General features: G+C 72.9%; 52 protein-coding genes, 1 tRNA gene and 1 other RNA gene (2 of these 54 only partly in view). 36 read left to right on the forward strand and 18 right to left on the reverse strand.

Features of this window, described 5'->3' with window-relative positions; translation table 11 throughout:
- Together smpB and ssrA are read left to right on the forward strand one after the other, a co-directional pair.
- A protein-coding gene (gene smpB, locus ABZ479_RS11185) for an SsrA-binding protein SmpB (RefSeq protein WP_500461345.1) crosses the window boundary here: on the forward strand, positions 1 to 288 show its 3' portion. The gene continues 195 nt to the left of window position 1, outside the view; the window shows 288 of its 483 coding nt (coding positions 196-483); its start codon lies beyond the left edge, outside the window; its stop codon occupies positions 286 to 288.
- A gap of 118 nt (positions 289 to 406) precedes the next feature.
- Positions 407 to 794, forward strand: a transfer-messenger RNA (tmRNA) gene (ssrA, locus tag ABZ479_RS11190).
- Positions 795 to 935: 141 nt separating this feature from the next.
- On the opposite strand, the gene ABZ479_RS11195 is transcribed toward ssrA, so the two are convergent.
- Positions 936 to 2192, reverse strand: a complete 1257-nt coding sequence (locus ABZ479_RS11195; RefSeq protein WP_500461346.1) for an MFS transporter — start codon at positions 2190 to 2192, stop codon at positions 936 to 938.
- A 98-nt stretch (positions 2193 to 2290) separates the two neighbouring features.
- Between ABZ479_RS11195 and ABZ479_RS11200 the strand changes: the two genes are divergently transcribed.
- From ABZ479_RS11200 to ABZ479_RS11225, 6 genes are all read left to right on the forward strand, one after another.
- Positions 2291 to 3280, forward strand: coding sequence for a LysR family transcriptional regulator (locus ABZ479_RS11200; RefSeq protein WP_500461347.1), 990 nt, complete (start codon positions 2291 to 2293; stop codon positions 3278 to 3280).
- Between the two features lie 103 nt (positions 3281 to 3383).
- The gene (locus ABZ479_RS11205) at positions 3384 to 4763 is read left to right on the forward strand and encodes a nitrate/nitrite transporter (protein WP_500461348.1); all 1380 of its coding nucleotides are present in this window, start codon (positions 3384 to 3386) and stop codon (positions 4761 to 4763) included.
- Between the two features lie 161 nt (positions 4764 to 4924).
- Complete coding sequence (locus ABZ479_RS11210) at positions 4925 to 6070, forward strand: uroporphyrinogen-III synthase (protein ID WP_500461349.1); 1146 nt, start codon at positions 4925 to 4927, stop codon at positions 6068 to 6070.
- A gap of 820 nt (positions 6071 to 6890) precedes the next feature.
- Entirely contained in the window at positions 6891 to 9164 is a 2274-nt protein-coding gene (locus ABZ479_RS11215) for a HelD family protein (protein WP_500461351.1), read from the forward strand.
- Positions 9165 to 9520: 356 nt separating this feature from the next.
- Positions 9521 to 10942 (forward strand): NAD-dependent malic enzyme, encoded by a 1422-nt coding sequence (locus tag ABZ479_RS11220; protein ID WP_089225789.1) that lies wholly within the window; start codon positions 9521 to 9523, stop codon positions 10940 to 10942.
- A 198-nt stretch (positions 10943 to 11140) separates the two neighbouring features.
- On the forward strand, positions 11141 to 11422 hold the full coding sequence (locus ABZ479_RS11225) for an HU family DNA-binding protein (protein WP_018564081.1): 282 nt from the start codon (positions 11141 to 11143) through the stop codon (positions 11420 to 11422).
- 81 nt (positions 11423 to 11503) lie between these two features.
- Here the strand turns inward: ABZ479_RS11225 and murA are convergent, their stop codons facing one another.
- Entirely contained in the window at positions 11504 to 12838 is a 1335-nt protein-coding gene (gene murA, locus ABZ479_RS11230) for a UDP-N-acetylglucosamine 1-carboxyvinyltransferase (protein ID WP_500461352.1), read from the reverse strand.
- A 253-nt stretch (positions 12839 to 13091) separates the two neighbouring features.
- Here murA and ABZ479_RS11235 point away from each other — a divergent pair, with 253 nt between their 5' ends.
- The 7 genes from ABZ479_RS11235 (at position 13092) to ABZ479_RS11265 (ending at position 21820) form a co-directional block, all read left to right on the forward strand.
- Positions 13092 to 13670, forward strand: a complete 579-nt coding sequence (locus ABZ479_RS11235; protein ID WP_499609611.1) for a YqgE/AlgH family protein — start codon at positions 13092 to 13094, stop codon at positions 13668 to 13670.
- Positions 13671 to 13681: 11 nt separating this feature from the next.
- Positions 13682 to 13963 carry a DUF3039 domain-containing protein gene (locus ABZ479_RS11240; RefSeq protein ID WP_500461353.1) on the forward strand — a complete coding sequence of 94 codons (282 nt, stop codon included), beginning with the start codon at positions 13682 to 13684 and terminating at the stop codon, positions 13961 to 13963.
- 67 nt (positions 13964 to 14030) lie between these two features.
- Positions 14031 to 15194: a hypothetical protein gene (locus tag ABZ479_RS11245; RefSeq protein WP_500461355.1), complete on the forward strand. Its 1164-nt coding sequence runs from the start codon at positions 14031 to 14033 to the stop codon at positions 15192 to 15194.
- A 95-nt stretch (positions 15195 to 15289) separates the two neighbouring features.
- Positions 15290 to 16921 carry a beta-N-acetylhexosaminidase gene (locus ABZ479_RS11250; RefSeq protein WP_500461357.1) on the forward strand — a complete coding sequence of 544 codons (1632 nt, stop codon included), beginning with the start codon at positions 15290 to 15292 and terminating at the stop codon, positions 16919 to 16921.
- A 261-nt stretch (positions 16922 to 17182) separates the two neighbouring features.
- Positions 17183 to 18076, forward strand: coding sequence for an FAD binding domain-containing protein (locus tag ABZ479_RS11255; protein WP_499609604.1), 894 nt, complete (start codon positions 17183 to 17185; stop codon positions 18074 to 18076).
- On the forward strand, positions 18073 to 19422 hold the full coding sequence (locus tag ABZ479_RS11260; RefSeq protein WP_500461359.1) for a (2Fe-2S)-binding protein: 1350 nt from the start codon (positions 18073 to 18075) through the stop codon (positions 19420 to 19422). Before ABZ479_RS11255 ends, ABZ479_RS11260 begins: the two co-directional genes overlap by 4 nt.
- A gap of 61 nt (positions 19423 to 19483) precedes the next feature.
- Positions 19484 to 21820: a xanthine dehydrogenase family protein molybdopterin-binding subunit gene (locus ABZ479_RS11265; RefSeq protein WP_500461361.1), complete on the forward strand. Its 2337-nt coding sequence runs from the start codon at positions 19484 to 19486 to the stop codon at positions 21818 to 21820.
- A gap of 56 nt (positions 21821 to 21876) precedes the next feature.
- On the opposite strand, the gene ABZ479_RS11270 is transcribed toward ABZ479_RS11265, so the two are convergent.
- Together ABZ479_RS11270 and ABZ479_RS11275 are read right to left on the reverse strand one after the other, a co-directional pair.
- A tRNA-Cys gene (locus tag ABZ479_RS11270) sits at positions 21877 to 21948 on the reverse strand.
- A 91-nt stretch (positions 21949 to 22039) separates the two neighbouring features.
- A complete protein-coding gene (locus ABZ479_RS11275) occupies positions 22040 to 22903 on the reverse strand; it encodes an alpha/beta fold hydrolase (protein WP_500461362.1) in 864 nt (287 codons plus the stop codon).
- An 80-nt stretch (positions 22904 to 22983) separates the two neighbouring features.
- Between ABZ479_RS11275 and ABZ479_RS11280 the strand changes: the two genes are divergently transcribed.
- The 6 genes from ABZ479_RS11280 to ABZ479_RS11305 all read left to right on the forward strand — a co-directional run bounded on the left by ABZ479_RS11280 (position 22984) and on the right by ABZ479_RS11305 (position 29632).
- The gene (locus ABZ479_RS11280) at positions 22984 to 24417 is read left to right on the forward strand and encodes an MFS transporter (RefSeq protein WP_500461364.1); all 1434 of its coding nucleotides are present in this window, start codon (positions 22984 to 22986) and stop codon (positions 24415 to 24417) included.
- Positions 24418 to 24448: 31 nt separating this feature from the next.
- On the forward strand, positions 24449 to 24649 hold the full coding sequence (locus tag ABZ479_RS11285; RefSeq protein ID WP_499609591.1) for a hypothetical protein: 201 nt from the start codon (positions 24449 to 24451) through the stop codon (positions 24647 to 24649).
- Position 24650: 1 nt separating this feature from the next.
- A complete protein-coding gene (locus ABZ479_RS11290) occupies positions 24651 to 25040 on the forward strand; it encodes a type II toxin-antitoxin system death-on-curing family toxin (RefSeq protein ID WP_500461365.1) in 390 nt (129 codons plus the stop codon).
- A 931-nt stretch (positions 25041 to 25971) separates the two neighbouring features.
- On the forward strand, positions 25972 to 27780 hold the full coding sequence (locus tag ABZ479_RS11295; protein WP_500461366.1) for a DEAD/DEAH box helicase: 1809 nt from the start codon (positions 25972 to 25974) through the stop codon (positions 27778 to 27780).
- 328 nt (positions 27781 to 28108) lie between these two features.
- On the forward strand, positions 28109 to 28774 hold the full coding sequence (locus ABZ479_RS11300) for an IclR family transcriptional regulator (protein ID WP_431959644.1): 666 nt from the start codon (positions 28109 to 28111) through the stop codon (positions 28772 to 28774).
- Between the two features lie 69 nt (positions 28775 to 28843).
- Positions 28844 to 29632, forward strand: a complete 789-nt coding sequence (locus tag ABZ479_RS11305; RefSeq protein ID WP_500461368.1) for a S16 family serine protease — start codon at positions 28844 to 28846, stop codon at positions 29630 to 29632.
- Positions 29633 to 29639: 7 nt separating this feature from the next.
- Here the strand turns inward: ABZ479_RS11305 and ABZ479_RS11310 are convergent, their stop codons facing one another.
- The 7 genes from ABZ479_RS11310 to ABZ479_RS11340 all read right to left on the reverse strand — a co-directional run bounded on the left by ABZ479_RS11310 (position 29640) and on the right by ABZ479_RS11340 (position 35896).
- Positions 29640 to 30941: an MFS transporter gene (locus ABZ479_RS11310; RefSeq protein ID WP_500461370.1), complete on the reverse strand. Its 1302-nt coding sequence runs from the start codon at positions 30939 to 30941 to the stop codon at positions 29640 to 29642.
- Positions 30942 to 30965: 24 nt separating this feature from the next.
- Positions 30966 to 31577 (reverse strand): helix-turn-helix domain-containing protein, encoded by a 612-nt coding sequence (locus ABZ479_RS11315; RefSeq protein ID WP_500461371.1) that lies wholly within the window; start codon positions 31575 to 31577, stop codon positions 30966 to 30968.
- Between the two features lie 79 nt (positions 31578 to 31656).
- Positions 31657 to 32631, reverse strand: a complete 975-nt coding sequence (locus ABZ479_RS11320; protein WP_500461372.1) for a glycine betaine ABC transporter substrate-binding protein — start codon at positions 32629 to 32631, stop codon at positions 31657 to 31659.
- Entirely contained in the window at positions 32628 to 33515 is an 888-nt protein-coding gene (locus ABZ479_RS11325; RefSeq protein ID WP_500461374.1) for an ABC transporter permease, read from the reverse strand. The genes ABZ479_RS11320 and ABZ479_RS11325 overlap by 4 nt, the downstream gene beginning before the upstream one ends.
- A complete protein-coding gene (locus ABZ479_RS11330; protein WP_499599302.1) occupies positions 33512 to 34753 on the reverse strand; it encodes a betaine/proline/choline family ABC transporter ATP-binding protein in 1242 nt (413 codons plus the stop codon). Before ABZ479_RS11330 ends, ABZ479_RS11325 begins: the two co-directional genes overlap by 4 nt.
- The gene (locus tag ABZ479_RS11335) at positions 34746 to 35393 is read right to left on the reverse strand and encodes an ABC transporter permease (RefSeq protein ID WP_500461376.1); all 648 of its coding nucleotides are present in this window, start codon (positions 35391 to 35393) and stop codon (positions 34746 to 34748) included. Before ABZ479_RS11335 ends, ABZ479_RS11330 begins: the two co-directional genes overlap by 8 nt.
- Positions 35394 to 35419: 26 nt before the next feature.
- Positions 35420 to 35896 (reverse strand): Lrp/AsnC family transcriptional regulator, encoded by a 477-nt coding sequence (locus tag ABZ479_RS11340; RefSeq protein ID WP_499512096.1) that lies wholly within the window; start codon positions 35894 to 35896, stop codon positions 35420 to 35422.
- 133 nt (positions 35897 to 36029) lie between these two features.
- Here ABZ479_RS11340 and hppD point away from each other — a divergent pair, with 133 nt between their 5' ends.
- On the forward strand, positions 36030 to 37175 hold the full coding sequence (hppD, locus tag ABZ479_RS11345; protein ID WP_500461378.1) for a 4-hydroxyphenylpyruvate dioxygenase: 1146 nt from the start codon (positions 36030 to 36032) through the stop codon (positions 37173 to 37175).
- Between the two features lie 73 nt (positions 37176 to 37248).
- Here the strand turns inward: hppD and ABZ479_RS11350 are convergent, their stop codons facing one another.
- The gene (locus ABZ479_RS11350; RefSeq protein ID WP_500461380.1) at positions 37249 to 37650 is read right to left on the reverse strand and encodes a hypothetical protein; all 402 of its coding nucleotides are present in this window, start codon (positions 37648 to 37650) and stop codon (positions 37249 to 37251) included.
- A 118-nt stretch (positions 37651 to 37768) separates the two neighbouring features.
- Between ABZ479_RS11350 and ABZ479_RS11355 the strand changes: the two genes are divergently transcribed.
- Positions 37769 to 39136 carry an FAD-binding oxidoreductase gene (locus tag ABZ479_RS11355; RefSeq protein WP_500461382.1) on the forward strand — a complete coding sequence of 456 codons (1368 nt, stop codon included), beginning with the start codon at positions 37769 to 37771 and terminating at the stop codon, positions 39134 to 39136.
- Positions 39137 to 39173: 37 nt separating this feature from the next.
- Here ABZ479_RS11355 and ABZ479_RS11360 read toward each other — a convergent pair whose 3' ends face one another.
- The gene (locus tag ABZ479_RS11360) at positions 39174 to 39659 is read right to left on the reverse strand and encodes an SsgA family sporulation/cell division regulator (protein WP_500461383.1); all 486 of its coding nucleotides are present in this window, start codon (positions 39657 to 39659) and stop codon (positions 39174 to 39176) included.
- 458 nt (positions 39660 to 40117) lie between these two features.
- Here ABZ479_RS11360 and ABZ479_RS11365 point away from each other — a divergent pair, with 458 nt between their 5' ends.
- The 3 genes from ABZ479_RS11365 (at position 40118) to ABZ479_RS11375 (ending at position 42899) form a co-directional block, all read left to right on the forward strand.
- Complete coding sequence (locus tag ABZ479_RS11365; RefSeq protein WP_500461384.1) at positions 40118 to 41413, forward strand: RDD family protein; 1296 nt, start codon at positions 40118 to 40120, stop codon at positions 41411 to 41413.
- A 56-nt stretch (positions 41414 to 41469) separates the two neighbouring features.
- Positions 41470 to 42189: an RDD family protein gene (locus ABZ479_RS11370; protein WP_500461385.1), complete on the forward strand. Its 720-nt coding sequence runs from the start codon at positions 41470 to 41472 to the stop codon at positions 42187 to 42189.
- Positions 42190 to 42269: 80 nt separating this feature from the next.
- Complete coding sequence (locus tag ABZ479_RS11375; RefSeq protein ID WP_500461386.1) at positions 42270 to 42899, forward strand: RDD family protein; 630 nt, start codon at positions 42270 to 42272, stop codon at positions 42897 to 42899.
- Positions 42900 to 42972: 73 nt separating this feature from the next.
- Here the strand turns inward: ABZ479_RS11375 and ABZ479_RS11380 are convergent, their stop codons facing one another.
- A complete protein-coding gene (locus ABZ479_RS11380) occupies positions 42973 to 43254 on the reverse strand; it encodes a hypothetical protein (protein ID WP_499599290.1) in 282 nt (93 codons plus the stop codon).
- 354 nt (positions 43255 to 43608) lie between these two features.
- Here ABZ479_RS11380 and ABZ479_RS11385 point away from each other — a divergent pair, with 354 nt between their 5' ends.
- Complete coding sequence (locus ABZ479_RS11385; RefSeq protein ID WP_500461387.1) at positions 43609 to 45930, forward strand: immune inhibitor A domain-containing protein; 2322 nt, start codon at positions 43609 to 43611, stop codon at positions 45928 to 45930.
- 75 nt (positions 45931 to 46005) lie between these two features.
- A complete protein-coding gene (locus tag ABZ479_RS11390; RefSeq protein ID WP_500461388.1) occupies positions 46006 to 46323 on the forward strand; it encodes a hypothetical protein in 318 nt (105 codons plus the stop codon).
- A 20-nt stretch (positions 46324 to 46343) separates the two neighbouring features.
- Here the strand turns inward: ABZ479_RS11390 and ABZ479_RS11395 are convergent, their stop codons facing one another.
- Together ABZ479_RS11395 and ABZ479_RS11400 are read right to left on the reverse strand one after the other, a co-directional pair.
- Positions 46344 to 46940: a nicotinamidase gene (locus ABZ479_RS11395; RefSeq protein WP_500461389.1), complete on the reverse strand. Its 597-nt coding sequence runs from the start codon at positions 46938 to 46940 to the stop codon at positions 46344 to 46346.
- Positions 46941 to 47020: 80 nt separating this feature from the next.
- Positions 47021 to 48355, reverse strand: a complete 1335-nt coding sequence (locus ABZ479_RS11400; RefSeq protein ID WP_500461390.1) for a nicotinate phosphoribosyltransferase — start codon at positions 48353 to 48355, stop codon at positions 47021 to 47023.
- An 83-nt stretch (positions 48356 to 48438) separates the two neighbouring features.
- On the opposite strand from ABZ479_RS11400, the gene clpS reads away from it, so the two are divergent.
- The 8 genes from clpS (at position 48439) to ABZ479_RS11440 (ending at position 54130) form a co-directional block, all read left to right on the forward strand.
- Complete coding sequence (gene clpS / locus ABZ479_RS11405; protein ID WP_431949157.1) at positions 48439 to 48750, forward strand: ATP-dependent Clp protease adapter ClpS; 312 nt, start codon at positions 48439 to 48441, stop codon at positions 48748 to 48750.
- Positions 48751 to 48827: 77 nt separating this feature from the next.
- Positions 48828 to 49394, forward strand: coding sequence for a DUF2017 domain-containing protein (locus ABZ479_RS11410; RefSeq protein ID WP_500461391.1), 567 nt, complete (start codon positions 48828 to 48830; stop codon positions 49392 to 49394).
- Positions 49395 to 49699: 305 nt separating this feature from the next.
- Positions 49700 to 51136, forward strand: a complete 1437-nt coding sequence (locus ABZ479_RS11415) for an amino acid permease (RefSeq protein ID WP_500461392.1) — start codon at positions 49700 to 49702, stop codon at positions 51134 to 51136.
- Between the two features lie 97 nt (positions 51137 to 51233).
- On the forward strand, positions 51234 to 51659 hold the full coding sequence (locus ABZ479_RS11420) for a M67 family metallopeptidase (protein WP_500461393.1): 426 nt from the start codon (positions 51234 to 51236) through the stop codon (positions 51657 to 51659).
- A 66-nt stretch (positions 51660 to 51725) separates the two neighbouring features.
- Positions 51726 to 51830 carry a putative leader peptide gene (locus ABZ479_RS11425; protein ID WP_431959667.1) on the forward strand — a complete coding sequence of 35 codons (105 nt, stop codon included), beginning with the start codon at positions 51726 to 51728 and terminating at the stop codon, positions 51828 to 51830.
- A 62-nt stretch (positions 51831 to 51892) separates the two neighbouring features.
- Positions 51893 to 52198 (forward strand): MoaD/ThiS family protein, encoded by a 306-nt coding sequence (locus tag ABZ479_RS11430; protein WP_500461394.1) that lies wholly within the window; start codon positions 51893 to 51895, stop codon positions 52196 to 52198.
- Positions 52198 to 53148 (forward strand): PLP-dependent cysteine synthase family protein, encoded by a 951-nt coding sequence (locus ABZ479_RS11435; RefSeq protein WP_499599276.1) that lies wholly within the window; start codon positions 52198 to 52200, stop codon positions 53146 to 53148. Before ABZ479_RS11430 ends, ABZ479_RS11435 begins: the two co-directional genes overlap by 1 nt.
- 229 nt (positions 53149 to 53377) lie before the next feature.
- The gene (locus tag ABZ479_RS11440; RefSeq protein ID WP_499599274.1) at positions 53378 to 54130 is read left to right on the forward strand and encodes an MBL fold metallo-hydrolase; all 753 of its coding nucleotides are present in this window, start codon (positions 53378 to 53380) and stop codon (positions 54128 to 54130) included.
- An 83-nt stretch (positions 54131 to 54213) separates the two neighbouring features.
- Here the strand turns inward: ABZ479_RS11440 and ABZ479_RS11445 are convergent, their stop codons facing one another.
- The gene (locus ABZ479_RS11445) at positions 54214 to 55467 is read right to left on the reverse strand and encodes a PTS transporter subunit EIIC (protein ID WP_500461395.1); all 1254 of its coding nucleotides are present in this window, start codon (positions 55465 to 55467) and stop codon (positions 54214 to 54216) included.
- Between the two features lie 120 nt (positions 55468 to 55587).
- On the reverse strand, positions 55588 to 55768 hold the 3' end of the coding sequence (locus ABZ479_RS11450; protein WP_500461396.1) for a PTS transporter subunit EIIC. The gene runs 1148 nt beyond the window's last position; 181 of the gene's 1329 nt are visible here — the last part of the coding sequence; its start codon lies beyond the right edge, outside the window — the gene reads right to left on this strand; it ends in the stop codon at positions 55588 to 55590.

A 55768-nucleotide genomic window follows, 5' to 3' on the forward strand; every position in this document is an offset into this window, starting at 1 on the left:
ATCCCCGAGTACACCCAGGGGACGTGGACGAACCACTCGGCGCGGCGCAAGCGCAAAATGCTGCTGCACCGTGCGGAGATCGAGAAGCTCTTCCAGAAGTCGCAGGAGACCGGTCACACGATCGTGCCGCTCGCCCTGTACTTCAAGGACGGCCGGGCGAAGGTCGAGATCGCGCTGGCCAAGGGCAAGAAGGAGTACGACAAGCGGCAGACCCTGCGCGAGCAGCAGGACCGCCGCGAGACCGACCGGGCCATCTCGGCGGCGCGCCGCCGGCAGCGCGGGGAGTGAGCGCGGGCCCGCGCCGCCCGCGCGGGAATGCGCTGGCCACCGTGCGCGTTGGTCACGTACGATGGCACCAGCACCACCGGACGGTGACCGCCCGGTGAGCAGTTTGAAAAATCAACATGGGGATGATCGGTTTCGACTGGGGATGTCGAAGCAGGGGAAGCGAGCCGAGGAAGCGGCAATGATCTCGTAAACCATATGCCGAAAACAATAATCGCCAATAACAAGAGCGATTCCTCCGCCTTCGCGCTCGCTGCCTAATTAGCAGCTAGCCGAAGACTCCGCGGAGTGTCAGCCCGGGGCTGTTCCCGACCCGGATCCTGGCATCAGCTAGGGGACTAAACCACTGGGCCCGGCCACGGGGCTCGGTGGGAAACCAAACAGTGGCTGGGCCCGTCGGCGGCTTGTCCGCGTGACTGCCGGGGCCGAGAAAAGCACAGCGGACTGCGCTCGGAGAAGCCCTGGTTCCGCACCACAGGACGCGGGTTCGATTCCCGCCATCTCCACTGACCCAACGGAAGGCGATGCCTGCCGCGCACTGCGCGGGAGGCATCGCCTTCCGTCGTTTCCGGGTGGGTCCGGGGCGGGAAGCGGCGGGGCGTCACACGGGGCACCGGTCTTCCGCACAGCCCGAGGTGCCACCGACGACGTCAGGCCCGGTGCCGGGCCGCCCGCAGGGAGACCGCCGCGACGAGTGCGGCGGTGGCCGCGGCGAGCGCCGGTATCGCGTACGCCGTCACCGCGTCCCGGTGCTCCACGACGGACCCCGCGGCGAAGGAGCCGGAGGCGATGCCGCCCAGCAGGGCCGTGACGGCGAGCGTCATCCCCTCGTTGAGGCGGCCCGGCGGGACCCGCCGCTGGATCAGGGCCATCCCGTTGATCATCGTGGGCGCGGTGGCCATGCCCGCCAGCAGCAGCGCGGGGGCCAGCAGCCACAGGCCGCCGAGGGCCGCCGCGGGCAGCGGGCCGAGCATGAGGACGGCCATCAGCGCGACGCTCGCGGCGAAGCGGCCGCCGGCGGTGCCCCGGGGGCGGCGCAGCCCGTACAGCAGGCCCGCCGCGCAGGAACCCGCCGCCTGGAGGGCGAGCACCGCCCCGGCGGCGCCGCGGTGACCGCGGGCGTCGGCGAAGGCGATCGTGGTGACCTCCAGGGCGCCGAAGACGGCGCCCGTCGCCAGGAACGTCAGCAGCACCGCCGGCACCGCGGCCCGCCCCGCCCCGGCCGGCGCCCCCTCGCTCCGCCGCGGCACGGGCGGCGGCTCGGTGCCGCGCTGCGCGGCATCGCTCCGCCGCGGCACGGGCGGCGGCTCGGTGCCGCGCTGCGCGGCGAAGAGCAGGATGCCGGTGAAGAGCAGCAGCGCGCCCGTCAGCGTGGCGGCCTCGGGGAACAGCGCGGTGCACAGGAAGGCCGCGAGGACCGGGCCGAGCATGAAGCAGACCTCGTCCGCGGCCTGTTCGAAGGAGTTGGCCACGTGCCGGGCCCGCTCGTCGTCCCGGTACAGGTGCGCCCAGCGGGCCCGCGCCATGCCCCCGGTGTTCGGCGTCGTCGCGGTGGCGGCGTAGGCGGCGAACAGCGTCCAGGCCGGGGCGTGCAGCCGTACGCACACCACCAGCGCGAGCGAGCCCAGCGCCGCGAGCCCCGCGGCCGGCACGGCCACCCGGGCCTGGCCGTGCCGGTCGGTCAGGCGGGCGGTCCAGGGAGCCACCACCGCCGTCGCGGCGAGCCCGGTGGCGGTGACCGCCCCGGCCAGCGCGTACGAGCCGTACCCGGCGGCGATCATGACGACCGCGCCGACCCCGAACATCCCCATCGGGAGCCGGGCCAGGAGGTTCCCGGCGGTGAAGGCCCGGGTGCCGGGCAGGGAGAAGAGCCGCCGGTAGGGGGCGGCGAGGGCGCTCGCGGTCATGCGACCACCCTCGCTGGACGCGCCGGACGCGGTCCAACACCTGATCAGGAGCCATTGACGCGTACCGGTTGTGAATGGCCGGCGTGTTCAATGGGCGGATGCCGTACGCCATCGACCCGCGCCTGCTGAGGGCCTTCACCGCCGTCGCGGAGGAACTGCACTTCACCCAGGCCGCCGCCCGCCTCCACGTCGCGCAGCAGGCGCTGAGCCGGGACGTCCGGCGCCTGGAGCGCGAACTGCGCGCCGAGTTGTTCGTGCGTACGACCCGCTCGGTGCGGCTGACCACCGAGGGGGAGACGCTGCTGCCGTACGCCCGGCGCGTGCTCGCCGCCCACGACGAACTGGCCGCCGCCTTCGCACCCGCCGGCCGCCCGCTGCTCGTCGACACCGGCGCGCCCGTGGGCACCGGCCACCGGGTGCTGACCGCCGCGCGGGCCGACGCGCCCGAGCTCGAACTGACCGCGCGCTTCCACAGCGGGCTCACCGGCGCCGCCGCGGAGATCCTCGCCGGCCGCCTTGACGTCTCCTTCGGCCGCGCGGCGGGCCTGGCCCCCGAGGTGCTGGACCGGCTGGAGCACCGGCCGGTCCGCTACGAGCGGATGGCCGTCCTGCTCCCCGGCGGCCACCGGCTGGCCCCGCTCGCCGAGGTGCCGCTCGACCGCCTCGCCGGGGAGTCCCTCTACGCCGCCGCCGGCAACCCGGACACCGCCGAGTGGACGGACCTCGCCCACCGCCTCTTCCGGGGCCGCGGCATCTCCGTGGCCGCGCCCTTCCCCGCCATCGACGGCCCGGAGGAGTTCGTCCGCCTCGTGCGCAAGCACCGCTGGCCCGTCCTGGCCAGCACCGAGTTCATCGACCTGCCCGGCTTCGTCCTGCGCCCCCTCACCGGCCCCGTACCGCTCGCGCCGGTCTCCGTGGTGTGGCGCCGCGGGTTGCGCCACCCGGGGCTGGACGCCCTGCTCTCCGCCGCGCGCCGGCTCGCCGGCGAGGGCGACTGGCTCACCCCGCCGGACGGCGCGTGGCTGCCGGAGCCGGACGCCCGCGTCATGGCGCCCCCGGCGCTCACAGGGCACCCGCGCACCGGGTGAGAGCAAGGTTGCGTGGCGGTCACCTCGGGCCATCAGGCGGAAACGCGCCGTTCCTACCGTCGTGGGCATCACCCGACGAGCGACATCAGGGCCTGGAGGCGTCATGACTGCCGCGAGCACCACAGCACGCAAGGGCGGCCGCTGGATCGAGCGGTGGGACCCGGAGGACGAGGCGTCCTGGGAGGCCGGCGGCCGCCGGGTCGCGCACCGGAACCTGCTCTTCTCCGTGCTGTCCGAGCACGTGGGCTTCTCGGTCTGGACGCTGTGGTCGGTCATGGTGCTCTTCATGGGCCCGGAGTACGGCATCGACCCCGCCGGGAAGTTCTTCCTGGTCGCGACGGCCACGGCGGTCGGCTCGGTGGTCCGCGTCCCGTACACCTTCGCCGTCGCGCGCTTCGGCGGCCGCAACTGGACCGTCGTCAGCGCGCTCATGCTGCTGCTGCCGACGACCGCCGCCGCGGTCGTCATGGAGCCCGGCACCTCCTACGGCACCTTCCTCGCCGTCGCCGCGCTGACCGGGGTCGGCGGTGGCAACTTCGCCTCCTCCATGACCAACATCAACTCCTTCTTCCCGCTGCGGCGGAAGGGCTGGGCGCTCGGCATCAACGCCGGCGGCGGCAACATCGGCGTGCCCGTCGTCCAGTTGGTCGGCCTGCTCGTCATCGGCACGGCGGGCGCCGGCCATCCGCGGCTGCTGCTTGCCGTCTACATCCCGCTCGTCGTGGTCGCCGCCACGCTCGCGGCCCTGTTCATGGACAACCTGGCGCCCGTACGGAACGACACCGGGGCGGCCGCCCTGGCGGTGAAGGACGGCCACACCTGGATCATGTCCCTGCTCTACGTCGGCACCTTCGGCTCCTTCATCGGCTACAGCTTCGCCTTCGGGCTCGTCCTGCAGAGCCAGTTCGACCGCACCCCGCTGCAGGCCGCCGCCGTCACCTTCGTCGGCCCGCTGCTCGGCTCGCTGTTCCGCCCGGTCGGCGGACGGCTCGCCGACGCCTACGGCGGCGCCCGGATCACCCTGTGGAACTTCCTGGCGATGGCGGCCGCCACCGCCGTGATCGTCCTCGCCTCGGCCCAGAGGTCCCTGGTGCTGTTCTCCGTCGCCTTCGTCGCCCTGTTCCTGCTGACCGGCCTCGGCAACGGCTCGACGTACAAGATGATCCCGGGCATCTACGCCGCCAAGGCCGCCGCCATGGGCCTGACCGGCGAGTCCGCGGCCTCCTGGGCCCGCCGGCTGTCCGGCGCCGCGATGGGCCTGATCGGCGCCGTCGGCGCGCTCGGCGGCCTCGGCATCAACCTCGCCTTCCGGCAGTCCTTCCTCAGCCGGGGCACCGGCACCCCGGCCTTCGTCACCTTCCTGGCCGTGTACGCGGTCTGTTTCGCGGTCACCTGGGCCGTATACCTGCGCAGGCCCGCCCCGGCCCCCGCCCCGGCCGCCGGGGCGGAACCGGAGCAGCGTCTGTCCTACGCGCAGGTGTAGCCCGGGCGAACCGTGTAACAACGGGGAAATACCGGTGAACCCGGAACGTCACCGGGGCTTGGCAGCATGCGCGGAACGGGGCGCACGACTCCGGGACCCGGGACGGTCCCGGGCCTCCGTTGCACGTGTACCTCCGGCGGAGCGAGGCAAGAGCCATGCAAGTGCGACACGCAGACGTCCTCCCCCTGGCGGGCTTCACGGTCGGCGTCACCGCGGCCCGCCGCGCCGACGAACTCTGCGCCCTCCTCGAGCGGCGCGGAGCCGTCGTCATGCGGGCCCCCGCGCTGCGGATCGTCCCGCTGCCCGACGACACCGAACTGCTGGCGGCGACCAAGCGGCTGCTCGACCGCGGGCCCGACGTCGTGGTCGCCACCACGGCGATCGGCTTCCGCGGCTGGATCGAGGCGGCCGACGGCTGGGGCCTCGGCGAGACCCTGCTGGAACGGCTGCGCCACGTCGAACTGCTCGCCCGCGGCCCCAAGGTGCGCGGTGCGGTCCGCGCGGCCGGGCTCAGGGAGTCCTGGTCACCGGCGTCCGAGTCGATGGCGGAGGTCCTGGACCGGCTGCTGGACGAGGGCGTCGCCGGCCGGCGCGTCGTCGTCCAGCTGCACGGGGAGCCGGTGCCCGGCTTCATGGAGGCGCTGCGCGCGGCCGGCGCGGAGGTCGTCGGCGTCCCCGTCTACCGCTGGATGCCGCCGGAGGACCTCGGCCCGGTCGACCGGCTCATCGACGCGGCCGTCTCGCGCGGGCTGGACGCGGTCACGTTCACCAGCGCCCCGGCGGCGGCCTCCCTGCTGGACCGGGCCGAACGCCGGGGCCTGCGCGGCGAGCTGCTCGACGCCCTGCGCCACGACGTCCTCCCGGCCTGCGTGGGACCCGTCACGGCGCTGCCCCTGGAGGCCCACGACGTCCCGACCGCCCAGCCCGAACGCTTCCGCCTCGGGCCGCTCGTCCAGCTGCTCGCCGCGGAGCTCCCGGGGCGGGCGCGTCCCCTGCCCGTGGCCGGCCGGCGCCTGGAGATCCGCGGCCACGCGGCCCTTGTCGACGGGGAGCTGCGCGCCGTCCCCCCGGCGGGGATGGCCCTGCTCAGGGCCCTCGCCCGGCGTCCCGGGTGGGTGGTCTCCCGGGCCGACCTGCTCCGGGTGCTGCCGGGGGCGGGGCGCGACGAGCACGCGGTCGAGACGGCGATGGCGCGGCTCCGGGCGGCGCTCGGGGCGCCGAAACTCATCCAGACGGTGGTCAAGCGGGGTTATCGGCTGGCCCTGGATCCGGCCGCGGACGAGAAGTACGGCCCCGCTGCGGGGTGACGTTCCGGGCGCGGGCGGGTCGGGTGGGTGCGGGTTCGTCTCGCGCCCTGCGGGCGCAAAGATGCTGGCTGCGGGTGGGAGGGTGGCGGGCCGGGGCCGGTCGGCAGTCTGCTGCCCGGTGGGTGGCTGGGGTTCAGGCGCCGGAGCGGGGTGGGTTGTTCGTCTGGTGCCGGTCTCGTTGCCGTCCGCGGGTGCAGATGGCCGGTGACCACGCCCACTGTTCGTGGGTGGCGCGCCCGCCGTAACCGGCGTCTGCGGGTGCTTCCCCGATCCGACATCGGGCTCTGTTCCGACGACTATTCCGCTGAAAGCGGGCCCGATCTCGCCCGGCTCAAAGATCGGGCTCTGTTTCGACGTCCATACCGTCGAAAGCGGGCCCGATCTCCCGCCGACCGCCCGGGCAGCACCCCGAAATATCCGCAGACGGTTACGGCGGGCGCGCCCACCGCCTGGAGTAGGCGTGGCAACCGGCCATCTATACCCGCTGACGGCAACGAGACCGACACCGCCGGAAAGGCGACCCGCTCCGGCGCCTGAACCCCCGTCACGCACCCACCCGCACACTGCCGACAAGCCCCGGACCCTCACCCTCCCCGCCGCAGCCCGCCGCTGTGCGCCCGAAGGGCGCGAGACGGCGGGACAGCCGGAACCCGGCGCACAGCCCCGCCCCCACGCCGGGACCGCGGCCGCGGAGCCGTGCCCGGAGGCGGTCGCCGAGTGGGCGGCAAACGCCTGGTTGGCGTACGGTGACAGGCTGCCCCGTTCGCCGGGGCGGCGCGCACGGCGCGTGACGTACGGAAGAACAAGAAGGGGGTCCTGCGTGGCAGCGGTCCGGGACACGGAGATCGCAGTCGAGCAGACGCATCTGGACCGGGTGTACGACCGGCTCGAGGAGAAGATCCACGAGGCGGAGTTCCTCATGGACGACGCCGTCAAGCGCGGTCAGGTCGGCACGCCGGGCGCGCTCGCGGAGCGCGACGCCCAGGTGTTCCGGGCGGGGCTGCACCTGAACCGGCTGAACTCGGAGTTCGAGGACTTCCTCTTCGGCCGGATCGACCTGCTGCGGGGCGAGGACGGCAAGAAGGGCCCGGACGGTGCGTTCACCTCCGTGGAGCCCGCGGACGACGCGATCCGGCCCGACGGCACGGCGGAGGTGGCCGAGACCCTGCACATCGGCCGGCTCGGCGTGCTGGACGCGGACTACGCGCCGCTGGTGATCGACTGGCGGGCCCCCGCGGCGGCGCCGTTCTACCGGGCGACCCCGGTGGCGCCCGGCCGGGTCGTGCGGCGGCGCGTCATCCGCTCCAAGGGCCGCAAGGTGCTGGGCGTCGAGGACGACCTGCTGCGCCCGGAGCTGACGACGGGGCTGCCCGTGGTGGGCGACGGCGCGCTGATGGCCGCGCTGGGCCAGGCGCGCAGCCACACGATGCGGGACATCGTCTCCAGCATCCAGGCCGAGCAGGACGTGGTGATCCGGGCCCCCGCGGCCTCCGTCACCGAGGTGACGGGCGGGCCCGGCACCGGGAAGACGGCGGTGGCCCTGCACCGGGCGGCGTACCTGCTCTACCAGGACCGGCGCCGGTACGCGGGCGGGATCCTGGTGGTCAGCCCGACGCCGCTGCTGGTGGCGTACACCGAGGGCGTGCTGCCCTCGCTGGGCGAGGAGGGCCAGGTCGCGATCCGCGCCGTGGGCTCGCTGGTGGACGGCGCCGAGGCGACCACGTACGACGATCCGGCGGTCGCCCGGATCAAGGGCTCGCTGCGGATGCTGAGGGTGCTGCGCAAGGCCGCCCGCGGGGTGCTGGAGTACGGGACCGGGGCGGGGCGCTGCCCGGACCGGCTGCGGGTGGTGGCGTTCGGGCGGCGGCTGGAACTGGAGGCCGAGGAGCTGTCGGCGATCCGGCACGCCGTGCTCGGCGGCACGACCCCGGTGAACCTGCTGCGGCCGCGGGCCCGTCGTCTGCTGCTGGACGCGCTGTGGCGCAAGGCGGGACGCCGCTTCGACGACCCCGAGCTCGCCGCCGAGGAGCGGCAGGGCTTCGACGAGGACGTCTCCACCGAGCAGGACTTCGTGGACTTCCTGGCCGCCTGGTGGCCGGTGCTGACCCCGCGCGGGGTGCTGGCGGCGCTCTCCGACGAGAAGCGGCTGGGGCGCTGGGCGCGGCGGGTCCTGACACCGCCCGAGGTACGCCGGGTGGCGCGCTCGCTGCGCCGGCTGGACGCGGCGGGCAACGGGGCGCTGTCCGTGCACGACGTGGCGATGCTCGACGAGCTGGAGGCCCTGCTGGGCCCGCCGCCGAAGGTGCGCAGCCGTGAGGCGGACCCGCTGGACCAGCTGACCGGTCTGGAGGAGGTCACCACCTTCGCCGACCGGATGGCGGGCGGCCGCCGCAGCCGGCAGGACCGGCTGGACGCCGAGCGCACCGAGTACGCGCACGTCATCGTCGACGAGGCGCAGGACCTCACCCCGATGCAGTGGCGGATGGTGGGCCGCCGGGGCCGTGCCGCGACCTGGACGGTGGTCGGCGACCCCGCGCAGAGTTCGTGGACCGACCCGGACGAGGCGGCCTTGGCCCGTGACGAGGCCCTGGGCAACCGTCCGCGCCGCCGTTTCACGCTCACCGTGAACTACCGCAACCCGGCCGAGATCGCGGACCTGGCGGCGAAGGTGCTGGCGCTGGCCATGCCGGGCAGCGAGGCGCCGCGCGCGGTGCGCTCCACGGGGCTGGTGCCCCGGTTCGTGGTGGCCGCCGACGGGGGTCCCGGCGAGTCGGTGCGCGCGGAGGCGGAACGGCTGCTGGGCGAGGTCGAGGGCACGGTGGGCGTGGTCGTCGCCATGGGCCGCCGCGAGGAGGCCCGGCGCTGGCTGGCGGGGCTGGGCGAGCGCGTCGTGGCGCTGGGCAGCCTGGAGGCCAAGGGCCTGGAGTACGACGCGACGCTGGTCGTCTCGCCGGCGGAGATCGCGGACGAGTCCCCGGCGGGGCTGCGGGTGCTGTACGTGGCGCTGACCCGGGCCACCCAGCGGCTGACGGTGCTCTCGAGCGGGCGCGACCTGCCGGACGCCGCCGGCGTCCCCGACCTGCTGCGCGACTGACCGTCACCGGGAACGACGACGGGGCGCCCCCTCGAGAGGGGGCGCCCCGCCGGACGCATGTGACACCGACCCGCCATGCTCGCCTCGCGGCAAGTGGGCGCTCGAAGCGCCTAAGGTTGGGCCCGGGGGCTTGGATCGAGCCGGTGCCTCACCCAGGTTAACAAAGGATCCGAGATTGTCATTCCGTCCGTGTGCGCCGTTCCGGTGGCGGCTGGGGGAACATTAAGCACACAAGCTTCCGTTGACACCCATCGCTGCTCGACAGTTTGTCGTAGGCCCCCCGGGTTTACGCGTACCCACCAGTAGGTGGCAGCATCGAGGGCGCACGTAGCAGCGACAGCGGAGGAACAGCGGCCATGGCAACGGCGCCGAGCGTCTCGTACTCAATCACGGTGCGGCTGGAGGTGCCCGCGAGCGGATCCGCGGTCAGCCAGCTCACCACGGCCGTGGAGGCCTCCGGTGGCGCGGTCCACGGCCTGGACGTGACCGCTTCCGGCCACGAGAAGCTGCGGATCGACGTGACCATCGCGGCCACCTCGACCGCGCACGCGGACGAGATCGTCGCCAAGTTGGCGCAGATCGAGGGCGTCGCGATCGGCAAGGTCTCCGACCGTACGTTCCTGATGCACCTCGGCGGCAAGATCGAGATGGCGTCGAAGCACCCCATCCGCAACCGTGACGACCTCTCCATGGTCTACACCCCCGGTGTGGCGCGGGTCTGCATGGCGATCGCCAAGAACCCCGAGGACGCCCGCCGGCTGACCATCAAGCGCAACAGCGTCGCGGTGGTCACCGACGGCTCGGCCGTGCTGGGCCTCGGCAACATCGGGCCGAAGGCCGCGCTGCCGGTCATGGAGGGCAAGGCGGCGCTCTTCAAGCGCTTCGCGGGCATCGACGCCTGGCCGATCTGCCTGGACACCCAGGACACCGACGCGATCGTGGAGATCGTCAAGGCGATCGCCCCCGGCTTCGCCGGCATCAACCTGGAGGACATCTCGGCGCCCCGCTGCTTCGAGATCGAGGCCCGGCTGCGCGAGGCCCTGGACATCCCGGTCTTCCACGACGACCAGCACGGTACGGCCATCGTGGTGCTCGCGGCGCTGACCAACGCGCTGCGCGTGGTCGGCAAGCAGGTCGGTGACGTCAAGGTCGTCATGTCGGGCGCGGGCGCGGCCGGCACGGCCATCCTCAAGCTGCTGCTCGCGGCGGGCGTCAAGCACGCGGTCGTGGCCGACATCCACGGTGTCGTGCACAGCGGCCGCGAGGACCTGGTCGCGGCCGGTCCCGGGTCGGCACTGCGCTGGATCGCCGACAACACCAACCCGGAGGAGATCACCGGGACCCTGAAGGAGGCGGTGCGCGGAGCGGACGTCTTCATCGGCGTCTCCGCCCCCAACGTCCTGGACGGCGAGGACGTCGCGGCCATGGCCGACGGCGCCATCGTCTTCGCGCTGGCCAACCCCGACCCCGAGGTGGACCCGGCGGTCGCCCGGGAGACCGCCGCGGTGGTCGCCACGGGCCGCAGCGACTTCCCGAACCAGATCAACAACGTGCTGGTCTTCCCGGGCGTCTTCCGCGGCCTGCTGGACGCCCAGAGCCGTACGGTCAACACCGAGATGATGCTCGCGGCGGCCACCGCCCTCGCGGACGTCGTCACGGAGGACGAACTCAACCCGAACTACATCATCCCGAGCGTCTTCAACGACAAGGTCGCGGGCGCCGTCGCCGGCGCCGTCCGCGAGGCGGCGAAGGCGCAGGGTCTCACGGCGACGTCGTGACGACGGAGCGTCATCGGGCCGTACACGACCCGCTTTTTGTGTGACTCTCCCGGGTGCCGGATTGGCGTTTCCCCCAGAAATAGGGGCAGGATGCGTACCTGGGCGGTGAGGGCCGCACCGCAGAAGCGCGATGAGCGTCTTCACAATGCGTCTTCCCCGACGGTCGACGTTGGGGGTTTCCATGCAAGGAGTACTTAGATGAACCGCAGTGAGCTGGTGGCCGCGCTGTCCGAGCGCGCCGAGGTGACCCGCAAGGACGCCGACGCCGTTCTGGCCGCGTTCGCCGAGGTCGTTGGCGAGATCGTCGCCAAGGGCGACGAGAAGGTCACCATCCCCGGCTTCCTCACCTTCGAGCGCAGCCACCGTGCCGCGCGCACCGCGCGCAACCCGCAGACCGGTGACCCGATCCAGATCCCGGCCGGCTACAGCGTGAAGGTCTCCGCGGGCTCGAAGCTCAAGGAAGCCGCCAAGGGCAAGTAATTCCGCGATCGACGCGACATGTGAAAGGGCGGCCTCCCCGCGGGGAGGCCGCCCTTTCGTGTGCCGTGCGGCGGGGGACGGTCAGTCCGTGCCGGGCAGCTCGACCTTGGCGCCGAGCTTCTCCAGCTTCTGCATGAAGTTCTCGTAGCCGCGGTTGATCAGGTCGATGCCGTGCACCCGCGAGGTGCCCTGCGCGGCCAGGGCCGCGATCAGGTACGAGAAGCCGCCGCGCAGGTCCGGGATGACCAGGTCGGCGCCCTGCAGCCGGGTCGGGCCGCTGACGACCGCCGAATGGAGGAAGTTGCGCTGGCCGAAGCGGCAGGGGGTGCCGCCCAGGCACTCGCGGTAGAGCTGGATGTGGGCACCCATCTGGTTGAGCGCCGAGGTGAAGCCCAGCCGGGACTCGTAGACCGTCTCGTGGACGATGGACAGGCCCGAGGCCTGCGTGAGGGCCACGACCAGGGGCTGCTGCCAGTCGGTCTGGAAACCGGGGTGGACGTCCGTCTCCAGGGCGATGGCGTTGAGCGGGCCGCCGGGGTGCCAGAAGCGGATGCCGTCGTCGTCGACCTCGAACGCGCCGCCGACCTTGCGGAAGACGTTGAGGAAGGTCATCATCTCGCGCTGGCTGGCGCCGCGGACGTAGACGTTGCCCTCGGTGGCCAGGGCCGCGCAGGCCCACGAGGCGGCCTCCAGGCGGTCCGGGAGGGCGCGGTGGTTGTAGCCGCCGAGCTTGTCCACGCCGGTGATGTGGATGGTGCGGTTGGTGCCCATCGTGATGATGGCGCCCATCTTCTGCAGGACGCAGATGAGGTCCTCGATCTCCGGCTCGATCGCGGCGTTGCTCAGCTCGGTGACGCCCTCGGCCAGGACGGCCGTCAGCAGCACCTGCTCGGTCGCGCCGACCGACGGGTACGGGAGCTCGATCTTGCAGCCGCGCAGCCGCTGCGGGGCCTCCAGGTACTGGCCCTCGGGGCGCTTCTCGATGACCGCGCCGAACTTGCGCAGCACGTCGAAGTGGAAGTCGATCGGCCTGCCGCCGATGTCGCAGCCGCCCAGGCCCGGGATGAAGGCGTGGCCGAGGCGGTGCAGCAGCGGGCCGCAGAACAGGATCGGGATCCGTGAGGAGCCCGCGTGCGCGTCGATGTCCGCGACGTTCGCGCTCTCCACCTTGGACGGGTCGAGCACCAGTTCCCCGGGCTCGTCACCGGTCTGCACCGTCACGCCGTGCAACTGCAGCAGGCCCCGCACCACGCGCACGTCACGGATGTCGGGCACGTTGCGCAGCCGGCTGGGTTCGCCTCCCAGCAGCGCGGCCACCATCGCCTTGGGCACGAGGTTCTTCGCGCCGCGGACGTGGATCTCCCCCTCGAGGGGGGTGCCACCGTGAACAAGCAGTACGTCCTTGAGGCCGGTCATAGCTCTCGCGTTCCTGGAGACGGGCAGAAATGAAGCTCGGTCCCCGCAGGCACCAAGGAGAAATGGTAATCGGCCTTCCGGCGCCCGGAAGAGGCCTGTGAGGTCCCACTCATGTAATGGCTTCGCTACAGCACCCTGTGCGCCCGCCCGGTTCCGGAGGGTGGCCGCCCCCGCGGCCCGGGCGCGGCCCCCGGGCCGGGAAAGGGGGTCGTTGCCACCCCGCGCGGCGGCGGAATGCGGGATTATGTTGACCATGACCGAAGTGTCATCGCTCACCGGCAGACTGCTCGTCGCGACGCCCGCGCTCGCGGACCCGAACTTCGACCGGGCGGTGGTGCTCCTCCTCGACCACGACGAGGAGGGGTCGCTCGGCGTCGTCCTCAACCGTCCGACGCCCGTCGGGGTCGGCGACGTCCTGGAGTCCTGGGCCGGTCTTGCGGGCGCGCCGCAGGTCGTCTTCCAGGGCGGGCCCGTCTCCCTGGACTCGGCCCTCGGCCTGGCCGTGGTGCCCGGTGAGCCGCGCAACGGCGAGGACGCGGAGCCGCTCGGCTGGCGCCGGGTGTTCGGCGCCATCGGCCTGGTGGACCTGGAGGCGCCGCCGGAGCTCCTGGCGGCCGAGCTGGGCTCCCTGCGCATCTTCGCCGGCTACGCCGGATGGGGGCCCGGCCAACTGGAGGACGAGCTCGTCGAGGGTGCCTGGTACGTCGTGGAGTCCGAACCGGGGGACGTCTTCTCCCCGGACCCGGAACAGCTGTGGCGCTCCGTGCTGCGCAGGCAGCGCAGCGAACTCGCGATGGTCGCGACGTATCCGGACGATCCGTCTCTGAATTAGGCTTGCGTGCCATGAGCACTCTCGAGCCCGAGCGCGGGGCGGGCACCGGCACCCTCGTCGAACCGACCCCGCAGGTGTCGAACGGCGATGGCGACCACGAGCGCTTCGCGCACTACGTCCAGAAGGACAAGATCATGGAGAGCGCGCTCTCCGGGTCTCCGGTGGTCGCGCTGTGCGGGAAGGTCTGGGTGCCCGGCCGGGACCCCAAGAAGTACCCGGTCTGCCCGATGTGCAAGGAGATCTTCGAATCCATGCCCACCGGTGGCGGGGACAAGGACAAGGGCGGCAAGTAGCGGCCGCCACGGCACCCGGCGGGTACGGCCGCGGCACCGCGGCCGTACCCCGCGCGTTCGGGGGGACATGGCGCAGGACGACGCCGTCACGGCGGACCGGGTCTTCGGGCTGTGCGAGCGGGGGCGCTTCGAGATGGCGCACTCGCTCGTCGACGACGCCTTCGTCGCCCGCAACGGCAGTTTCGGCTACCTCGTACGGGCCAGGGTCTTCGCGTACGAGCAGCGGGCCGACCGGGCCCGGGAAGCCGTCGACTGGGCGCTGGCCCACGCGGAGCCCGGCGACCCCGATCCGCCGCTGCTGGCCGGGCTCGTCCTGCTGATGCTCGGTGACGCGCACGCGGCCCTCGGGCTCGGGCGGCGGGTCGTCGCCGCCGATCCCCGCGAGTGGCGCGCGCAGGTGCTGGTCGCCGACTCCTGCCGGATGCTCTCCCGCCGTCCCGAGGCGGTCGCCGCCGCCCGGCGGGCGGTCCTGATCGCACCCCGCGAGGCCGAGGCGCACGTCGCGCTCGCACGGGCGCTGGACCTCTCGCTCCGCCCGGCCGCCCGGGCCGAGCGCCGTACGGCCGTCGCACGGGCCCTGGAGCTCGGCGCCGCACCCTCCGACGTGGCGGGAGGGCGCCGGTGGCCGCGGTTCGTGCCGGCGCTGCTGGTGGCCGCGCTGGTGCTGTTCGCCGACCCGTGGGTGCTGGCGGGCGGGACGGCCGCCCTGGCGGCCCTGGCGGGCGCGCTGTGGCTGCTGCAGGCCCGCCGCTCCGGCAGCACCGGCCGGGGGCGTCTGCAGGCCGTACGCGCCCTGGCGAGGGCCGAGCTGCACGGGGACCCGGCCCGCGCCCGGGCCGCCGCCCTGACCGCCGGGGCGCTCCTGCCCGTGCTGCCGTTCGCCGCCACCGGTCTGGCGGCCGCCTCCGCCGCCGACGGGACGCCGTGGCCGCTTCCGGCCGTCCTGGGCGTCGCGGCGGGCGCGGTCGTGGTGCTGCTCGCCGCCGCCCGCGCGGTGCGCTGGTGGTACGGCGACGCCTTCCTGCAGCGACACTTCCTGCCCGGCCGGCACGCCGTGCTCCAACTGACCGCCGTCGTCGCCCTCATCGGCACCGTCGTGGCCCTCTCGGTGGCGGGCGCGACCTCCACGGCGCTGTGGTCCGCGGTGACCGTGGCGTACGTCCTGTGGTGCGTCGCCGGCATGCTGATCCCCGTCCTCGCGCTGAACAGGGCGCGCCGGGCGGCCGGCTGAGGGCCGGCTGAGGGCGGGACTCCGGCCGGACACCGGCCGGAAAGATGCGGCGATTGGTCTATTCCAGTTGCCGCGGGCGCGGCAGGATGGGCGCCATGGACCTCATCCCGGCGCCCGTCGAGGCGCACCGGCACGGCGACGGCGGTCATGTGGACCTGGGCGCCGGCACCACCCTGGACGCCGGTCCCGGCACCGAGGGGACCGCGCACTGGCTGCGTGCCACCGTCGGCGCCGCCACCGGGCTCCGGCTGCCCCCGCCGCCCGCGGGCACGCCCGGCACGATCACGCTCCGCGTGGACCCGCGGGTGACCGGGCGCCTCGGCGCGGAGGGCCACCGCGTGACGGTGTCCGCCGCGGACGGCGTGCTCATCGAAGGCGGGGGAGCGGCGGGGGTGTTCTGGGGCGCCCAGACCGTACGGCAGTTGCTCGGCGCCGACGCCTTCCGGCGCGCGCCGCTGCCGGGAAGCGCCTGGCGGCTGCCGCACTGCTCCGTCGAGGACGCCCCGCGCTTCGGCTGGCGCGGCGTACTGCTGGACGTGGCACGGCACTTCATGCCCAAGGACGTCGTCCTGCGCTACGTCGACCTGCTGGCCGCGCACAAACTGAACGTCCTCCACCTGCACCTGACCGACGACCAGGGCTGGCGGGTGGAGATCCGCCGCCACCCGCGCCTGACCGAGGTCGGCGCCTGGCGCACCCGCACGAAGGTCGGACTGCGCGAGTCCCCGCTGTGGGACGAGCGCCCGCACGGTGGTTACTACACCCAGGACGACCTCCGCGAGATCGTGGCGTACGCGGCGGAACGGCACGTCACCGTCGTGCCCGAGATCGACGTCCCCGGCCACTCGCAGGCCGCCATCGCCGCCTACCCGGAACTCGGCAACGCGGACGTGGTCGACACCGGCGCCCTGCCCGTGCTGACCGGCTGGGGCATCAACCCCAACGTGCTGGCGCCCACCGAGGCCACCGTGCGCTTCTACGAGGAGGTCCTCGCCGAGGTCCTGGAGGTCTTCCCCTCGGAGTTCGTCCACATCGGCGGCGACGAGTGCCCCAAGGACCAGTGGCGCGCCTCGGCCACCGTCCAGGCCCGGATCAAGGAGCTGGGGCTGCGCGACGAGGACGAGTTGCAGAGCTGGTTCGTCCGGCACTTCGACGCCTGGCTGGCCGCACGCGGCCGCCGGCTGATCGGCTGGGACGAGATCCTGGAGGGCGGACTGGCCGAGGGCGCCGCCGTCTCCTCCTGGCGCGGGTACGCGGGCGGCGTCGCGGCGGCCCGGGCGGGGCACGACGTCGTGATGTGCCCGGAGAGCCAGGTCTACCTGGACTGGCGGCAGTCGGACGGCGAGGACGAGCCGGTGCCGATCGCGCACGTGCGCACCCTGGAGGACGTCTACCGCTTCGAGCCCGTCCCGGACGACCTCACCGCCGAGGAGGCCGCCCACGTCATCGGCGCGCAGGCCAACATCTGGACGGAGACGATGGATTCGGTCCGCGCGGTGGACTACATGGCCTTCCCGCGGCTCGCCGCCTTCGCCGAGACGGTCTGGAGCCGGCTGCCCGCGCCCGCGGCCCGCGACCACGAGGGCTTCGCGGCCCGAATGACCACCCACTACGGGCGACTTGACGCACTGGGGGTCGAATACCGGCCGCCGGGCGGTCCGCGGCCGTGGCAGCGGCGTCCGGGCGTCATCGGACGCCCGATCGAGGGGCCGCCCCCGATCGTGTGAGGCATGCCACAACCCGGGGCCGGGCGAGGCGGGAGATGGCAGGGTGGTGTGGCCAATCACGGCAAGGCGCGTGAAGGAGGCCATTCCCATCGCAACCTGGAGAAAGACGCAAACCGGACGTAGGTCCATCCGGAAGGCGGGCTCTCCTTTGCGACCCTCGCGTTGATCACCCCGGAAGATGTGCCAGAGTTGCCACGTCCGGGCTGTCAGCACGTACCGTACGGCTACCGCACCGCGGACAGCCGGGGAAGGGGCAGCTGCGTGAGCACGTACGCACGGCAGGCAGCGCGCAATGTGGCGTTGCCGACCTCGCTCGACGAGGCCGTGGCGGCATTGGCCGCCGCGCCCACCGCCGTGCCCGTCGCCGGAGGCACCGACCTCATGGCGGCCGTGAACTCCGGGCTGCTGCGTCCCTCGGGGCTGGTCGGTCTCGGGCGGATCAGCGAGATCCGCGGCTGGCAGTACGCGGACGGTGCGGCGCTGCTCGGCGCCGGCCTCACCCACGCCCGCATGGGCCGCCCGGACTTCGCCGCGCTCATCCCCGCCCTGGCCGCGGCCGCCCGCGCCGCCGGGCCCCCGCAGATCCGCAACGCGGGCACGCTCGGCGGCAACATCGCGAGCGCCGCCCCGACCGGCGACTCGCTGCCCGTGCTGGCCGCCCTGGAGGCGTCCGTCCTCGTCGCCGGCCCGGACGGCAACCGCGAGCTGCCGGTCAGCCACCTGCTCACCGGCATGGACCCGCTGCGGCCGGGCGAGGTCCTGGCTTATGTGCGGGTCCCGTTGCTGCACGCGCCGCAGACCTTCCTCAAGGCCACCGGCCGCACCGGGCCCGGCCGCGCGATCGCGTCCCTGGCCGTCGTGCTCGATCCCGCGCGCCGGGGCGTACGCTGCGCGGTGGGAGCTGTCGCACCGGTGCCGCTGCGGCCGCTCGAGGCCGAACGCTGGGTCGCCGGGCTGATCGACTGGGACGGCGAGCGCACGCTGGCACCGGAGGCCCTGACGGCCTTCGGCGAGTACGTCGCCGCCGCCTGCATCCCCGACCCGCTGCCGGCCGCGGACGGGACCACGGCCCCCGAACTGCCCCCCGCAGCCGTCCAGCTGCGGCGTACGGTGGCCGCACTGGCCCGCCGCGCGCTGGGGAGGGCACTGGCATGAGTGACGACGTGTACGACGACAGGACACCGGACGGGCGCATGACCGACCAGCCGCACGAGGGGCCCCCCGTGCCGCACGGCGGGGGATTCACCCCGGGACACGGGGTGTGGGAGCCCCTGCCCCACGGCGAGTACGACCCCGACCAGACCATGCACGTCTCCTTCGCGGCGCAGTTGTCCATGACCGAGCCGGGCGCCGACCCGCTCGCCGCCCCGGGCCACGGCTACGCGCCCGAGCCGCCCTCCCTGCCGATGCCGCCCGCCCACGTCGAGGCGCCCGCCGTCCCGTCAGCCGAGGACGCGGCGACCACGTGGGCGATCCCCGTGGTGCGCGAGGACGCCACCGCCGACGACTCCGGCGAGTACTCGGTGGGCGCCTTCGTGCCCACCCCCGCCCCCGACCCGGCGCAGTCCTGGCACGCCCCCGCCGCCCCGCAGGCACCCCCGGTGCCGCACGCGGGGCCGGCCGACGGCGGCTGGTCGCTGCCCGCGGACGCCACCGGCCAGTGGAAGCTGCCGCTCGCCCCGGACGGCGTCGCCGAGGAGTCCGGCGAGTACCGCTTCCCGCCCGCGCCGGACCACGCCCAGGACCACGGCGCCGACCTGGCGCAGGACCACGGCGCGGACCCTGCCCAGGACCACGGCGCGGACCTCGCCCAGGACTTCGGCGCCGACCTCGCCCAGGACCACGGCGCGGACCCCGCGGAGCAGGAGCCGCCGGCCCCCGAGGAGGCGGCCGGGGAGACCGGTGAAGGGCCCGGCGCGGACGCGCACAGCGAGCACCCGGTCGACTCCTACGTCCTCAACGTCAACGGCACCGACCGGCCCGTCACGGACGCCTGGCTCGGCGAGTCCCTGCTGTACGTGCTGCGCGAGCGCCTCGGCCTCGCCGGCGCCAAGGACGGCTGCGAGCAGGGCGAGTGCGGCGCGTGTTCGATCAAGGTCGACGGCCGGCTCGTCGCCTCCTGCCTGGTGCCCGCGGCGACCGCCGCGGGCAGCGACATCCGCACCGTCGAGGGGCTGTCCGCCGACGGCGGCCCCTCGGACGTACAGCGTGCGCTCGCCGAGTGCGGGGCCGTGCAGTGCGGTTTCTGCATCCCCGGCATGGCGATGACCGTGCACGACCTGCTCGAGGGCAACCACAGCCCGACCGAGCTGGAGACCCGGCAGGCCATCAGCGGCAACCTCTGCCGCTGCTCCGGCTACCAGGGCGTCCTGGAGGCCGTCCGCCAGGTCGTGGCCGAGCGCGAGGAGACCGCCGAGGCCGCCGCGGACGACACCGCAGGCGACCCCACCGACGGCATCCGCGTCCCGCACCCGCGCCCCTCCTCCGGAGGCCCGGCGTGAGCACCCCGAACCTCCCGAACCGGCACCACCTCCCCCCTCGCGGCAGCGAAAGGTACGCGCGATGACGGGCCCCGACGCCGCGACGGCCACCCCGGCCGTGGGCACTCCCGCGACGGTCGCGACCGGCGCCGCCGAGCAGCAGTCCGCGCCGCACGGCATCGGCGCCTCCCTGCCCGCCACCGACGCCTTCGCCAAGGCCCAGGGCACCTATCCGTACGCCGCCGACCTGTGGGCCGAGGGCCTGCTGTGGGCGGCCGTGCTGCGCTCCCCGCACCCGCACGCCCGCATCCTGTCGGTCGACACGACCGAGGCCGCCGCGCTGCCCGGCGTGCGGGCCGTGGTGACGCACGAGGACGTCCCGGGCGACGTCATGCACGGGCGCCGCGTGGCCGACCGTCCGGTCTTCGCCAAGGACACCGTCCGGCACCACGGCGAGGCCATCGCCGCCGTGGCCGCCGACCACCCCGACACCGCCCGGCTCGCCGCCGCCGCCATCCACGTCGAGTACGAGGTGCTGGAGCCCGTCATCGACCCGGAACGGGCCTTCGCGGCGGCCCCGCTGCACCCCGACGGCAACCTGATCCGGCACATCCCGCTGCAGTTCGGCGACCCGGACGCGGTCGGCGAGGTCATCGTCGAGGGCCTGTACCGGGTGGGCCGCCAGGACCCGGCCCCGGTCGGCGCCGAGGCCGGCCTCGCCGTGCCCCGCCCCGACGGCGGCGTCGAGCTCTACGTCGCCTCCACCGACCCGCACACCGACCGCGACCTGGCCGCCGCCTGCTTCGGGCTGGAACAGGACCGGGTCAAGGTCGTCGTCACCGGCGTGCCCGGCGCGATGGGCGACCGCGAGGACTCCGGGGTGCAGATCCCCCTCGGGCTGCTCGCGCTGAAGACCGGCTGCCCCGTGAAGTTCGTGGCCACCCGCGAGGAGTCCTTCCTCAGCCACAACCACCGCCACCCGACGCTGCTGCGCTACCGCCACCACGCGGACGCCGAGGGCCGGCTGGTCAAGGTCGAGGCCCAGGTGCTGCTGGACGCCGGCGCGTACGCCGACACCTCCGCCGACGCGCTGGCCGCGGCCGTCGCCTTCGCCGCGGGGCCCTACGTCGTCCCGCACGTCTTCGTCGAGGGTTGGGCGGTGCGCACCAACAACCCGCCCTCCGGCCACGTCCGGGGCGAGGGCGCGATGCAGGTCTGCGCGGCCTACGAGGGCCAGATGGACAAGCTCGCCGCCAAACTCGGCCTGGACCCGGCCGAGATCCGCATGCGCAACGTGATCGCCACCGGCGACCTGCTGCCCACCGGCCAGACGGTCACCTGCCCGGCGCCGGTCGGTGAACTGCTCAAGGCCGTGCGCGACACCGACCTGCCCCCGCTGCCCGTCGACGACGACGAGTCCGAGTGGCTGCTCCCCGGCGGCCTGGAGGGCGCGGGCGAGCCGGGCGCGGTACGCCGCGGCGTGGGCTACGCGCTGGGCATGGTGCACATGCTCGGGGCCGAGGGCACCGACGAGGTCTCCACCGCCACGGTGCGCGTCCACGACGGCGCCGCCACCGTCATCTGCGCGGCCGTCGACACCGGCCAGGGCTTCGCCACCCTCGCCCGGCAGATCGTGCAGGAGGTCCTCGGCGTCGAGGACGTCCGCGTGCTGCCCTCCGACACCGACCAGCCCCCGGCCGGCGCCGCCGCCCGCGGCCGGCACACCTGGGTCTCCGGCGGGGCCGTCGAACGCGCCGCCAAGATGGTCCGCACCCAGCTGCTGCAGCCGCTCGCCGGGAAGTTCGGCATGTCGGCGGAGCTGCTCTCGATCGCCGACGGCAAGATCACCTCGTACGACGGGGTGCTCTCCACCACCGTCGAGGAGGAGCTGGCCGGCAAGGAGCTGTGGGCCACCGCCCAGTGCCGTCCGCACCCCACCGAGAAGCTCGACGACACCGGCCAGGGCGACGCCTTCGTGGGCCTGGCCTTCTGCGCCGTGCGCGCGGTCGTGGACGTCGACATCGAACTCGGCGCGGTCCGGGTCGTGGAGATGGCCGTCGCCCAGGACGTCGGCCGGATCCTCAACCCCGCGCAACTGCACGCCCGCATCGAGGCCGGGGTCACCCAGGGCGTCGGCATGGCCCTGATGGAGGACCTCCGCGCGCCCCGCGGCGTCATCAAGCGGCCCAACCTGACCGGCTATTCGCTGCCCACGGCGCTCGACGCGCCCGCGATCCGCGTGGTCCGGCTCATCGAGGAACGCGACGTGCTCGCCCCCTTCGGCGCCAAGGCCGCCAGCGCGGCCCCCGTCGTCGTCTCCCCGGCCGCCGTCGCCTCCGCCGTCCGCGCCGCCACCGGCCGCCCGGTCAGCCGCCTTCCCATCCGCCCCCAGCACGCGGTGGCCCGCCCCCAGGGCTGACCCACCGCCACTGACGACGAAGGGCCCGGTCCGTGCGGACCGGGCCCTTCGCGCGGAGGCCGTGGCGGGAATCGAACCCACGTAACTCGATTTGCAGTCGAGCCCCTGAACCACTCGGGCACACGGCCTTGCGTCGGTGACGTACACCGACCATAGGCGCGGCCCCCGGGAGGGGGTCAACGGTTCCCGGGGGCCTGCAACAGGACTGCCATACCGCGTTCACGAACCGCCGGGGGCGCCCGACAGGAACTCCTCCACCACCGGGCGGAACAGCTCGGGTTCGTCCACCCACGGGAAGTGCCCGACGGCGTGGAGTGGACGCAGCCGGGCGTCCGGGAAGCAGGCCGCGACGACCTCGCCGGCGCGCATGCCGGTGACGGCGTCGCGGTCGCCGGTGAGGACCAGGACCGGGCAGGTCACCTCGCGCAGCCGGGCCAGTACGGCGAGCCGGGCCGGCTCGTCCATGCCCTGCCAGAACCCGGCGCGGGGGACCGGGTGCAACTGGCCACCCTCGGCGGCCGCGTGGGCGCGTTGGGGCTCGTCCCAGCGGCCGTACGCCATGGGCGCGACCTGGAGCAGCAGCGTGCGCACCCGGTCGAGGTCGTCGGCGCTCTCCAGTTCGGCGAGGGCGGCGACCGCCTCCGGCCACCAGGGCTCGGCGACCCGCCCCTCGAAGATCTCCCGGGCGTCGTCCGGCAGCGCGCCCTGCAGCCGGGAGCCGGGGGTGACGAGCACGAGGTGCGTCAGCCGCTCCGGGTAGGCGGCGGCGTACGCCTGCGCGGTCGCGGCGGCCGCGTCGTGCGCCAGCAGCGCGAAGCGCTCCAGGCCGAGGTGCCGGCGCAGCGCCTCCACGTCCTGGGCGAGGCGGGGGAAGGAATAGGTGAGCGGGTCGCCGGCCGGCGGGCTGGCCCCGGTGCCCCGGCTGTCCGGGACCACCAGGCGCCTGCCTCGGTCCAGGCCGCCCAGGTCGCCCAGGTAGGCGGCGTCCCGGCCCGGGCCGCCGGCGAGGGCGAGCAGTACGGGCCCCTCGCCCCGGTCCGTGTAGGCGAGCTCGGTTCCGTCGTACGAGGTGTAGTGCGGCATGGCCTACGCCTTCCCTGCCCTGCCCGTCTTTCTCCCGGTCCTAGGCCGAAAGGCCGACCGGGGTGCCAGGGGCAATGGCCATGTTGACCCCTTACCCTGTCGTGGTGACCACCGCAGACACCGAGCCGGTATCCGGCCATGCAGGCATGCCCCTCGCCGCGCCGGACACCGGCACCGACACCGTGCTGGGCAGCCGCTACCGCGCGCTGACCCTCGCGATGGTCTCGGTCGTCCTGCTCATCGCCTTCGAGGCGACCGCCGTCGGCACGGCCATGCCCATCGCCGCGCGCGAGCTGGACGGGCTGCCGCTGTACGCCTTCGCCTTCTCCGGCTACTTCACCACCTCGCTCTTCGCGATGGTCGTCAGCGGCCAGTGGTCCGACCGCAGCGGCCCGCTGGCGCCGCTCGTCGCGGGCATCGCCGCCTTCGCCGCCGGCCTGGTCGTCTCCGGCACCGCTCAGTCGATGTGGCCGTTCGTGCTGGGCCGCGCCGTGCAGGGCATCGGCGGCGGACTCGTCATCGTCGCCCTGTACGTCGTCGTCGGCCTCGCCTACCCCGAACGCCTGCGGCCCGCGGTGATGGCCGCCTTCGCCGCGTCCTGGGTGCTGCCGTCCATCGTCGGCCCGCTCGTGGCCGGCACGGTCACCGAGCAGTTCGGCTGGCGCTGGGTCTTCCTCGCCATTCCCCTGCTCGTCGTCCTCCCGCTCCTCACCGGCCTGCCCGCGCTGCGCCGCGCCTCCCTCCAGCGGCCCCCGGACGACCGCAAGGCCCCCGACCGGCGCCGGCTGGTCCTGGCGCTCGCCGTCTCCGCCGGCGCCGGGTTGCTCCAGTACGCCGGGCAGGACCTGCGGCCGCTGTCCGTGGTCTTCGCGGTCGCGGGCGCCGCACTGGTCGTGCCGTCCGCGCTGCGGCTGCTGCCCCGCGGCACCTTCCGAGCGGCGCGCGGGCTGCCGTCCGTGGTGCTCCTGCGCGGTGTGGCCTCCGGCACGTTCCTCGGCGCCGAGAGCTTCGTCCCGCTCATGCTCGTCACCCAGCGGCACATGTCCCCGACCCTCGCCGGACTCTCCCTGGCCGGCGGCGGCGTCACCTGGGGCATCGGCTCCTGGATCCAGGGCCGGCCCCGCCTGGAACCCCACCGCGAACGCCTCGTCGTCCTCGGCATGTTCCTCATGGCCGCCGCGATCGCCGGGGCGGCCCTGCCGCTGCTGGACGCCGCCCCCGCCTGGAGCGCGGCCGCCGCGTGGGGCGTGGGCGGCCTCGGCGCGGGCCTGGTCATCTCCTCCCTGAGCGTCATCCTCTTCAAGCTCTCGCTCCCTTCCGAGGCCGGTGCCAACTCCGCGGCCCTCCAGGTCTCCGACGCCCTGTCCAGCGTCGTCCTCGTCGCCGCCGCGGGCACCGTCTTCGCCGCCCTCGGCGGCGCGGCGGGCGCGTTCACGGCCGTCCTCCTCCCCATGGCCGTCCTCGCCCTCGCCGGCGTCGGCGTCGCCGTGCGGCTCCACCCGAAAACCGGGTGAGGCGGACGCGCCGGGGCGTTACCGTCCCGGTGTGAAAGAGCTGACCGTCGTCTTCACCGACGCCGAGTGGGAGTCCCTGGGCGACCTCGCCGACGCGCACGGCGTGCCGGTCGCGGAGTTCGTGCGCACGGCGGTGCGGGCGTACGAGGCGGCCGAGGCCGCGCGCGTCCGGGCCGCGGGGGAGGCGTACGCCGCCGCCCACGCGGACCTGCTGCGCAGGCTGGGGGAGTGACGTGACCGTGCGCCACCTCACCCTTGCCGAGGTCACCGACCTGGCCCGCCTCGCCTGCGGCGGCGAGCCGCCCGCCATGCGCGAGCCCGGGCTGCTCGCGTCGGCCGTGCACCGGCCCCGGGCCCGGATGTTCGGCGTCGAGGCCTACGGGGACGACGTCTTCGCGGCAGCGGGGGCGCTGCTGCACGCGATCGCGGCGAACCATCCCCTGGTCGACGGCAACAAGCGGACGGCGTGGCTGGCGGCGGCGGTGTTCCTGGCGCTGAACGGGGTCGACCTGCGGTCGGCCGACCAGGACGCGGCGTACGACCTGGTCGTGTCGGTCGCGGCGGGGGAGGTTTCCGCCCCCGCGGCGATCGGGAGCGTCCTGGCCCGCCTCGCCGGCGCCTGAGCGGGGCCCCTCCCGGGTCCTTCGTGCCCTCCAGCGGTGGGCCGGTTCTTCGGCTGTCCCGGCGTCTCGCGCCCTGCGGGCGCACAGCGGCGGGCTGCGGGTGGGAGGGTGGCGGTCCGGGGCCGGTCGGCAGTCTGCTGCCCGGTGGGTGGCTGGGGTTCAGGCGCCGGAGCGGGGTGGGTTGTTCGTCTGGTGCCGGTCTCGTTGCCGTCCGCGGGTGCAGATGGCCGGTGACCACGCCCACTGTTGGTGGGTGGCGCGCCCGCCGTAACCGGCGTCTGCGGGTGCTTCCCCGATCCGACATCGGGCTCTGTTTCGACGTCTGTGACAGCGAAAGCGGGCCGGATCTCGGCCGATCCGAAGATCGGGCTCTGTTTCGACGGCTATACCGCTGAAAGCGAGCCCGGTCTCCGTCCGCGCGAAGATCGGGCTCTGTTCCGCCGGATATACCGTCGAAAGCGGGCCCGATCTCCCGCCGGCCCCCGACAGCACCCCGAAATACCCGCAGGCGCGGGTTACGGCGGGCGCGCCCACCACCGGCAGTGGGCGTGGAAGCGGCCATCTATACCCGCGGACGGCAACGAGACCTCCGCCAAGGGAGAGGCACCCCGCTCCGGCGCCTGAACCCCAGCCGTCCACCGAGCCGCACACTGCCGACAAGCCCCGGACCGCCACCCTCACCTCCGCAGCCGGCATCTTTGCGCCCGCAGGGCGCGAGACGGCGCGACAGCCGACGACGCTGAGCAGCCGAAACGCCCGCCCCAGCCACCCGCCCCAGCCACCCGCCCCCTCCCCGCCCCGCCGCAGGCACGACGCACCCGCATACCACCCCAGGTCCCGACCACGGGCCCGGTCGGTGCCGCAGCCCTAGGCACGGACACCGCCCCAGTAGGCTGTGACGGTTGTCGTACCCGACCCGTCACCGGAGACCGTGACTACCACCGCCCCGCACAGCGCCAGCAACTCGCACTCGCACCACCTGTCGCCCGCCTTCCCCGGCCGCGCCCCCTGGGGCACGGCCGGCAAGCTGCGTGCCTGGCAGCAGGGTGCCCTGGACCGGTACATCGCGACGCAGCCACGTGACTTCCTGGCCGTCGCGACCCCCGGCGCCGGCAAGACGACCTTCGCGCTCACCCTGGCCTCGTACCTGCTCCACAACCACCTCGTGCAGCAGATCACCGTCGTCGCCCCCACCGAGCACCTGAAGAAGCAGTGGGCGGAGGCCGCGGCCCGGATAGGCATCAGGCTGGACCCCGAGTACAGCGCGGGGCCGGTCGGGAAGGACTACCACGGGGTCGCGGTGACCTACGCGGGCGTCGGTGTGCGCCCGATGCTGCACCGCAACCGCTGCGAGCAGCGCAAGACGCTGGTGATCCTGGACGAGATCCACCACGCGGGCGACAGCCGGTCCTGGGGCGAGGCGTGCCTGGAGGCGTTCGAGCCGGCGACCAGGCGGCTGGCGCTGACCGGGACGCCGTTCCGGTCGGACACCAACCCGATCCCGTTCGTGGTGTACGAGGAGGGCAACGACGGCATCCGCCGGTCCTCCGCCGACTACACCTACGGCTACGGCAACGCGCTCGCCGACCACGTCGTGCGCCCTGTGATCTTCCTCTCGTACAGCGGCAACATGCGCTGGCGCACGAAGGCCGGCGACGAGATCTCCGCGCGGCTCGGCGAGCCGATGACCAAGGACGCGATCGGCCAGGCCTGGCGGACCGCGCTGGCGCCGACCGGCGAGTGGATCCCGAACGTGCTGCGCGCCGCGGACCAGCGGCTGACGGAGGTCCGCAAGTCCATCCCGGACGCCGGTGCGCTGGTGATCGCCACCGACCAGGACACGGCCCGCGCGTACGCCAAGCTGATCCGGGAGATCACCGGGCACAAGGCGACCGTGGTGCTCTCCGACGACACCGGGGCGTCCTCGCGGATCGAGGAGTTCAGCGCGAGCGACGACCGCTGGATGGTCGCGGTCCGCATGGTGTCGGAGGGCGTGGACGTCCCGCGGCTGGCCGTCGGGGTCTACGCGACGACGATCTCCACGCCGCTGTTCTTCGCGCAGGCGGTCGGCCGCTTCGTGCGGTCCCGCAGGCGTGGCGAGACGGCCTCGGTCTTCCTGCCGACCATCCCCACGCTGCTGGAGTTCGCCGGCGAGATGGAGGTGGAGCGGGACCACGCCCTCGACAAGCCGAAGAAGGAGGGCGAGGAGGACCCGTACGCGGAGTCCGAGAAGGAGCTGGAGGAGGCCGAGAAGCAGCAGGACGAGGACACCGGCGAGCAGGACATGCTGCCCTTCGAGGCGCTGGAGTCCGACGCGGTCTTCGACCGGGTGCTCTACGACGGCGCCGAGTTCGGCATGCAGGCGCATCCGGGCAGCGAGGAGGAGCAGGACTACCTGGGCATTCCGGGCCTCCTCGAGCCGGACCAGGTGCAGTTGCTGCTGCAGAAGCGGCAGGCCCGGCAGATCGCCCACAGCAGGAAGAAGCCGGACGGCGAGGCGGACCTGCTGGAACTGCCCGCCGAGCGGCGGCCGATCGTCACGCACAAGGAACTGCTGGAGCTGCGCAAGCGGCTGAACACGATGGTCGCGGCGTACAACCACCAGAGCGGCAAGCCGCACGGCGTCATCCACAACGAGCTGCGCCGGGTGTGCGGCGGTCCGCCGAGCGCGGAGGCGACGGCGGGGCAGCTCAACGAGCGCATCAAGAAGGTCCAGGAGTGGGCGACCCGGATGCGCTGAGCGGCGGACGTCCCCTCATCAGCGGTGCTCCGCACCGCTACTGACAGGGCATCAGCACTGGTGTGAATCTTGCGGCGTGAGGGGTGATTCGGCGGAAGATTTACGTCGGGCGCCCCCGCTGCTCCGGTCACGTGACCGGATTGTGGACGAAGTCTTCCGCTGAGCGGTACGCATCGCTACCGTTCCGCTCACGCAACGCGCCGTGGCAGAGCAGCCTCGGGGCGCCAGCCGGTACCGCCAGACCGGTGGCCTCTCCGCGCTCTGCCGCGGGACCGGCAGTGCTCCCGACGTGAGAGATGAGCCGCCACTCACACGAGAAGGGGGCGTCGTGACCGCGGAGACCTCTCAGACGCTCGACCGGGGCCTGCGGGTCCTGAAGCTGTTGGCCGACACCGACCACGGACTGACCGTCACGGAGCTCGCGGCGAAGCTGGGCGTGAACCGCACGGTGGTCTACCGCCTCCTGGCCACCCTGGAGCAGCACTCCCTGGTCCGCCGGGACCTCGGCGGCCGCGCCCGGGTCGGCCTCGGCGTGCTGCGGCTGGCGCACCAGGTGCACCCGCTGCTGCGCGAGGCCGCGCTCCCCGCCCTGCGCTCGCTGGCCGAGGACATCGGGGCCACCGCCCACCTCACCCTGGTCGACGGCACCGAGGCGCTGGCCGTGGCGGTCGTCGAGCCGAGCTGGACCGACTACCACGTCGCCTACCGCACCGGCTTCCGGCACTCCCTGGACCGCGGCGCCGCGGGCCGGGCCATCCTCGCCGGGCGCAGTGTGCAGCCGTACGAGCCCGATCCGCGCTGCTCCGAGGGCCCCGGCTACGTCCTGACCCACGGCGAGCTGGAGGCCGGCGCGAGCGGCGCAGCGGCCCCGCTGGTGGGGGTCCCGGGCATCGAGGGCAGCGTCGGTGTGGTGATGCTCGCCGACGTGATACCCGAACGGGTGGGTCCGCGGGTCGTCGAGGCGGCCCTGGAGGTGGCCGACGCCCTGCGGTGAGGGCGCCGCCGGACCGGGGTCCACCGGGCCCCGGCACGCCGCGCCGCTCCCGTGAACTAGATTCACCCCATGCCTTTCGCCTCCGCCCGGAACCGGATCCTCGCCGTCTGCGCCGCGCTCGTGGCCGCGCTGCTGGCGGTGGCCCTGTTCGCGCCGCTGCCGATCTCGATCGTCGTGCCCGGGCTGACGGCCGACGTCCTCGGCGACGACCAGGGCAAGCCGGTGATCACGATCACCGGTACCGAGACCCGCGACACCTCGGGGCAGCTGCGGATGACGACCATCGCCGCGACCAACCCGGACGCGACCGTCCGCTTCGGCGACGTCCTGACGGCCTGGTTCGCCACGGACCGGGCCGTGATGCCGCGCGACGCGGTCTACCCGACCGGCGGCACGGTCAAGGAGATCGAGCAGCACAACCAGGCGGAGATGACCGAGTCCCAGCAGGACGCCACCGCGGCGGCCCTGCGGCAGCTGCGGCTGTCCCCCTCGGACGTCGAGGTCACCCTGCACCTCGCGGACGTGGGCGGGCCCAGCGCGGGCCTGATGTTCAGCCTGGGCATCATCGACAAGATCGAGGGCAACGGCCGCGGCGGCGACCTCACCGGCGGCCGCAGGGTCGCCGGTACGGGGACGATCACCGCCGCCGGCAAGGTCGGCCCGGTCGGCGGCGTCCCGCTCAAGGAGCAGGCCGCGAGGCGCGACGGCGCGACCGTGTTCCTCGTCCCGAAGGCCGAGTGCGCCGACGCCCGGGCCGAACTCCCCGAGGGGCTGCGACTGGTGCCCGTCACCACCCTCGACGGCGCGATCGACGCCCTGGACGCCCTGCAGAGCGGCGGCAAGGTCCCCAGCTGCTAGGCCGCGGTCAGCCGCTCCTCGCGGCGTCCATGCGGCGCCAGGAGGGGAAGACCAGCGGGCACAACGTGGCCAGGAAGTACGCCCCGCCGGTCAGCAGCAGCGCGGTGGTCAGGCCCGCGCCGTCCACCAGGTAGCCCGCGGCGAGTCCGCCGACGGGGGTGGTGAGCAGCACCCCGGCGCCGAGGGTGCCCAGCGCCCGGGTGCGCAGTGCGTCGGGGATGTGCTCGAACGTCACCGTCGCCAGGATCGGGTTGAGCGCCCCCGCCGCGAGGCCACCGGCCACCATGGTCACCGCCAGGCCGCCCCACCCGGGCACCCACGCGGCGACCAGGAACCGGGGCGCGCCGCACAGCAGGAAGCACACCGTGTAGACCGGCCATCGCGGCAGGCGGTGGCCCACCGCCCCGTAGAGCAGGGCCCCGGCGAGGGCGCCGGCCCCGAAGAGGCCCGACAGCAGTCCGAGTTGGACGGAGCCGCCGAGTTCCCGCTCGGCGTGCACCGGCAGCAGCACCGAACTCCAGCCCGCGTCCAGGCCGTTGGTCACCATGACCATCAAGGTGATGGCGAGCAGCAGCCGGGAGCGGATCAGGAAGGCGTATCCCTCGCGCAGTTCGGCCCGGTAGGTGCGCAGGGAGACCGGTGCCGCGTCCTTGACGGGCTCGGCGCCCGGCAGCCCGCGTACGCCGAGGGCGATCAGCAGCGCGGAGACGGCGAAGGTCGCGGCGTCCAGCAGCAGCACCGCCTCGGCGCCCAGGACGGCGATGAGCACACCGCCGACCGAGGCGCCGAGCATCCGGGCACCGCGCGAGGCGCCGTCGAAGTAGCCCGCGGCGCGTCCCAGCGGTGTCCCGGCCCGCTCGGCCAGGACGGGCAGCAGCACTTCGCGCGCGGTCTCGCCGGGGCCGTGGAAGAGCCCGCTGACGGCCATCAGCGCGCACAGCTGCCAGAACTGCAGTACGCCCGCGAAGTGGAGCAGCGGGATGCCCAGGACGGCCACCGCGCACACCGCGTCCGACAGGACCGATGACCTGCGCCGCCCGAAGCGGTCGATGACCGGTCCGCCGACGAGCGCGGAGACCACGACCGGCAGGGTCGCGCAGAAGGCCGCCAGGCCGGCGCGGGCGGCGCTGCCGGTGGTCTGCAGCACGAACCAGGGGACGGCGAGCACGGTGAGCGAATTGCCGCTGATCGACACGACGTTGGCGGCCAGCACCAGCCGCAGCGGCCGCGGGTCGGGTGCGGGGTCGGGTGCCGGGGTGGGCGCGGTGGCCCCTTCGGTGCCGTCGGGTATGCCGGTCTCGGTGTCCATGCGGGTCCCCCGTGGTCGGTGCGGTCAGTCCGCGGCGCGCGGAAAGGCGTGCAGGTGGACGCGGACGTGTGCGGTGTCGTCGGCGTCGCCGCCCTGCCGGCCGGTGTCCGTGTCGCGGTAGCTCTCCACCACGGCGTGCAGCTCGGCCCGCAGGGCGCGGGCCCGTTCGGGCGTGAGCCGCAGGGCGAAGTCGCTGAGGTCGAAGGCCTCGCGCCACTGCGGCGACCAGCCGTCCAGGGTGTCGAGCCAGGTCCGGAGCTCCTCGGCGTGGACCGCGGCGACCTCCCGGCCCAACAGGCCGATGGCGGCGCGCACGTCGGGGTCGGCGTGGGCCAGGAAGCCCGCCGCGTTGAAGCGGGTGCCGCTGTGCGCGGCCTTCCACCAGCGTTCGCGGGCGGTGCCGCGCCCCGGGTCCTCCTCCACGAAGCCGTACGCCGCCAGTTGCCGCAGGTGGTAGCTGGTGGCGCCGCTGGACTCGCCGAGCCGGCCCGCGAGCCCCGAGGCGGTGGCGGGCCCGTACTCGCGCAGTGCGGCGAGCAGCCGGATGCGCAGCGGGTGGGCGAGTCCGCGCAGGGTGCGCGGATCGAGGCTGATGACGCCGGGATCGGCCGCGGCGGCGGTGGATTCGTCTGGCACGCCCCCACCGTAGAGCTTGCAAAGACTCCTTTGCAATGCTTTCTTTGCAACCTCCGCGGCGGTGGCCCGCCCGGCGGACTCAGCCCGCCGTGATGAAGCCCTCCTTCACCAGCCACTCCTTGGCGACCTCGTGCGGGTCCTCGCCCTCCACGTCGACCTTCGCGTTGAGCTCCCGGCCCACGTCGGTGGTCAGCTTCGCCGACAGCGGGTCGAGCAGGCCGCGGATGGCCGGCCAGCGTTCCAGCGCCTTGCTGTTGACGACGGGGGCGGCGTCGTAGTTGGGGAAGAAGTGCTTGTCGTCCTCCATCACCTGCAGGCCGAGGGAGGCGATCCGGCCGTCGGTCGTGTAGACCTCGCCGAGCAGGCAGGAACCCGGCTTCGCGATCTGGGTGTAGATGATCCCGGTGTCCATCTTGCGGATGTTGGCGGAGGGCAGGTCCATGCCGTACGCCTTCTGCATGCCGGGCAGACCGTCGTCGCGCGAGGCGAACTCGTTCTCCACGCAGAGGGTGACGGCCTTGGGGTCCCTCCTGGACAGGGCGGCCACGTCGGACAGCGTCCGCAGCCCGTACGGGCGGTTCTTCTCCGGGCTGACGGCCAGGGCGTAGGTGTTGTCCAGGGTGGACGGCCGCAGCCAGATGATCCCGTTCCGCACGTCGGCGTCGCGGACGGCCCGCCACTGCTCCCCGGGGTCGGTGATGGGCTCGTCGTTGCCGAGGTAGGTGATCCAGGCGGTGCCGGTGTACTCGTACATCGCGTCCGCGGCACCGGACTTGACCGCCTCCCGCGCCCCGATCGAGCCCTGGATGTTGGTGCGGTCCAGCACTTCCGCGCCCGCCGCCTTGAAGACCAGGCCGATCATCGAGCCCAGGATGATCTGCTCGCTGAAGCTCTTGGACGTCACCGTGAGCGAGGCGCCCTTGAGCGGCAGCCCCTTGCCCAGGGAGCCGGGGCGCACGTCGTCGACGAGCGGGCTGCCGCTCTTGAGCCCGCAGCCCGGGGCGCAGGCGAGCAGCACCAGCAGGCCCGCGGCCAGGGCCCGGCGGCGCGTCATGCCGTCTCCAGGCCGTGCGGGCGCAGCAGTTGCTCGGCCAGCGACGCCAGCCAGTCCACCAGCAGGGCCAGCACCACGGTGAGCACCGAGCCCAGTACGAGCACCGGCATGCGCTGCGTGACGATCCCGGTGGTGATGATGTCGCCGAGCCCGCCACCGCCGACGAACGTGGCGAGCGTGGCGGTTCCCACGTTGAGCACCAGCGCGGTGCGCACGCCCGCCAGGATCAGCGGTACGGCCAGCGGGAGTTCGATCCGCGACAGCGTCCCGGCCGCCGACATCCCGATGCCGCGCGAGGCCTCGATCAGGGTCGGGTCGATGGCCCGCAGGCCCGCCATGGTGTTGGAGAGCACCGGCAGCACCGCGTAGACCACCATGCCGACCAGCGCGGTGCGGGGCCCGATGCCCAGCCAGATGACGAGCAGCGCCAGCATCCCGATGGCGGGCGTGGCCTGCCCGATGTTGGCGATCGCCGTCACCACCGGAGCGGCCGGACGCAGCCGCCGCCGGGTCAGCGCGATGCCGAGCGGGACGGCGATGACCAGCACCCAGAAGGTGGAGATCGCGGTGAGCTTGACGTGCTGCCACAGCCGCACCCGGACGGTGTCGCCGACGAGGGCGTTCTCGGCGATGGAGTCGAGGGTGATGCCGGTGATCCACAGGTAGGTGGCGAGCAGGACGAGGGCCAGCGCGGCCGGGGTGACCAGCAGCCGCCGCCAGGTCAGCCGCCGGACCGGCCCGGCGGCGGGGGCGGCCGGCTCGCCGCCGGGGCCCTGACCGGCCTCCGGGTCCTCCGGGCCCGCCGTTCCGTCGCCGGCCCCGGAGGCCGCCGCGGGGCCGCCCGGTCCACTCGTCCCGCCCTGCGGTCCGGCGGCGGGGCTCATGCCCGCGCCCCCGGTTCGTGGTCGGAGCCCTCCTGCTCGGCCCGGGTCTGCGGGGCGCGCGTCTCCTCCAGCTCGTGACGGTGCTCGAGCGCGGCCAGCCGGTCCTCCTCCAGCAGTTCGTGCACGGAGTTGAGCAGCGTCTCCATGTCCACCACCCCGGTGAACTCGCCGCGCCGCCCGGTCACCGCGACCCGTCCGCTGCTGTCGGTGAGCACCGCCTCCAGGGCGTCCCGCAGCGTCGCGTCCCGGGTCACGGTGTCGCCCACCAGCGTCCCGGCCCGGGCCAGCGAGCCCTTGGCGCGCATCAGGTCGCCGCGCCGCAGCCACTTGTAGGGGCGGCCCCTGCGGTCCAGCAGCAGCAGCTCGTTGGTGGTGGTCGCCTCCCGCAGCCGGTCGAAGATCGACTGCAGGGGGTCGTCCAGGCGCACCGTCGGGAAGTCGGCGACTCCCACGTCCCGCACCCGGGTCAGGTTGAGCCGCTTGAGGGCGGCCCCGGCGCCGACGAACCCGGAGACGAAGTCGTCGGCCGGATTGGTCAGGATCGCCTCGGGGGTGTCGAACTGGGCGATGTGCGAGCGCTCCCGCAGCACCGCGATGCGGTCCCCGAGCTTGATCGCCTCGTCGAAGTCATGGGTGACGAAGACGATCGTCTTGTGCAGTTCGTGCTGCAGCCTGATCAGTTCGTCTTGGAGGTGGTCACGGGTGATCGGGTCGACGGCGCCGAAGGGCTCGTCCATCAGCAGCACCGGCGGGTCCGCCGCCAGCGCCCGCGCCACCCCGACGCGCTGCTGCTGACCGCCCGACAACTGCCGCGGGTAGCGGCCCCGGAACTCCCGCGGGTCCAGCCCCACCAGGTCCAGCATCTCCTCGACGCGGTCCCGGACCCGCGCCTTGGACCAGCCCACCATCCGGGGGACGAGCCCGATGTTCTCGGCCACCGTCATGTGCGGGAACAGCCCGGAGGACTGGATCGCGTAGCCGATCTTGCGACGCAGCCTCACCGGGTCCATGTCGGTGACGTCCTCGCCGCCGATGCGGATGCGGCCGGAGGTCGGCTCGATCAGCCGGTTGATCATCTTCAGGGTGGTGGACTTCCCGCACCCGGAGGGCCCGACGAAGATCACCGTCTCGCCGGCCCCGATCTCCATGCTCACGCCGTCGACGGCCGGCTCCGCGCTGCCCGGGTAGCGCTTGGTCAGCTGCTCCAGCTCGATGGTCGCGCCCGACGCCTCAGCCACGGATCCCCCGCGGGATGGTGAGCCGCCCGAGCAGCACGTAGCAGGCGTCGAAGAGCAGCGCCAGGACGACGATGCCGATCGTCCCGGCCAGCACCTGGTTGAGCGCGTTGGCGCCGCCCAGGGAGGCGATCCCACGGAAGATCTCGTTGCCGAGCCCCGGCCCGGAGGCGTACGCCGCGATCGCCGCGATGCCCATCAGCATCTGGGTCGCCACCCGGATGCCGGTCAGGATCGGCGGCCAGGCCAGCGGCAGCTCGATCCGCGCCAGGGCCGCCGTCCGGGACATGCCGATGCCGCGGGCCGCGTCGACCAGCGCGGGGTCGACCCCGCGCAGTCCCACGATCGCGTTGCGGACCACCGGCAGCAGCCCGTACAGCGTCAGCGCCGTCACGGTCGGGGGCACGCCGAGCCCCAGCCAGGGGATGAGCAGGCCGATCAGGGCGAGCGAGGGGACGGTGAGGATCGTGGCGGTGGAGGTCACGGCCAGGCCCGCGGCCCAGTCGCGCCGGTAGGAGAGCACCCCGATCGCCACCCCGATCGCGGTCGCCAGCACCATGCACTGGAAGACCAGGCTGGCCTGCTGGTACGCGTCGATCAGCAGTTGCTCGTGCCGGCCGGCGAGGTACTCCCAGAAGCTCACCCGGCATCACCCCTGCCGTCCCTCGGCTACGTGTCCGCGTCCTGTGCCGCCTGCTCGACCAGCGGGATGATCCGCAACGGGACCGGGTTCTCCATGACGATCGCCGTGGAGGCCCGCACGATGCCATCAAAGCCCACAACCCGGTCGATCACACGTTGGAGATCGGCGTTCGAGCGGGCCACCAGCCGGCACAGCATGTCCCCCTGCCCGGTCGTGGTGTGCAGTTCCAGGACCTCCGGCACGCCCGCCAAGTGCGCCCGTACGTCCGGGCCTTGCCCCTGCTTGATCTCCAGGGTCGCGAAGGCCGTCACCGGGTAGCCCAGCGCGGCCGGGTCCACCTGCGGCCCGAAGCCGCGGATCACCCCATTGGCCTGAAGCCGGTCCAGTCGTGCCTGCACCGTCCCGCGCGCCACTCCCAGGCGGCGCGAGGCCTCCAGCACGCCGATCCGCGGTTCCTCGGCGAGCAGCTTGATCAGCCGTCCGTCCAGCCGGTCGATCCCCATGGCACCCCAGTCCCTCCTGTGACGGTGGTCACCGTGCACAGAATGCCGCCTCTTTTCGCGGTAGCGCTGTACAGAGTGCCCAGTCGTTCCGGAAACTATTGCGCACCTTGAGCTGCCGGGCGAGGCTGCTGCCATGACTGAGACCCTGGATCACACTTCCCCCACCCCCGGCGACGCGGACCCGTTCCCGGTCAAGGGAATGGACGCGGTCGTCTTCGCGGTGGGCAACGCCAAGCAGGCCGCCCACTACTACTCGACGGCGTTCGGCATGAAGCGCGTGGCCTACTCCGGACCGGAGAACGGCAGCCGCGAGACCGCGTCCTACGTCCTGGAGTCCGGGAGCGCCCGCTTCGTCTTCACCTCCGTCGTCAGGGCCACCACCGACCACGGCCGCTTCCTGGAGGAGCACGTCGCCGCGCACGGCGACGGCGTCGTGGACCTGGCCCTGGAGGTGCCGGACGTCCGTGCCGCCTACGAGTACGCCCTCGCGCACGGCGCCACCGGCCTGGAGGCGCCCCACGAGGTCGGCGACGAGTACGGCACCGTCGTCCTGGCCGCCATCGCCACCTACGGCCAGACCCGGCACACCCTCGTCGAGCGCGGCGCCTACAAGGGCCCTTACCTGCCCGGCTACGTCGCCGCCGAGCCGATCGTGGAGCCGCCGGCCAAGCGGTTCTTCCAGGCGATCGACCACTGCGTCGGCAACGTCGAGCTCGGCAGGATGAACGAGTGGGTGACCTTCTACAACCGGGTCATGGGCTTCACCAACATGAAGGAGTTCGTCGGTGACGACATCGCCACCGAGTACTCGGCGCTGATGTCGAAGGTCGTCGCGGACGGCACGCTGAAGGTCAAGTTCCCCATCAACGAGCCCGCGATCGCCAAGAAGAAGTCCCAGATCGACGAGTACCTGGAGTTCTACGGCGGCCCGGGCGTCCAGCACATCGCCCTCGCCACCAACGACATCGTCGCCTCGGTCCGCGCCATGCGCGCCGCGGGCGTCGAGTTCCTCGACACCCCCGACTCCTACTACGACACCCTCGGCGAGTGGGTCGGCGACACCCGTGTCCCGATCGACACCCTGCGCGAGCTGAAGATCCTGGCAGACCGGGACGAAGACGGCTACCTGCTGCAGATCTTCACCAAGCCTGTCCAGGATCGCCCGACCGTCTTCTTCGAAATGATCGAGCGGCACGGTTCGATGGGCTTCGGCAAGGGCAACTTCAAGGCGCTCTTCGAAGCGATCGAGCGCGAGCAGGAGCGTCGCGGCAACCTCTGATCGCCGATGCCGCGGACTCCGGCGCCGGACCATGCCTCCACGGGGGAGGGGCGTGGACCGGCGCCGGCCGCCGTCAGAAGACGATCGTGAGGTTCCGCAGGGCCGAGACGAACGCCCACACCCCGAGACCCCACAGCGCCAGCGCCCCCAGCACCGCGCCCGTCGCGGCCCACAGCCCCGTGCGCGGCGGCCGCCGCAGCGCACCGGCGAGGGCGCCGGCCACCGCGCCCGCCGCGGGCAGGCCCGCGACGAGCAGGGCCGCGTTCTCCAGCGCCACCTTGGTCCGGTGGTTGCCCACCCAGTCCGTGGGGCTCTTGTGGTGCGCCGCGTCCGCCGCGCCCATGACCCACAGCACCACCGGCGGGGCGAGCAGCACCACCGTCCACACGCAGCGCACGGCGATCGCGCGCCGTGCGCGCCGCCGCGCCGGTGCCGTGCCGCCCGCTTCCTCCGTCGTGTCCCTCGTGTCCGTCACGGCGGCCATCCTCGCCGCGCCCCGCCCGCACCACCATCCGTACGGATACTCAGAACGCCGCGGGCCCGCCCGGTGACGTGATCTTCCCCGGGCGGCGGCGCGGTGCGAAGCTTGACGCATGGGCGATCTCATCGACCGGCTGCGCGCCGGACTCCCCGACGAGGCCATCCTCGCCGATCCCGACGTCACCGCCTCCTACGCCAACGACATGGCCAGCTTCTGCCCGGCCGGGGCACCCGCCGTGGTCGTCCTTCCGCGCACCGTGGAGCAGGTCCAGCACGTCATGCGGACCGCCACGGCCCTGCGGGTGCCCGTCGTGCCGCAAGGGGCCCGTACCGGCCTGTCGGGCGCCGCCAACGCCTCCGACGGCTGCATCGTGCTCTCCCTGACCAGGATGGACCGCGTCCTGGAGATCGACCCCGTCGACCGCGTCGCGGTCGTCGAACCGGGCGTCGTCAACGCCGCCCTGTCCCGCGCCGTCGCCGAGCGCGGCCTGTACTACCCGCCGGACCCCTCCAGCTGGGAGCAGTGCACCATCGGCGGCAACATCGGCACCGGCTCCGGCGGCCTGTGCTGCGTGAAGTACGGCGTCACCGCCGAGTACGTGCTCGGCCTGGAGGTCGTCCTGGCCGACGGGCGGCTGCTGCGCACCGGCCGGCGTACCGCCAAGGGCGTCGCCGGCTACGACCTGACCCGGCTCCTCGTCGGCTCCGAGGGCAGCCTCGGCATCGTGGTGCGGGCCGTGCTGGCGCTCAAGCCCGCGCCGCCCGAGCAGTTGGCGCTGGTCGCCGAGTTCCCCTCGGCCGAGGCGGCCTGCGCGGCGGTCTGCGACATCATGGCCGGCGGCCACGTGCCCTCGCTGCTGGAGCTGATGGACGGCACGACCGTGCGCGCGGTCAACGCCATGACCAGCATGGGACTGCCCGAATCCACCGAGGCGCTGCTGCTCGCCGCCTTCGACACCCCCGACCCGGCCGCCGACCTCGCCGCGGTGGGGGAGCTGTGCACGGCCGCCGGGGCGACGCAGGTGGTGCCGGCCGAGGACGCGATGGAGTCCGAAATGCTGCTGCAGGCGCGGCGGATGGCGCTGCCCGCGCTGGAGCGGGTCTCCACGGCCACGATGATCGACGACGTGTGCGTGCCGCGCGGCAGGCTCGCCGCGATGCTCGACGGGGTCGCGGCGATCGCCCGCAAGCACGACCTGACGATCGGCGTGTGCGCGCACGCCGGCGACGGCAACACCCACCCCGTGGTGTGCTTCGACGCCGCCGACCCCGAGGAGTCCGGCCGCGCGCGCGAGTCCTTCGACGAGATCATGGCGCTCGGCCTGGAACTCGGCGGCACGATCACCGGGGAGCACGGCGTGGGGGTGCTGAAGAAGGAGTGGCTGGCGCGCGAACTCGGCCCGGTGGGCGTGGAGATGCAGCGTGGCATCAAGGCCGTATTCGACCCGCTCGGCATCCTCAACCCGGGCAAGGTGTTCTGACCCCGCTCTCCGGCCGCCGGGCCCCGGGGTCCCCGCCTCAGGCGTCCGGCGGCTCGTCGGAGCCCTGCCAGGGGTCGCGCGTACGGCGCTCGTCGCGCGCCCCCTCGCCGGCGGCCGGCGCCAGCAGCTCGTCCAGCCGTTCGTCCATGGACAGGTGGTCCAGTTCCGTCCCCGGCGGCACCGCCCGCAGCGTCCGCTCCAGCCACGCCGCCACCGGGTGCGAGGACGCCTCCAGCAGGGCGGTGCCGTCCGGCGAGCTGAGGGCCATGCAGATCACGCTCCGCCCGTCCGTCTTGGTCGGCCAGATCCGCACGTCACCGTGCCCGCTCGGCCGGAACACCCCCTCGACCAGCAACTCCCGCGCGAAGGTCCAGCTGACGGGGCAGTCCGAGCCGATGTGGAAGGTGATGTGCACGGCGAAGGGGTCCTCGGCCCGGTAGACCAGCCTGGCCGGGACGGCGATGCTGCGCTCCGGCGACAGCACCAGGTGCATCTCCAGCTCGCGTTCGACCACGGTGTGCATCTCGTCGTCCTTTCCTCGGCGCGAAGGCCCCTGGCGGTGCTGCGCGGCGGGTGCTGCGCGGGGCCCGCACCGGGAGAGAGCGCATACGGCCTTCACCATTACGCGGGTTCCGGCGATCGGGGGGACTTTTCCCGAAGGCCTGCACACGCGAGATGGATGCGGTACACACGGAACGTCGCCGTCCGCCCCGGCTGGGGGTGCGTCCGGCCCTGCGACGGTCCTCCCGTTCCCGCCCCCGCCGCGCCCACGGCTCCGCGGCGCGCACGTCCCCGTCCGTCCGAGGCGGTGTCAGTTCGGAAGCGTATCGGTTCGGTAGCCGGGATTTGCCCCGGAATGCCGATCCTCGCCCACGGATCGTTTCTTTCGTCCGCCCGCCGCGTTCTTCGTTAGTGTCCTCCTTGCACGCCGGGGGACGGCGGGCTGGTCGAGCGTGTCGGTCGTGAGGGGAGTTGTCACGGATGACCTCCGGTAGCAGCGGCGGGAGTCTGCCAGGTCCCGGGTACTACCCGGACCCGTCCATCCCGGGCTACATCCGGTACTGGAACGGCTCCTCCTGGGTGCCCGGCACGAGCCGTCCCGCCCCGCGGCCCGGGGAGGACCTGGCGCCGCCGTCCGGTGCGGCCGTGGCCGCGGCCGGCCCCGCGCTGGCACCGCCGCCCGTGCCCCCCGTCCCGGAGGCCCCGGGGGCCCCGGAGGCGGCCGCGACGCCGCGGACCCCCGCGCTGGAGGAGTCCGGACCGATGTTCCTGGACGAGGACCCGCGGGCGCCGCGGGCCGAACGCGGGCCCGAGACCGTCACCGGACTGCAGCCCCAGTCGCAGCAGCCACAACAGCCGCAGCAGGAGGCCCGTCCGGAGCCCGCCGCGGAACGGGCGTGGGCCGCCGACCCGGCCCGGCAGGACCCCTCGCCCCGCGTGTCGTGGGGCGCCGCCGAGCGCGCGGAGCAGCCCGCGGCGCCCGCGCGGGCGCAGGCCACGGCCCCCGCCCCCGCCCCGGCACGGACCACCGCCCCTGCTCCCACCCCCTCGCCGGCCCCGGCCCCGGCCCCGGCGCCCGCCCGCACGGGATCCGCGTCCCCGTCCGCGGCCGCCGCCACCGCGTCCGCGGCCACCGAGAGCGCCGTGCCCGGGCAGCAGTCCCCGGCCGTGCCGTGGGCCCAGCAGGTGCACGACCTGGCCCGTCAGGTCCCCGCGCAGGGCGGGGAGGCGGCGTCCCCCGCACCGTGGCGGCCGGTCGCCGACGACCCGTTCGCCGCCGCGCAGCAGCAGGCGCGTCCCGCGTCGCCCGGGAAGCGTCTGGTGGCCCGGCTGATCGACACCGCCGTGGTGGGCGCGCTCGTCGCGGCGGCCGCGGTGCCGCTGGGGACGGCGGCGTACGAGCACCTGCGCGACAAGGTGGACGCCGCCCGCCTGACCGGCGAAGAGGTGACGGTCTGGCTGATCGACGGCACGACGGGCCTGCAACTGGGCATCGTCGCCGCGGTCGTGCTCGTCACCGGACTGCTGTACGAGGTGCTGCCCACCGCCAAGTGGGGCCGCACCCTCGGCAAGAAGCTGCTCGGCCTGCGCGTGCTCGACATCGAGAGCCAGTACGAGCCCGGTTTCGGGCAGGCGCTGCGCCGCTGGCTCACCCACACGGTGCTGGACGCGCTGGTGATCGGCTTCCTCGGACTGGTGTGGTGCCTGTTCGACCGGCCGTGGCGGCAGTGCTGGCACGACAAGGCGGCGCGCACCTTCGTGGCCCGCGACCGCTGACACCCGAACGGCCCCCGCCGGAGGCGCGGCCGAATCGCACGGGTTTCACTCGGGGCATGAGCACCGACCAGCCCGAGGACCCGTTCGCCAAGCCGCCCCGGGAGCCGTCCGGGCCCGCGCAGCCGCCGCCGCCCGGGCAGTCACCGCCGCCCGGTGAGCAGCCTCCGCCGGGGCAGCAGGCACCCGGTCAGCAGCCGCCGGGGCAGCAGCCGTACCCGCCGCCCCCGTACCAGCCCCCGGCCGGCGGCTCGCCCTACGACCAGCCGCCCCCGGCGTACGGTGGCGCCGGCGACCCGTACGCGAGCGGCCCCTACGGCATGGGCGAGCCCGACCCCCTGGCGGGCATGCCCCCGTTGGCGAACCGCGGGCGCCGGCTGGTCGCGCGCATCGTCGACGCGCTGATCGTCGGCATCCCGGTCTACGGCCTCACCGGTCTGATCTGGAACTACGACTACGACACCACCGGCGCGCTGTTCTCCCAGAGCGTGATCTACGCCGTGATCTACCTGGCCTACCAGGTGTTCATGCTCACCCGGTACGGGCAGAGCCTCGGCAAGAAGCTGCTGAGGGTGCGCGTCGGCATGCTCACCGACGGCGCCAAGCCGACGACCCCGGCGGCGCTCAAGCGGGAGGGGGTCTACGCGCTGGTGCCGATCATCCCGTGCTGCGGTGAGATCTTCTGGATCATCGAGGTGCTCTGGTGCACCTGGGACAAGCCGTACCGCCAGTGCCTGCACGACAAAGCGGGGCAAACCGTGGTGGTTTCGGTGGAGTAAGGCACGCTGTGGGGTGATCGTCGCAGGGCCGTGACCATCTGCGTCTATGCGCCGTCATTCCCGGCTGATTTACTCACTCCATGAGTTCGAATCAACCGCCCGGGTACGGTTACCCGCAGGGCGGCTCGGGGGACCAGAACCCGTACGGCCAGCAGCCGTACGGGCAGCAGCAGCCCCAGGGCCAGAACCCGTACGAGCAGCAGCCGTTCCCGCAGCAGCAGCCCTACGCCTATCCGCAGCAGGCGCCCGGCTACGGCCAGATGCCCACGGACCCGGCCCTGGCGGGCATGCCCCCGCTGGCGGACAGCGGCCAGCGCTTCCTCGCCCGGCTCATCGACGGCGGCATCTTCCTCGTCGCGCTCATCATCCTGATGGCCGTGACGGGCACCTCCCTCACGGACACCGGCGCGCTGCTCGGCATCGAGCTGCTCGTCTTCGCCGGTGCGTTCGCCTACGAGGGCCTGATGCTCCAGTCCACGGGTCAGACCATCGGCAAGAAGGTCATGAAGATCCGCGTGGCCAAGCTGGCCGACGGCAGCCCGCCCGGCAGCGCCGCCTGGGGTCGCGCGGCGGTGTACTCCTTCGTCGGCATCGTGCCGTGCGTGGGCTTCATCCTGTCGCTGCTGAACGTCCTGTGGCACCTGTGGGACAAGCCGTACCGCCAGTGCTGGCACGACAAGGCGGCCAAGACCGTCGTCGTCAAGGCCTGACGCGCACCCCCACGTAGACGACGGCCCCGGAGCATCCGCTCCGGGGCCGTCGGCGTGTTCGGGGGTGTGGCGCTCAGCGTCGCAGCGAGTGCTCGCCCAGGCGGGCTTCGGCGTTGCCGCGGACACGGGGCCGCGGGACCGGGTGCGGCTCGGCGGGCGGTTCGCGCCGGGTGCGCCGGGTGCCGGCCGGGATCGCCGCCGTCACGGCGACCAGGACACCGAGCGCCAGTCCCGCCGCGGCGATGACCGCCACCGCGAAGCCCGATCTCGCCTCGGAGAGCAGCAGCATCGCGAGGGTGGAGAGCACCACGGTCGCGGAACCGTACGTCAGCTGCGCGGGGGTGGGACGTGGCATGGCTGATCCGTCCTCATATGCGTCGATTGTGGCGGAGCGTCGGCCAGGGCCGTCTTCCGGGTGGTTCGGACGTGGCACGCCAACCACCGACCCTACGGTGCGAGATGCCCGCGCGGAACGCCCGGTAAGCGTGACCTAACCCACGGTGCGGAAGCACGGGGGGCGCATGGGGTCGCATCACGATCTTCTTGTGCCCAACGGATCTGCGGCGAAAGGTACTTGCTCGGGCCGCGGTGTCCGCTATGTGCAACCGACCGGTCGCTCACCGTACTTGCCGGTCATGGTCAAGTCAAGATCTGTCTTTTCACGCGTCACTCCGGTGCAATGGCTTCACCCTAGGGAGGTCAATACATCGTGATAAGCCAACGACGGACCATCAGATCCGCCGCTCTGGCCGTGGCGATCGCCGCAATAGGCGCCACCGCCTTCCCCGTCGCGGCAGCCCAGGCCGACCCGCAGGCCGGTCGCGTCGTGCGGCACGACCCGGCGAAGGCGGAGCGTGTCGAGCACGATCTGAAGGGCCCGCTGAGCGAGCGTCAGGCCGCCCAGCGCCAGCAGGCGATCGAGCAGGTCATCTCCGGCAAGTCCAAGGTCGAGGACCGCGGTGCCTCGGACGTGGTGAAGCTCGGCAAGAACAAGTACGTCGAGCTCGCGCGCGAGAAGACCGACAAGATCTTCGTGATCCTCGCGGAGTTCGGCAACAACGCCGACCCCGCGTACGGCGGCACGCCCGGTCCCGCGCACAACCAGATAGCCAAGCCGGACCGCGCCAAGGACAACTCCACGGAATGGCAGGCCGACTACAACCGGCAGCACTTCCAGGACCTGTACTTCTCCAAGGCCGCGAACAACGAGTCCGTGGCCAAGTACTACGAGAGGCAGTCCTCCGGCCGCTACTCGGTCGCCGGCGAGGTCGCCGACTGGGTCAAGGTCGACTGGAACGAGGCCCGGTACGGCAGCAACAAGTGCGACACCTGCACCTGGAACCTCGTCGCGGACGCGGTGAACAAGTGGGTCGCCACCCGCAAGGCCGCCGGTGACAGCGCCGCCACGATCAAGGCGAAGCTGGCCGAGTACGACCAGTGGGACCGCTACGACTACGACGGCGACGGCAACTTCAACGAGGCCGACGGCTACATCGACCACTTCCAGATCGTGCACGCCGGCGAGGACGAGTCCGCCGGCGGCGGCGCCCAGGGCGAGGACGCGATCTGGGCCCACCGCTGGTACGCGTTCGGCACCGACGCCGGCGCCACCGGCCCCCAGGGCAACCTGCTCGGCGGCACGCAGATCGGCGACACCGGCGTGTGGGTCGGCGACTACACCGTGCAGCCCGAGAACGGCGGCCTCGGTGTCTTCGCCCACGAGTTCGGCCACGACCTCGGTCTGCCGGACCACTACGACACCACCAACACCGCCGAGAACTCCACCGGCTTCTGGACGCTGATGTCGTCCGGTTCCTGGCTCGGCACCGGCAAGGACGCCATCGGCGACCTGCCCGGCGACATGACGGCCTGGGACAAGCTGCAGCTGGGCTGGCTGAACTACGCCACCGCCAAGGCCGGCAAGACCTCGCTCAACACCCTCGGCGTCGCGGAGTACAACACCGCGAAGAAGCAGGGCCTGGTCGTCACGCTCCCGGAGAAGACCGTGACCACCGAGCTGGCCACCCCGGCCGAGGGCACCAGGCAGTGGTGGAGCGGCAGCGGTGACAACCTGAGCAACACCCTCACCCGCGACGTCGACCTCACCGGCAAGACCTCGGCGAGCCTGGCCCTCAAGGGCTGGTACGACATCGAGGAGAACTACGACTACCTCTACACCGAGGTGTCCACCGACGGCGGCGCCACCTGGAACGCGGTCGACGGCACCATCGGCGGCGCCCCGCTCCCGCGTGACGCCAGCGGCAAGCCCGCGCTGACCGGCACCGCGGCCTCCTACCAGGACATGGTGCTCCCGCTGGACGCCTACGCCGGCGAGTCGGTCAAGCTCCGCTTCCGTTACCAGTCCGACGGCGGCGTGGCCCAGAAGGGCTTCCTCGCCGACGCGATCACCCTGACCGCCGACGGCGCGACCGTGTTCAGCGACGGCGCCGAGTCCGGTGCCAACGGCTGGACCGCGAACGGCTTCACGGCCAAGGGCTCCACGTTCTCCGAAGAGTACGCGCAGTACTACATCGCGGAGAACCGGCAGTACGTCTCGTACGACAAGACCCTCAAGGTCGGCCCCTACAACTTCGGCTGGGCCGCCCCCAAGGACAACTGGGTCGAGCACTACGCGTACCAGAACGGCCTGCTGATCTGGCTGTGGGACACCTCGATGAACGACAACAACGTCAGCGCGCACCCGGGTGCCGGCCGGATCCTCCCGATCGACGCCCACCCCAAGGCGCTGAAGTGGAAGGACGGCACGCTGCAGCGCAACCGCGTGCAGGCCTACGACTCCACGTTCACCTGGGCCCGCACCGACGCCCTCACCCTGCACAAGAACGGCGTCGCCACCAAGATCCCGAGCCTGCCCGGCAACCCGGTCTTCGACGACCGCAACTCCTACTGGTCCTCGGAGAACCCCACGGGCAGCGTGAAGACGTCCCCGACCAACACCCGCATCACGATCATCCACGAGGCCCGGGACGGCAGCACCGTCACCCTCCTGGTCAGCCCCTCCAAGAAGTGATCGCGCACCACCGGAAGTGACCTGATCGGCCCCCGTCCCCTGGTGGACGGGGGCCGATCTGCCGATCATGTGCTTATGGCCAGCGGCGGTTTCACCCGGCTCCTCAGCGGCGACGTCGTCGTGGCCCTCCGGTTGCCCTCGCCCGGCGGGGCCCCCGACGAGTACATCAGGGTGCTGGTCGTCGCCGTCAACCGGCAGCGCGCGCTGACCCGCCTGCGGAACCTCGGCTTCCGCGCCGCCCGCCTCGTCGGCAACATGGAGCCCCCGACGTCCGACGAGATCAACGCCGTCCTGCACCACCCCGACGGGCTGGTCTGGCGCCGCATCCCCTCCGCACCCGCCGCCCCCTGGCAGTCGATCGGGGCACTGCTGGGCCCGACCGTGCGCCGCTGAACCCGGGCGGGGCCCGGGTGTCAGGCCCGTCCGCGCACGACCGGCTTCCCGGACAGCTCCGCGCCGGCCGCGCGCAGTTCCTCCAGCGCCCGCTCGGTCGTCTCCGCCATGACGCCGGCCGTCAGGTCGAGCAGCACCCGGGTGCGGAAGCCCTCCCGCACGGCGTCCAGCGCGGTCGCCCGCACGCAGTGGTCGGCGGCGATGCCGACCACGTCGACCTCCGCCACTCCGCGCTCGCGCAGCCACCGGGCCAGCCCGGTGCCGTTCTCGTCGGCGGCCTCGAAACCGCTGTACGCGCCCGCGTACGCGCCCTTGTCGAAGACCGCCTCCACCGCGCCGGAGGCGACCGCCGGCGCGAAGTTGGGGTGGAAGCCGACGCCCTCGGTGCCGGCGACGCAGTGCGGCGGCCAGGTGTGGACGAAGTCGGGGTGGTCGGCGAAGTGCCCGCCGGGGGAGACGTGGTGGTCGCGGGTCGCCACGACGTGGCGGTAGCCGGCGGTCGCGTCCCCCACCAGGTCCGTGATGCCCGCGGCGACCTCGGCGCCCCCGGCGACCGGCAGGCTGCCGCCCTCGCAGAAGTCGTTCTGCACGTCCACGACGATCAGTGCGCGGTGCATGGCGGTCGGTCCTTTCCGGTCGCTGTCGCTTGTCGACTGTGGTGAGCGGCGCCCGGCCGGGGCAGGGCGCCACCGGCGGATCAGTGGGTGATGTACTCGGTGTGCAGCACGGGCTCGCCGCGCGACAGCTGCGTCGCGGACAGCGGCAGTGCGGCGCGCGCCTCGATGTGACGGGCGCGGGCGGCGTCCAGCGGCTCGCGGTGCACGGTCTCGCCGCCCAGCACCAGCGGCACCAGCAGCTGCCGGTCCGCCAGCGGCCCCGGGACCGGGCCGGTGCCGATCACCTCGGCCTCGGCGATCCCGTCGGCGTCCGGCCGCCGGGCCGCCCACTTGCGGCCGCCGATGCTGGTCTTGCCGCCCATGGACTTCTTCGCCACCGGCACCAGGGGCGCGGCGGGGTCGTCGGAGGTGGCGCGGGCGACCAGCTTGTACACCATCGAGCAGGTCGGATGGCCGCTGCCGGTCACCAGCGAGGTGCCCACCCCGTACGCGTCGACCGGGGCCGCGGCCAGCGAGGCGATCGCGTACTCGTCCAGGTCGGAGGTCACCACGATCCGGGTGTTCTTCGCCCCCAGGTCGTCCAGCTGCTGCCGCACCCGGTGGGCGAGCAGCAGCAGGTCCCCGGAGTCGATGCGCACCGCCCCCAGCTCGGGGCCGGCGATCTCCACGGCGGCCCGTACGGCCGACGCCACGTCGTAGGTGTCGACCAGCAGCGTGGTGCCGCTGCCGAGCGACTCGACCTGCGCGGTGAAGGCGTCCCGCTCGTCGTCGTGGAGGAGGGTGAAGGCGTGCGCGCTGGTGCCGATGGTCGGCAGGCCGTAACGGAACCCGGCGGCCAGGTTGCTGGACGAGGCGAAGCCCCCGACGTAGGCGGCGCGGGAGGCCGCCACCGCCGCCAGCTCGTGGGTACGGCGGGCCCCCATCTCCATCAGCGGCCGGCCCGCGGCGGCCACGGCCATCCGGGAGGCGGCCGCCGCGATCGCCGAGTCGTGGTTGAGGATCGACAGCACCACCGTCTCCAGCACCACCGCCTCGGCGAAGGTGCCCTCGACCCGCATGACCGGCGAGCCGGGGAAGTACACCTCCCCCTCGGGGTAGCCGTGGACGTCGCCGCGGAAGCGGTACCCGGCCAGCCACTCCAGGGTGGGCCCGTCCACCACCCGCTCCCGTTCCAGGAAGGACAGGATGTCGGCGTCGAAGCGGAAGTTCTCCACCGCGTCCAGCACCCGGCCGGTGCCGCACACCACCCCGTACCGGCGCCCCTCGGGCAGCCGGCGGGTGAACACCTCGAACACCGAACGACGGTGGGCGGCGCCGCTGCGCAGCGCGGCCTGCAGCATGGTCAGCTCGTACCGGTCGGTGAACAGCGCGGTGGAGGGGACCGTGACGGGCAGCCCCAGGTCTGCAGTGCTCATGTCTGAGGATGCTACCCCCAACTCTCGTCAGAGTGACGATTTCTCGGGAGCCGGTTTCCCTGCGGGCACCCTCTGGTGACAGCATGGGTCACGTGAGTGTCGCCCCCGCAGAGATCGAACGGACCGAGTCGAGCGAGGCCCCCTTCGAGGTGCCGTCCCCGGACGTTCCCTGGGTGACTGTCGTCCACAACGACCCGGTCAATCTGATGAGCTACGTGACCTACGTCTTCCAGGCGTACTTCGGGTACCCGAAGGACAAGGCCACCAAGCTCATGCTCGACGTGCACCACAAGGGCCGGGCCGTCGTGTCCAGCGGCACGCGCGAGGAGATGGAACGCGACGTGCAGGCCATGCACGGCTACGGGCTGTGGGCCACCCTGACGCAGGACCGCTGACGCCGCGGGACCCGCGAGACCACCGAGACCACCGAGAACCGAGACCACCGAGCCCCTGAGGGACGGCTGATACCGACATGCCCGGGTACTTCCAGACCGCCGCCGCAGGCGGCGCCGCCGTCGCGCTCGACGACGTCGAGATCTCCATCCTGCGCAGCCTGGCCGTGCAACTCCTCGAACTGATCGGCCCCGGCGACGCCGCCGACGGCGACGAACCGGCCGACCCGCTGGCCGAACTGTTCGCCGAGGGCCCCACCCGGCCCCCGCAGGACCCGGCGCTCGCCCGGCTCTTCCCCGACGCGTACGAGGAGGAGGCCGACTCCTCGGAGTTCCGCCGCTTCACCGAGAACGACCTGCGCACCCGCAAGCGCGACGACGCCCTCGCCGTCGTCCGCAGCCTCGACTCCCTCTCGACCGGCGGCGACGGGGGAGCGGTCCTGACCCTCGACCCCGGGCAGGCCCGCCAGTGGCTCGGCACCCTCAACGACCTGCGGCTGACCATGGGGACCCGGCTGGAGATCAGCGACGACGAGGACAGCGAGCTGTACCGGCTGCCTCACTCCGACCCGCGCAAGCCGCTCGTCATGGCCTACCTCTGGCTCGGCGGACTCCAGGAGAGCCTCGTGGAGACCCTCATGCCGTGATCCGGAAAGGGCGTCCGTTCGCTCAGACGACCCTCAATTCCGGATAACGATGACGTCTCCACCGCCGACCGCCTTCCCATTCGGCGCACCTTTTGTCTGCTTCTCCCTGTGCCATGTGCCACATTTGCGCTGCGTGCCCGGCGCGCACCCCGTGATACGAATCCTCGACCACCGGCCGTGACGCCACCCCTGTCGCGGTCGGTCGCGTGGCCGGCTGACCCCGGCGTGCACCTCCACCATCCGGGGGGATCGGAACCCGATCCGGGCCGTCACGGCCGGACGGGCACGGAGAAAGGCACAGCACCATGACCTCGACGCAGGTCGAGCAGTACGAATCCGGCGGCGGCGCCGCGGGGACCGGGCCGGAAGAGGGCTACAAGCGTGGACTCAGCGCCCGCCAGGTCCAGATGATCGCGATCGGCGGCGCCATCGGCACCGGCCTGTTCTACGGGTCCAGCAAGGGCATCGCCGCCATCGGACCCAGCCTCATCGCCTGCTACGCCGGCGCCGGCATCGTGATCTTCTTCATCATGCGGGCCCTCGGCGAACTCCTCACCTACCGCCCCACCTCCGGCAGCTTCGCCGACTACGCCCGCGAGTTCTTCGGGCCGTTCGCCGGCTTCGCCACCGGCTGGTCGTACTGGGCGCTGTGGGTCACCGCCTGCATGTCCGAGGTCACCGTCGCCGGCGCCTACGTCAACTTCTGGTGGCCGTCGGTGCCGGTCTGGTCCACCGCCGCGGTCGCCCTCGTCGTGCTGTTCGTCGCCAACCTCGTCTCGGTCAAGATCTTCGGCGAGCTGGAGTTCTGGTTCTCCACCATCAAGGTCACCGCGATCATCGCGATGATCGTCATCGGCGTCGGCATCCTGACCTTCGGCTTCTCCTCCGCCGGCGACACCGCCTCCGTCACCCACCTGTGGACCGACGGCGGTTTCGCCCCCAACGGCGCCTGGCAGGCCATGCTCGCCATGCAGGGCGTGATCTTCGCCTACCTCGGCGTCGAACTCGTCGGCATCACCGCGGGCGAGGCCGAGAACCCCAAGCAGACCCTGCGCAAGGCGATCAACACCCTCCCCGTCCGCATCGGCATCTTCTACGTCGGCACGCTGATCGTCCTGCTCTCCGTCTTCTCCTGGACCAGGTACGACCCCGGAGTCAGCCCCTTCGTCCAGGTCTTCGTCCAGGTCGGCATCCCCGGCGCCGCCGGCATCATGAACTTCGTCGTCCTCACCGCCGCCCTGTCCTCCTGCAACTCCGGCATCTACTCCACCGGCCGCATGCTGCGCGGCCTGGCCGTCAACGGCGAGGCGCCCAAGGCCGTCGCGAAGCTCAGCGACCGCCAACTCCCGCTGCCCGCCCTCGTCATGTCCACCCTCGTCATGGGCATCGGCGTCATCGTCAACGTCGTCTCCCCGGACAAGGCGTTCGTCTACATCACCTCCGTCGCGACCTGCGCCGGACTGTGGACCTGGATCATGATCCTCGCCGCGCACCTGCGCTACCGCGCCAAGGTCCGCGCCGGCCTGCTGCCCGCCTCCGACTTCCGCATGCCGGGCGCCCCGGTCACCAACTGGCTCGGCATCGCCGCGCTGCTCCTCGTCGCCGTCCTCATGGCGACCGACGCCGACACCCGGCTCGGCCTGTACGTCTGGCTCGTCTGGTCGGCCCTGCTGGGCACCGGCTACCTCGCCCTCAAGCGACGCGCCCCCCGCGACCCCGCCCCCGCGCCCGCCGCGCAGTGACCCCGCCCGCGTCCCGGCCCGCGGCCGCCGTACCCCCGTACGGCGGCCGCCGCCCTCGCCAGGGGCGCCGCGCACGCACCCCTCTATCCTGACGACCATGCTGACCATCACCCGCGCCCTGCACGACGCACTCGTCGCCCACGCGCGCGCCGACCACCCGGACGAGGCCTGCGGCGTGATCGCGGGACCGGCCGGCAGCGGCCGCCCCGAGCGGCACATCCCGATGCTCAACGCGGCCCGCTCGCCCACGTTCTACGAGTTCGACTCCACCGACCTGCTGGGGCTGTACCGCGACCTCGACGACCGCGACGAGGAGCCGGTGGTCATCTACCACTCCCACACCGCCACCGAGGCCTACCCCTCGCGCACCGACATCTCCTACGCCAACGAGCCCGGCGCCCACTACGTACTGGTCTCCACCGCCGACACCGACGACGCCGGCCCCTTCCAGTTCCGCTCGTTCCGTATCCTGGACGGCGAGGTCACCGAGGAGACCGTCGAGATCGTCGACTCCTACATCTGAGACGGCACGGTCCGCATCCTGGGACGACCCCCTCTGGGGCCCCGGGGGAATCGATACGATGACCCCATGGTTTCCCACGACGTGAGCGACAAGGCGCCGGGCACGCTGCTCGTTGCGCGGCTGCACGTCGACCTGTGCCGCCTCGCCAGCGCGGCATGTCCGTGCGCCTGAGCACCGTCAGCCCGCGCCACCCCGCCTTCCCGCCGTACTCACGCACCCCTTGGAGCCGACGCATGGCCATCGAGGTCCGCATCCCGACCATCCTCCGCAGCTACACCGACGGCGCCAAGGCCGTCGAAGGCAGCGGCAGCACCCTCGACGAACTCCTCGCCGACCTCGACACCCGCCACACCGGCATCCGCGAGCGCATCGTCGACGCGGGTGAGCTGCGGCGCTTCGTGAACGTCTACCTCAACGACGAGGACGTCCGCTTCCTCGACGGCATCACCACCAAGCTCACCGACGGCGACAGCGTCACGATCCTCCCGGCCGTCGCGGGCGGCAGCGGTCTGCCGGCCGACCGCGACGGCGGGCGCTGATGCGGTACGACAGCCCGCTGGCAGCCGTCGGCAACACCCCGCTGGTACGGCTGCCGCGCCTGTCCCCCTCCACCGAGGTCTCCGTCTGGGCCAAGCTGGAGGACCGCAACCCCACCGGCTCCGTCAAGGACCGCCCGGCCCTGCACATGATCGAGCAGGCCGAGCGCGCCGGACGCCTCACCCCCGGCTGCACGATCCTCGAACCCACCTCGGGCAACACCGGCATCTCCCTCGCCATGGCGGCCAAGCTCAAGGGCTACCGCATGGTCTGCGTCATGCCCGAGAACACCTCGTCCGAGCGGCGCGAGCTGCTCACCATGTGGGGCGCCGAGATCATCCCCTCCCCGGCCGCCGGCGGCTCCAACACCGCCGTCCGCGTCGCCAAGGAACTCGCCGCCGAACACCCCGACTGGGTGATGCTCTACCAGTACGGCAACCCGGACAACGCCGGCGCCCACTACGCCGGCACCGGCCCCGAGATCCTCGCCGACCTCCCCTCCGTCACCCACTTCGTCGCCGGCCTCGGCACCACCGGCACCCTCATGGGCGTCGGCCGCTACCTGCGCGAGAAGGTCCCCGGCGTGCAGATCGTCGCCGCCGAGCCCCGCTACGACGACCTCGTCTACGGACTGCGCAACCTCGACGAGGGCTTCATCCCCGAGCTCTACGACGAGTCCGTCCTCACCACCCGCTTCTCCGTCGGCTCCGAGGACGCCGTCCGCCGCACCCGCGAACTCCTCCAGCAGGAGGGCATCTTCGCCGGCGTCTCCACCGGAGCCGCCCTGCACGCGGCCCTCGGCGTGGCCCGCAAGGCCGAACGCGCCGGAGAACACGCCGACATCGTGTTCGTCGTCGCCGACGGCGGCTGGAAGTACCTGTCGACCGGCATCTACACCGCCGAGTCCACCGAGGCGGCCGTCGCCGCCCTGCACGGCCAGCTCTGGGCCTGACCCTCCACCCACGACGCCCCCGCCCGTCCGGACCTCCGGCGGGCGAGGGCGCCGTACTGGTGATTCCGCCCACAACGGGGCTCCGCAGAGGAGCACGCGCACGCCGTGCGCCTTACGCTCAAGAACACATGGCGGGTCGCTCCCGCCCCTCCCCCCTCCCCCTGCGGAGCGGGGGCGTCGTGGCGCGCCAACGCAAGACCCCCGGAACAATCCACGGAGGTTTCTGCACATGAAGCTCACCGTCGTCGGCTGCTCGGGTTCGTTCCCGTCCGCGGAATCGGCCTGCTCGAGCTACCTCATCGAGGCCGACGGCTTCAGGCTGCTCCTCGACATGGGCAACGGTGCCCTCGGCGAGCTGCAGCGCCACTGCGGTCTCTACGACCTCGACGCCATCCTGCTGAGCCATCTGCACGCCGACCACTGCATCGACATGTGCGGGTACTTCGTCGCCCGCTACTACCGGCACGAGGGCGGCCCCGCCCACGCCATCCCCGTCTACGGGCCCGAGGGCACCGAGCGGCGGCTGGCCAGCGCGTACGGGGACGTGCCCGACGAGAAGTGCATGAGCGAGGTCTTCGACTTCCGCACGCTCGAACCCGGCACCTTCCGCCTCGGCCCCTTCACCATCACCGCGGACGTCGTCAGCCACCCCGTCGAGGCGTACGGCTTCCGTGTCGAGCACGCCGGTCGCTCCATCACCTATTCGGGTGACACCGGTCCCTGCGACGCGCTGCAGACCCTCACCGAGGGCACCGACCTCTTCCTGTGCGAGGCCTCCTTCACGTACGGCAAGGAGGACATCCCCGATCTGCACCTCAACGGCCGCGAGGCCGGCCAGTACGCCGACCGCGCCGGCGCCGGGCGCCTGGTCCTCACCCACATCCCGCCCTGGACCGACCCGCAGGTCGCCCTCGAGCACGCCCGCGAGGTCTACGACGGCCCGGTCGAGGTGGCGAAGGCCGGCGCGGTCTACGAGGTCTGAGCGCCCCCGCACCGTTTTCGCGCAGCACGAAGCCCCCGGATCCTGGCGGATCCGGGGGCTTCGTCGTGTGTTCAGCGAGGAGGCTACGCCTTGACGAGGTCCTCGTTCTCCTCCTCGGGCTCACGGCCCGGGGTGGGGAGGTTGAACCTGGTGATCGCGAAGCGGAAGACCACGTAGTAGATCACCGAGAAGACGAGTCCGATCGGGATGATCAGCCATGGCTTGGTCGACAGGTTCCAGTTCAGCAGGTAGTCGATGGCGCCGGCCGAGAAGGTGAAGCCCGTGTGCACCCCGAAGGCCCAGGTCACAGCCATGGAGACGGCCGTCAGCACCGCGTGGATCGCGTACAGCAGCGGCGCGATGAACATGAAGGAGAACTCGATCGGCTCGGTGACACCGGTGACGAAGGAGGTCAGTGCGAGCGAGAGCATCATGCCCATGACGGCCTTGCGGCGCTCCGGGCGGGCCGTGTGGGCGATCGCCAGGGCGGCGGCCGGGAGGCCGAACATCATGATCGGGAAGAAGCCGGTCATGAACTGTCCGGCGTGGGGGTCGCCGGCGAAGAAGCGGGTCAGGTCGCCGTGGACGACGGTGCCCGCGGAGTTGGTGAAGTCGCCCAGCTGGAACCAGGCCACGGAGTTCACGAACTGGTGCATGCCGATCGGGATCAGGCCACGGTTGATCAGGCCGAACAGCGCGGCGCCGAAGGAGCCGAGACCGGTCATCCACTCGCCGAAGTTGCTGATCACCTCACCGATGGGCTCCCAGACCAGGCCGAAGAAGACGCCGACCAGGGTGCCGACGAAGGCCATGATGATCGGCACGAGGCGGCGGCCGTTGAAGAAGCCGAGCCAGTCCACCAGCCTCTTGCGGTGGTAGCGCTGCCACAGGACGGCGGCGAGCAGACCCATGATGATGCCGCCGAGGACCCCGGGGTTGTTGTAGGTGGCGGCGACGTCCGCGCCGTCCTGGATCTTGGCCTCGGTGACCGGGAAGGCCTTCAGGACGTTGCTGTAGACCAGGAAGCCGACCAGCGCGGCGAGCGCGGTCGAACCGTCGGACTTCTTGGCGAAGCCGATGGCGACACCGATGCAGAAGAGCAGCGGCAGGTTGTCGAACACGGCGCCGCCGGCGGTGGCGAACACCGAGGCGACCTTGTCCCAGCCGAGGCCGTCCGCGCCGAAGACGTCGGGCTGGCCGAGACGGAGCAGAATGCCCGCCGCCGGCAGGACGGCGATCGGCAGCTGCAGGCTGCGGCCGACCTTCTGCAGGCCCTGGAAAAGGCCGGAGCCCCGCTTCTTCGCTGCGGGGGCCGCCGATGCGGTGGCGGTAGTCATGGGGGGTCCTCCTGGTCTAAACCACCGAGTGGTGTAGACCAGTATTAACATGTAAGCAACGCGTCAAGGAAAGCCTCGTCGGGTGTGGTCTAGACCACAATGCCGAGCGTGGTCCCCCGGCTACGCCTTGACGTTGTCCCGCTCCATCCCCTCCGCGACCTCCTCCGGCTCACGTCCCGGCGTCGCCAGGTCGAACCTGGTGATCACGAAGCGGAACAGCACGTAGTACACCGCCGCGAAGACCAGCCCGATCGGGACGATCAGCCACGGCTTCGTCGCCAGGTTCCAGTTGATGACGTAG

The organism is Streptomyces sp. NPDC005722, from assembly GCF_040630935.1.
GTDB lineage: Bacteria > Actinomycetota > Actinomycetes > Streptomycetales > Streptomycetaceae > Actinacidiphila.

Bases quoted from the DNA above. Each gene is read 5' to 3' on its own strand.
- ABZ479_RS11195 (WP_500461346.1), bottom strand. From the start codon at position 2,192: ATGACCGCGAGCGCCCTCGCCGCCCCCTACCGGCGGCTCTTCTCCCTG.
- ABZ479_RS11200 (WP_500461347.1), top strand. From the start codon at position 2,291: ATGCCGTACGCCATCGACCCGCGCCTGCTGAGGGCCTTCACCGCCGTC.
- ABZ479_RS11205 (WP_500461348.1), top strand. From the start codon at position 3,384: ATGACTGCCGCGAGCACCACAGCACGCAAGGGCGGCCGCTGGATCGAG.
- ABZ479_RS11220 (WP_089225789.1), top strand. From the start codon at position 9,521: ATGGCAACGGCGCCGAGCGTCTCGTACTCAATCACGGTGCGGCTGGAG.
- ABZ479_RS11225 (WP_018564081.1), top strand. From the start codon at position 11,141: ATGAACCGCAGTGAGCTGGTGGCCGCGCTGTCCGAGCGCGCCGAGGTG.
- murA (WP_500461352.1), bottom strand. From the start codon at position 12,838: ATGACCGGCCTCAAGGACGTACTGCTTGTTCACGGTGGCACCCCCCTC.
- ABZ479_RS11235 (WP_499609611.1), top strand. From the start codon at position 13,092: ATGACCGAAGTGTCATCGCTCACCGGCAGACTGCTCGTCGCGACGCCC.
- ABZ479_RS11240 (WP_500461353.1), top strand. From the start codon at position 13,682: ATGAGCACTCTCGAGCCCGAGCGCGGGGCGGGCACCGGCACCCTCGTC.
- ABZ479_RS11245 (WP_500461355.1), top strand. From the start codon at position 14,031: ATGGCGCAGGACGACGCCGTCACGGCGGACCGGGTCTTCGGGCTGTGC.
- ABZ479_RS11250 (WP_500461357.1), top strand. From the start codon at position 15,290: ATGGACCTCATCCCGGCGCCCGTCGAGGCGCACCGGCACGGCGACGGC.
- ABZ479_RS11260 (WP_500461359.1), top strand. From the start codon at position 18,073: ATGAGTGACGACGTGTACGACGACAGGACACCGGACGGGCGCATGACC.
- ABZ479_RS11265 (WP_500461361.1), top strand. From the start codon at position 19,484: ATGACGGGCCCCGACGCCGCGACGGCCACCCCGGCCGTGGGCACTCCC.
- ABZ479_RS11275 (WP_500461362.1), bottom strand. From the start codon at position 22,903: ATGCCGCACTACACCTCGTACGACGGAACCGAGCTCGCCTACACGGAC.
- ABZ479_RS11280 (WP_500461364.1), top strand. From the start codon at position 22,984: ATGTTGACCCCTTACCCTGTCGTGGTGACCACCGCAGACACCGAGCCG.
- ABZ479_RS11305 (WP_500461368.1), top strand. From the start codon at position 28,844: ATGCCTTTCGCCTCCGCCCGGAACCGGATCCTCGCCGTCTGCGCCGCG.
- ABZ479_RS11310 (WP_500461370.1), bottom strand. From the start codon at position 30,941: ATGGACACCGAGACCGGCATACCCGACGGCACCGAAGGGGCCACCGCG.
- ABZ479_RS11320 (WP_500461372.1), bottom strand. From the start codon at position 32,631: ATGACGCGCCGCCGGGCCCTGGCCGCGGGCCTGCTGGTGCTGCTCGCC.
- ABZ479_RS11325 (WP_500461374.1), bottom strand. From the start codon at position 33,515: ATGAGCCCCGCCGCCGGACCGCAGGGCGGGACGAGTGGACCGGGCGGC.
- ABZ479_RS11340 (WP_499512096.1), bottom strand. From the start codon at position 35,896: ATGGGGATCGACCGGCTGGACGGACGGCTGATCAAGCTGCTCGCCGAG.
- hppD (WP_500461378.1), top strand. From the start codon at position 36,030: ATGACTGAGACCCTGGATCACACTTCCCCCACCCCCGGCGACGCGGAC.
- ABZ479_RS11355 (WP_500461382.1), top strand. From the start codon at position 37,769: ATGGGCGATCTCATCGACCGGCTGCGCGCCGGACTCCCCGACGAGGCC.
- ABZ479_RS11360 (WP_500461383.1), bottom strand. From the start codon at position 39,659: ATGCACACCGTGGTCGAACGCGAGCTGGAGATGCACCTGGTGCTGTCG.
- ABZ479_RS11365 (WP_500461384.1), top strand. From the start codon at position 40,118: ATGACCTCCGGTAGCAGCGGCGGGAGTCTGCCAGGTCCCGGGTACTAC.
- ABZ479_RS11370 (WP_500461385.1), top strand. From the start codon at position 41,470: ATGAGCACCGACCAGCCCGAGGACCCGTTCGCCAAGCCGCCCCGGGAG.
- ABZ479_RS11375 (WP_500461386.1), top strand. From the start codon at position 42,270: ATGAGTTCGAATCAACCGCCCGGGTACGGTTACCCGCAGGGCGGCTCG.
- ABZ479_RS11380 (WP_499599290.1), bottom strand. From the start codon at position 43,254: ATGCCACGTCCCACCCCCGCGCAGCTGACGTACGGTTCCGCGACCGTG.
- ABZ479_RS11390 (WP_500461388.1), top strand. From the start codon at position 46,006: ATGGCCAGCGGCGGTTTCACCCGGCTCCTCAGCGGCGACGTCGTCGTG.
- ABZ479_RS11395 (WP_500461389.1), bottom strand. From the start codon at position 46,940: ATGCACCGCGCACTGATCGTCGTGGACGTGCAGAACGACTTCTGCGAG.
- ABZ479_RS11400 (WP_500461390.1), bottom strand. From the start codon at position 48,355: ATGAGCACTGCAGACCTGGGGCTGCCCGTCACGGTCCCCTCCACCGCG.
- clpS (WP_431949157.1), top strand. From the start codon at position 48,439: ATGGGTCACGTGAGTGTCGCCCCCGCAGAGATCGAACGGACCGAGTCG.
- ABZ479_RS11410 (WP_500461391.1), top strand. From the start codon at position 48,828: ATGCCCGGGTACTTCCAGACCGCCGCCGCAGGCGGCGCCGCCGTCGCG.
- ABZ479_RS11415 (WP_500461392.1), top strand. From the start codon at position 49,700: ATGACCTCGACGCAGGTCGAGCAGTACGAATCCGGCGGCGGCGCCGCG.
- ABZ479_RS11420 (WP_500461393.1), top strand. From the start codon at position 51,234: ATGCTGACCATCACCCGCGCCCTGCACGACGCACTCGTCGCCCACGCG.
- ABZ479_RS11425 (WP_431959667.1), top strand. From the start codon at position 51,726: ATGGTTTCCCACGACGTGAGCGACAAGGCGCCGGGCACGCTGCTCGTT.
- ABZ479_RS11430 (WP_500461394.1), top strand. From the start codon at position 51,893: ATGGCCATCGAGGTCCGCATCCCGACCATCCTCCGCAGCTACACCGAC.
- ABZ479_RS11435 (WP_499599276.1), top strand. From the start codon at position 52,198: ATGCGGTACGACAGCCCGCTGGCAGCCGTCGGCAACACCCCGCTGGTA.
- ABZ479_RS11440 (WP_499599274.1), top strand. From the start codon at position 53,378: ATGAAGCTCACCGTCGTCGGCTGCTCGGGTTCGTTCCCGTCCGCGGAA.
- ABZ479_RS11445 (WP_500461395.1), bottom strand. From the start codon at position 55,467: ATGACTACCGCCACCGCATCGGCGGCCCCCGCAGCGAAGAAGCGGGGC.